Raw genomic sequence first — 57,671 nt, forward strand, 5'->3', positions numbered from 1 at the left:
CGAGCTACTCGGCTCAAGATACCGTTTGAAATGCCCCTTTTAGGAGCTTTAAATATATAAGGCCGTCTGAAACGGGAGTGATTTCAGACGGCCTTGATTTAACGGATGATTCGGCGGAACGCATCCCGAAAAGCAGCGGTTGCCTCTCGGTCGATAATGGCGCCCGATGACGGATGACCACACCGGCCAGCTGGTTTCCTTGCCGACAGCAGGTTTCCCAATCTTTCCCTTGCAGATAACCGTTTAAAAATCCGGCGTTAAACGAATCACCGGCAGCGGAGGTATCGACCACATGCGCCACGGGTGTCGTCGGCACATGGCAGTAAACGCCTTTGTCATTACTGAAAACCGCGCCGCGCTTGCCGGATTTGACCACAATATTTTTCACGCCGTTTTGCCGCAAGCGCGTGATGGTGGCGTTTTCATCGGCATCCTGCCACACGGCCTGATCGTCTTCAAAAGTGACCAAGGCAAGGCTGACCAGCGGCATTAAGCGGGTATAAATATCGCGGGTATGCGCCAAAGATTCCCACAGCGAAGCGCGGTAGTTGCTGTCAAAAGCAATTTCCACGCCTTTTGCGGCTAAATCGGCCAGCTGTTGCAATAGCAGGAAGCGGTCTTCTTCCGGCAGGATGGCCAGCGAAATACCGCTTAAGTACACCATATCCATATCCTGTAAACCAGCCAAAACCTGCGGATAATCCGGATGGCGCAGCAGGTATCGTGCCGCCGACTGGTCGCGCCAATACAGGAATGTACGCTCTCCTTCGGCATCCAACTGCACCAGATACAAACCCGGCTGACGGTTTTCCGCCAGTAAAACCCAATCGGTATTAATGCCGTCTTCACGCCAGCGTTCAATCATGCGGCTGCTGAGTTTGTCTGTTCCCATCGCGGAAACATAGCGCACTTCAATCCGCTCCGGCTGCGCAGTACGCGCCAGATATGTGGCGGTATTCAACGCGTCACCGCCGTAATTCTGCTGCATCAGGCTGAACGGCTAGCCGTTCAGCTCAATCATGCATTCGCCGATAATGGCAATTTTCTTCATGGCTGTCCTTCGTATTACATCCGCGCGGCGTTTTAAGCCAATACGCCCAGAATCACGCTGCCCGCCTTAAATATGGCTGTGGCACGCTGCCCCGGGTGCAAATCCAACTGCTCGGTGCTTTGTAGGGTCACGCCCGCTGTCATTTGCATGCCGTCGCCCAAATCCAGCGTCACCACGGAATTGACTGCGCCGCGTTCGACATCGGCAATCAAACCGCTCAACTGGTTGCGTGCGGAGAGCTTGATGTGTTCCAAATCCGTGGCGATAATGATGCTGGTGGACTTAATCAGCGCGATGGCCGCCCCGCCTTCTACCAAGCCCAAATTTTCGCAGCTTTCGCGGGTAATCGTAGCGACGATTTCATGGCGGCTGGGCAGGGTCAGCACCACTTCGCTGTAAATGCCGCTTTGTTTGATGGTTTTGACGATACCGGCAAATTGGTTGCGTGCGCTGGTTTTCATGATATGTGTTTGTCCTTATTATAAATAACCGGTTTTCAGACGGCCTTTTTTAGAACCTGTATTCATAAGATTGATAGCGGCTTTTTATTGCCTAATCATACGAATACAAGGCGGATTTTTGCGCCAATAGTGGACTATTGGCGTAAAAGTCCAACGCAGTAGGCGTGTGATTAGGCAATAAAAAGCCGCTATCAATCTTATGAATACAGGTTCTTATTCTTTCAGGCCGTCTGAAAATCCATAAAATCAGTTGCGCGAATGGTGTTCGCCGACGGTTTGCAGCAGCCATTGGTTGGCAACATGAGTATAGATTTGCGTGGTACTGATACTGGCATGACCCAGCAGCCCCTGCACCACGCGCAAATCGGCGCCGTGGTTGACCAAATGGGTGGCAAAAGCATGGCGCAAACCGTGTGGGCTGAGATTGCGGATACCGGCGGCCTCGGCATATTGCTTCACAATCATCCATGCCAGCTGGCGCGAAATGCCGCCGCGCTTTTGGCTGACAAACAAGGCGTCGCACAAATGCTCTTTCAGCAGCTGAGGGCGGCCGTCGGCCAGATAGCGTTCAATCCAATACACCGCTTCCGCGCCCATCGGCAGTTCGCGCTGCTTGCCACCCTTGCCTATGGTGTTAATCCGCCCCCGGTTGAGGTCGATTTCCTGTATTTGCAGCTTCACCACTTCGCTCACGCGCAAGCCGGTGGCGTAAATCACTTCCAGCAGCGCTTTATCGCGCAAACCGTGCGGCGTCGCGGTATCCGGTGCTTGCAGCAGGCAGTCGATTTGCGCCTCGGTAATCAGCGGCGGCAGGTTTTGCGCCAGTTTGGGCGCTTTCAAATCGTGGGTCGGGTTGTCGCTGCGCTGGCCGGTATCATCCAGCCAGTGATACAGATTTTTGCACGCCGATAACGCCCGCGCCTGCGAGCTGGTCTGCTCGCCCGGCGCGTAAACGGCGGCGGCCAACGCCACGCTGTCCACATTCAGCCAATCTTCACCCGCTTCTTGCAGGCGCAGGCTGATTTTTTCCAAATCGCGGCGGTAGCTGTGCATGGTATTGTCTTTGAAACGCCCCACCAGCCACAGGTGTTCCAAAAAGCGGTCGATTAAGGTATCCATCCGAACGGCTGTTCAGGATAAGCTCAGCCTAGCGGCTTAAAGTATCCAGCACTTCCTGCGCATGTCCGACCACTTTGACTTTGCGCCATTCGTGCGCGATTTCGCCGTTTTTATCCAGCACAAACGTGCTGCGCTCGATGCCCAACGATTCTTTGCCGTAAAGTTTTTTCAGCTTGATGACGTCAAACAGTTTGCACACGGTTTCGTCTTTGTCGCTCAAGAGCTCGAAGCGGAAACCCTGCTTGCTGCAAAAATTTTGGTGCGCCTTCACGCCGTCGCGGGAAATGCCGACCACGGTATAGCCCAGCGCTTCAAATTGCGGCAGGCGGGCGTTGAAATCCAGACCCTCGGTGGTGCAGCCGGGCGTGCTGTCTTTCGGGTAAAAATATACCACCAGCGGCAGATGTTCGGCAGAACGGAAATCTTCGCCGCTGCTGGAAGGCAGGGTAAATTCGTATGTTTGGCTCATTTTCTATCCTTTTTCAGACGGCCTTGTCTTGCGCCGCCACATGTGTGCCGATTGTTTATTTATCGCTTAAATTCAAATAATTGCGACTACCCTGCAAATCATTCATGGCCGACAGGAGCAGCGCGAAATGGTCGTCGTTGCCGCTCAAATCCAATTCGTCGGCGTTGACAATCAGCAAGGGCGCGTTTTGGTATAAATGGAAAAAACGGCTGTATTCGCCGTGCACCTGTCCCAAATAACCCGCCGGAAACAGATTGACCGCGCCGTCGCCGCGTTTTTGCAGGCGTTTGCGGTTGCCCTCGGCCGTGGTTTGCAGATACACCACCAAATCTGGCACAGGATAGCGCGGCATGGCCTTGCGCTTGATTTCCCAAAACAGCGTCTGCTCGTTATCGTTCAACACCACCGGTACGAAAATCTGGTCTTTTTCCAGCAGGAAATCGGCCACAATCACACTGCCCTTTTCCTCTTCGGCATGAATCGTCTCCACACATTCGGCGCGGCGCATGAGGAAAAACAGCTCTGCTGCCAAACCGTGATTGCTGGCGTTGGCATAAAACGGCGCCAAAAACGGATTTTTCTCCGGATTTTCCGTCAAATGCAATGCACCCAACTGCCCGGCCAAACGGCGGCTCAATTCGGATTTGCCGCTACCGATGGAACCTTCGACGACAATATAGCGGTAGTTCATAAAATACCCCTTTTTTCAGACGGCCTATTTTAACAGAGCCGCCTGCATTTATCGGAATTTTTATGCATGTACTTTACAGAAAGGCCGTCTCAAACACACCCAACTGCCGGTTGGCAAAATGGATTTGTTTCAGACGGCCTTGCCCTACGACTATGCTACTTTATTTACATTTAAAGCTGGTAGCTTTGTTTTTATTGCCGCCAACATAAGTCGCCACTTTCGGATAGGCGCAAATCGGTTGGGATTTGTTTGGGAACGACGGGCCGGTGGCCAGCATATAATCCGGCGCTTTGCCCTTATCCGTCCACTCTTCCAAAGCAGTCAGCGGGTCAAAATTATTCATGGCTACGCCGTCGCCGCAGTGGTTCATGCCCGGCACCATAAACAGGCGGCTGTATTGCGTTGCGTCATGGCCTTGCGCTTTGGCGTTTGCCAGGATTTCTTTATAGTAATCGCGGATATCGTGCGCCGAGAACACGGGGTCGGAAACACCATCCACAATAATCAGCTTGCCGCCGCGACTGGCAAACGTACCCAAATCGGTCGCCACCGCATCGGTAATGGCTGACATTTGCGCAATTTTAGCAACATCCGTATCAAAATTGAATTTCATGGTATCGAAATTCACATCACGCGGGGTCATGTAATACAGCGGCAGCGCGGACGCACCCAATACGATATTGTTGGCATTAGGCGTTGCGGTTTGCGATGTACCCAATTTCCACGAGCGCCATGCGTCGCTGGCCAAACCTGCATCATACGGCCATGAGGCATACACATTTTCGCCACGACTGTTTTTCGCGCCTTTAAACACCGCATTGAGCAGCGCCACTTTATCTTTGCCGATTTCGTTTTCCACCATTTCCGGTTTGAAATCGCAGCTTTCCCACGCGTTGACAATGCCGTCGGCCAAGCCGTCTTTGGCGTCACATTGTTTCACTACGCCATTTACCACCGCATCCAAGTCCGATTGGGTCAGCGCATTGGCAAAGATTTTCTCGCCCTTGTTGTTGGTCGGTGCCGCTTGCATAAAATGCTGGTTGTCCCAAGCTTCGCCGACGGCGGCATAAGCCAAACGGAAACCCGGATTACCGGCAATCACGCCGTCAAATTCGGTAGGATAGCGCTGGGTGGCAATCAAAGCCTCGCGCCCACCGTTGGAGCAACCCATAAACACGCTGTGTTCGGGTTTTGCTTGATACAGCGCTTCAATCAGCTGCTTGGCGACAACGGTCACTTTGCCGAATGCGGCATAAGCATAGTCCACCCGCGCCTGCTGGTCGGCACCGAAATCGGCATTTGACCCTTCATGGCCGGAGTCGGTCGAAACCACGGCATAACCGCGCCACAAGGCCGGCGTTGCGGTTGATTGGTGATAGGGAATACCGCCGACAGCCGCGTTTACCACGCCGTCCAAACCGCCGCCGCCCTGAAACAGGAATTTTTTATTCCACTGCTGCGGCAGGCGCAATTCAAATTTGGTGCCGTAGTGCTTTTTATCAATGCCGGTACGCGGCTCGATTTCGCCCTGCACCAAACAATGCGGTTTGTATTGCATTTTGGCAATCATGGCCGACGTGCCGGTCAAGGCTGCGTTTTTACCTGCACCAGGGCTACCGCTCTGCACAAATTGCGCATTGGTAATCACCGTATTGTAGAGCTTGGTATTTTTCAAGGCTTCGCATTGTTAGGCAACATCACTGTTTGCCGCCATTGCCGAAGCGCCGGAAAAACCGACAATCAGCGTTAAAGCAATTTTAGATAACTGCATATACATACCCTTTTGTCAAAACAAAGACTCAAGGGGCAGTTGACAGCACTGCCAACTGCCCCTCATAAGACCTGCCAAAATTAACAAAATGTAGGTAATTATTAACCTGACAACAAGCAAAAGCAAGTATTTTTTATCAATTATCTATTTGAAATAAATGCGTTTATTATTATAACTTCTGAATACTGCCATCCCCCAAGGCTGCCGCCAAATCTACCGCCCGGCCATGTTTGCCCAACACAAAATCAGGCAGAATTTCCGCCAGCGGAACCATCACAAAGCCGCGCTCATGCGCGCGCGGATGGGGTAGGGTCAGATGCGGGTCGCTGCTGTTTTCATGATTGTAGTCGATGATGTCCAAATCCAACGTGCGCGGGGCGTTGCGGAAGCTGCGTTCGCGGCCGAAATCGGCTTCGATTTGGTTTAGAACAGCCAATAAGGATACGCCATCCAGCGAAGTCTCCACGCTGCACACGGCATTGACGAAATCCGGCTGGTCGTCGTAGCCGACGGGTGCGGTGCGATACAGCGAAGAAATCTGCAATACGCGGATTTGCGGATGGGCGGCAATGGCGCGCAAGGCGGCGCGAACCTGCCCGGCGGGATTTTGCAAATTGCTGCCCAAGGCGATAACGGCGGGTTTGAATGCACTCATTTTTCAGACGGCCTCAATAGAAATACGGTTTGAAACGTGCCATATATACGATGGTCGCCACGCACAACATGGCTAACGCATAACCGGCATAAAATTTGCCCGAGCGCGGACGCGAACGCATGACCACCACGCCCAAGCCGATATACACCAGCAGCAAAAAGATTTTCGCCGCCAGCCACGGCGCGTTAAACGGGGTGAAGCCGGTAATTTTCATCAGCCAAAGGCCGGTAAACAGCAGCATGGTATCGTTTAAATGCGGCAGCACTTTCCAGATACCGGCCAAAGGGTTTTCCGGTTTGCGCCAGAGCATGAAGGCGCGGATATTGAACAATAAAATGGTAATTGCCACAAAAAACATATGGCTGTGTTTGACAATCAGGTATTGCATGGCGGTGGTTTTGTTGTTGAAATGATGGGCGCTATTTTACCCGAAACATTCATTTTTGGCGCAACTTTTCCACCGCCAGCAGATACGGCGGCCGGTTGGCGCGGTTGGTAAAGCCGTATTTTAAGACGGCATACTGCTGCTGCGGCAAGGCCGCCGCCCATTGCTCGACAGCCTCTGCTTCCGTCTGCCCCGCCGCATGACCCGGATACAACACGGCAATCAGCAAGCCCTGCGGCTTCAACAGCGACAATGCCGCCACCAATGCCCGCAGGCTGGTCTCGGATTGCGTGCTGCAACTTTTATCGCCGCCCGGCAGCCAGCCGAAATTAAACACGGCTGCGTCTAATGGCTCATCAACATCATCCGCCAGCGTTTCATGTCCGCCCTGAATCAGCACCACCTGCTCTGCCGCACCTGCTTCAAGTAAACGCGCACGGGTATTCTCCAGCGCTTGCGCTTGTACATCAAATGCCCATACTTTGCCGCTTTTGCCGACGGCCTGCGCCAGCAACAGCGTATCGTGGCCGTTACCCCCCGTACCGTCAAGAGCGCGGCAGCCGGCAGACAAGCGGTTGCTTAATAATTGGTGGGCAAACGGAATAATGTTGGCAAGATACATAGTGATTATCAATGAAACAAGAGTTTTCAGACGGCCTTTTGCCACGCTTACACGCTTTCAGGCCGTCTGAAAAATAAAAATACCTTACGGATAAAAATCAGTAAGGTATCGAAAGAAACATGACTGCCGGACTTATTCTGCCGACGGCGCGGTCTCAACTTGAACCGGAGCAGCAGCTTGCGCGGCTTGCGGTTTGTTTTCGTGTTGCAGGCTTACGGCGCGAGCCGGAACGATAGTAGAAATCGCGTGTTTGTAAACCATTTGGGTAACTGATGTATTGCGCAGCAAGACAACGTATTGGTCAAACGATTCGACTTGGCCTTGCAATTTAATGCCGTTAACCAGATAAATCGAAACCGGTACGTGCTCTTTACGCAACGCATTCAAAAAAGGATCTTGTAACATTTGTCCTTTAGCTGTCATATTCTGAACTCCGTTATTATGATTTTAAGGTAAGCCGGAAGTCTTTTGAACTCAGGCTCGGTTTGAGAATTGTAGCCTTGAATGCGGTTTAATCACAATAGTTTTCGGTAAGAATGTGCAAACTTTTTAGAGAGGTGTGGCAAAAGCAGACTTTTACACGACAATATAAGCCAATCAGGCCGTCTGAAAAGCAGTTGTGGCAGGTTATCTGCGCCATTTCTAATTTTTCAGACGGCCTGAACCATTATTTGCTGTGTTGCTTTTTCACGCTGACTTGGCGTTTTTTCACCTTGCCGCCGCTGTTGCGCACTTTTTCTTCCTTGCGGTTTTCGCGTTTTTCGATACGGTTGCTCAAAGCCGCACGGCGCAGTGTTTTTTTCTTCGGCTTGTCATCTGCATCTTCATACGGATTTTCCGACACATTATACTGAATGCGCAGCGGCGTGCCTTGCAGATTAAAGGCTTTGCGGAAGGTCTGGGTCAGATAACGGGTATAGCTGTCGGAAATGGACGAGAGCGAATTGCCGTGTATCACAATCACAGGCGGATTCATGCCGCCTTGGTGGGCGTAACGCATTTTCGGGCGGCGCATACCGTCGCGGGGTGGCTGCTGGCGCTCGATGGCGCTTTGCAACACGCGGGTGATTTTCGGCGTGGGCATTTTAATCATGGCGGCATTGTAGGCCGACTGGATGCTGTCAAACAGCCCGTCGATACCGCGCTCTTTCAGTGCGGAAATATAGTGGAACTTGGCAAAATCCAGGAAATACAGCTTGCGTGCAATGTCGCGCTTGATCTGCTCGCGCCGCTCCTCGTTGATGCCGTCCCATTTATTCACCGCCACCACCAGCGCACGCCCCGCTTCCAGCGCAAAACCGGCGATGGTCGCGTCTTGGTCGGCGATGTCCTGCTGCGCGTCCAATACCAATACGGCTACATTCGCCGCCTCTACCGCCTGCATAGCCTTAATCACGGAGAATTTTTCCACCGCTTCATCCACTTTACCACGACGGCGCACACCGGCGGTGTCGATGATGGTAAACGGTTTGCCCTCGCGCTCGAAATCAATATGGATACTGTCGCGGGTGGTACCGGCCATATCAAAAGCAATCACGCGCTCTTCGCCGAGAATGGCGTTGACCAGCGTGGATTTGCCCACATTCGGACGACCGATAACGGCGAATACGGGGTGTTTCGGCTCTTGCGCTTCCTCTTCCGGCTCGGGGAAATTTTCCAGAATTTCTTCAATCAGATAATACACGCCGTCGCCGTGCGCACCGGAAATCACATGCGGCTCGCCCAGCGCCAGCTCGTAAAATTCAGCCGATAAGACCGCACGGTTGCCGCCCTCGCCTTTATTCACCGCCAGATAAACGGGGCGCGGGCTTTGGCGCAGGCGGTCGGCGATGATTTTATCCTGCGGAGTCAGGCCGGTACGCGCATCCACCAAAAACACCACTGCGTCGGCTTCATCCACGGCTTGCAGGGTCTGCTTGGCCATTTCGTGCAGAATGCCGCTGTCCACCACCGGCTCGAAGCCGCCGGTATCAATCACCAGATAAGGTTTGCTGCCGATTTTGCCGTGACCGTAATGGCGGTCACGGGTCAGGCCGGGCAGGTCGTGTACCAGCGCGTCTTTAGTGCGCGTCAGGCGGTTAAACAGGGTGGACTTGCCGACATTGGGGCGGCCGACCAGTGCGATGGTTGGTTTCATTTTTATGCTTTCGGTGTGCCGTTTTCAGACGGCCTTAAAGGGAATATTCATGCCGTCTGAAAACGGATAAGGGCTTGGCGGGGAAACTTCCCCGACAAGCCGGAATAAATAATAGATAACACGATGTAGGGAGGCTTTGCGTATCAAATGAAAAATAGTTGCCAAACACAGCCATTCAACATTCAAAATGTGTAGGATAGGCAACTTGTTGCCCACCGTATTTACCTCTACCCGCTTTTCAGACGGCTTTACTTCAGCGCGTCGATTTTCATTTGCAGCAAATCGCGTGCCGCTGCGTCTTTGGCGGTTTTGCCCAAAGCCTGCTCGTAGCTTTCTACGGCTTCTTTGGCTTTGTTTTGCGCCACATACACATCGCCTTTGGTTTCCAGCAGCAGCGGCTCGAAATCAACTTCTACCGGCGTATTCAGCGCATTCAGCGCCTCATCGTATTTTTTCTGCTGCAATTTCACGACGGCCATACGCTGCGCCGCCAAAGCCTGAACCAGCGGGGCTTTTTGGTTTTTCAACACCCAGTTCAGATGGCCTGCCGCCACATCGTAACGGCCTGCGTCAAACTCGGTTGCCGCCACCATCAGCGTGGCTTGCGCGGCGGCGATGGTCTGCGGATAGTTTTCCTGCAATTTTTGCAAGTCGGCATTGATGACTTTTTGATCGGCTTTCTGCTGCGCTTTCGTTACCAACTGCTCCAATACGCCTGCGGCTTCCTGACTTTGCGTCACCTGATGGCGCTGGTACATGGTGTAACCCAGATAACCCAGCGCGGCAATCACCAAAACGGCAAACAGCCAGCGCCCCCAACCTTTCCAAAAATGCTTGAAATTGTCTAACTCTTGTTGTTCTTCCAAATGGGCGGCCATTTATGCACTCTTCCATGTATTCAAAGTATTAATCAAATCGGCTGCGGCAACGGTCTGCTGCTCGTGTTTGCCGCTCAGGTCTTTCAGCGTGGCTGTACCGTTTGCCAGCTCGTCTTGCGCCACAATCAGGGCAAAACGCGCGCCGCTTTGGTCGGCTTTTTTCATTTGCGCTTTCAGGCTTTGGTAGCCGGAATGTTGCAATACGTTAAAACCCTCGCCGCGCAAAGTTTGCGCATATTTCATCGCCCGCAAATCCGCGCCTTCGCCTTGGTGCATAACATACACATCAGGCGCAGAGTCGGCTGTCAACGTGCCGTAATCGTGCACCAGCAGCAGCAGGCGCTCAATACCCATCGCAAAGCCGATAGAAGCAGCCGGTTTGCCGCCCAATTCTTCAATCAAACCGTCGTAACGGCCGCCGCCGCACACTGTCGCCTGCGCACCCAGCTTGTCGGTCGTCCATTCGAATACGGTTTGATTGTAATAATCCAAACCGCGCACCAAACGCGGATTTTCCACATAGGCAATACCCAATCCGTCCAGCATGGTTTTAAAGCGGCTGTAATGCGCACGGCTCTCTTCGCCCAAGTAATCAATCAGGCGCGGCGCGGCATTGCAAATGTCTTGCAGGTCGGGATTTTTACTATCCAACACGCGCAGCGGGTTGGTGTGCAAGCGGCGCTTGCTGTCTTCATCCAGCCTGTCTTCGTATTCGGTCAGATAAGCCACCAACGCAGCGCGATGGGCGGCACGCTCTTCGCGATTGCCCAAGCTGTTGATTTCCAAAATCAAGTAAGCACGGATGCCCAGTTTGTCCCACAAATCGGCAGACATAGCGATGATTTCGGCATCAATGTCCGGCTCTTCAAAACCCAAAGCCTCGATACCGACTTGGTGAAACTGGCGGTAGCGGCCTTTTTGCGGGCGCTCACGGCGGAACATCGGCCCCATATACCACAATTTTTGCGGGCTGTTATACAAGAGATTGTGCTCGACCACTGCACGCAGACAGGAAGCCGTACCTTCGGGGCGCAGGCTCAGACTCAAGGAATCATTGGAATCGGAAAAAGTGTACATTTCCTTGCCGACCACATCGGTTTCTTCGCCGATAGAGCGGACGAACAGGCCGGTTTGCTCGACAATCGGCGTACGGATTTGCTGATAGCCGTAGGAGGCCGCCCAACGGGTTACCGTATCTTCAAAAGCCTGCCAAAAAGCGGCGGTGAGTTTGAAATCTTTTTGTTCGACGGGCAAAAGGTCGTTCATGCCTTTTACCGATTGGATTTTTTGTGCCATGTCAAATCGAAATATTGGAATCAAATAGTAGGCAATTATAGCCGATTTTTAGCAGCTTGTAATTTTCAGACGGCCTTACTGCGCAAGGCCGTCTGAAAACGCTACAATACGCGTATGAAAAAACGCACCAATCCCCTGCCCGTTATCGACGGCATCAAACCCAGCTATTTAGTATTGCCGCACGAAAAGCAATTTTACAGCCTGCCGCTCTTGCACTTTCTCTGCCACAAATTCCCGTTTGTCGGCGAAGCAGGCTGGCGTGCGCGACTGAACAGTGGTTTCGTGGTTGGCGCCGATGGCTCTCCATTGAATGAACATACGCCATTTGTCGCGGGCGAAGCAATGTATTACTACCGCGAAATCAGCCGCGAAGACGAACCGCGCATTCCGTTTGACGAGCAGATTTTACACGTTGACGAACATTTGATTGTGGTGGACAAACCGCATTTTCTGCCGGTGATTCCCAGCGGCCGTTTTCTGCGCGAAACTCTGCTCACACGCCTGCGTCTGCATCCTGATTTGCAACATTTAAACACCGCCGACATCACGCCCATCCACCGCCTCGACAAAGATACGGCCGGGGTCATGCTGCTGTCGCACAACGCAGCCACGCGCCGCGATTATCAAATCATGTTCCAAGACAAAACCGTGCGCAAAACTTATGAAGCCGTTGCGCCGCTGCGCACGGATTTGGTTTACCCCCATACCGTGCAATCGCGTATGGTACGTGGCGAAAAATTTTATCTGACGCAGGAAGTGGCAGGCGAGGCGAATGCGTTTACCACAATCGAACTACTGGAAACACGCGGCAAATTCGGCCTCTACCGCCTAACGCCGCACACCGGTAAAAAACACCAGCTACGCGTACACATGATGAATTTGGGTATGCCGCTGGTCAACGACGCGCTATACCCCACACCGCTGGTGGCAGGCGAAGAAGATTACAGCAAACCGCTGCAACTGTTGGCAAAAAGCATTGAATTTATCGATCCGATAAGCGGCGTAGAGCGGCGCTTTGAAAGTTTGCAGCGTTTATAAAATAGATAGAAAACAAAGGCCATCTGAAAGCATTTTACTTTCAGACGGCCTGCTGATTATCCGATTAAATCACTTACTCGGCAGACAAGACCACTTTCATAGCTTGGTTTTCAGCCGCATGTTTGAACACATCGTAAGCTTTTTCCAGCTCGTCAAATTTAAAACGGTGGGTAATCATACGGTTAAAGTCAATGCTGCTGGTGGCGATGGCTTTCATCAGCATTTCGGTAGTATTGGCATTCACCAAACCGGTGCTGATTTTCAAGTTTTTAATCCACAATTTTTCCAATTTGAAGTCGACGGGTTGACCATGTACGCCAACTACCGCGATGTGACCACCCGGTTTGACTACTTCTTGGCACATATCCCAAGTGGCCGGCAGGCCGACTGCTTCGATGGCGCAATCTACGCCGTCTTCGCCGACAATCGCTTGGACTTGCTCGGTCACATTGCCTTCAATCGGATTAATCACATGGGTAGCGCCCAACTCTTTAGCCAGTTTCAAGCGGTTTTCATCCATGTCGCACACAATGGCGACAGACGGGCTGTACAGCAGCGCGGTCAGCAAAGCAGACATACCGACAGGGCCGGCACCGGCGATGAATACGGTATCGCCCGGTTTGACATCGCCATATTGCACGCCGATTTCATGAGCGGTCGGCAAGGCGTCAGACAGCAGCAACGCTACTTCGTCATTGATGTTGTTCGGCATCGGAATCAGGCTGTTGTCAGCATAAGGGGTACGCACATATTCGGCTTGAGTACCGTCAATCATATAGCCCAAAATCCAGCCACCATTGCGGCAGTGAGAGTACAACTGTTGTTTACAGTTGTCGCAGGTACAGCATTTGCTGACGCAAGAAATAATGACTTTGTCGCCAACTTTGATGTTTTTAACGGCTGAACCGACTTCTTCAACGATACCCACGCCCTCATGACCCAAAATACGGCCATCGGCTACTTCCGGGTTTTTGCCTTTCCAAATACCCAAGTCAGTACCGCAGATGGTGGTTTTAACGATTTTCACCACTGCATCGGTCGGCTCGATAATTTGCGGACGGGGTTTTTCTTCAAATTTAATATCGCCTGCACCGTGATAAACCATAGCTTTCATACTGCATTACCTCCTGAAAAAAGGGGATGTGACGGATAAAAAACTGCTGGGAATATTTATATTCCTATTGATAATAAATGTCAACATCCCTTTTAATTTCAATATGTTATGCTATAACATATTGAAAAGGAAATTTTCATTAATATCATGCCCATACATATAAATCAGAAACGCAACGGCAATTTACGCTAAAATGCGCCGTTACATTATTCAGCAGTTGATATGTCCGCCCATCTCTCTTTTTCCGAGCGTTTAATCCGTTGGCAGCGCCGTCACGGCCGCCATCATTTGCCCTGGCAAGTTACCAATCCTTACGCCGTTTGGCTGTCTGAAATCATGTTGCAGCAAACGCAAGTGGTAACCGTCTTGGATTATTACCCGCGCTTTTTGCAACGCTTCCCTACCGTGCAAGACTTGGCGGCCGCGCAACAAGACGACGTGCTGGCGCTATGGGCAGGCTTGGGCTATTACAGCCGCGCACGCAATTTGCACAAAGCCGCGCAACAAGTCGTCAACGAATTTGGCGGGCAGTTTCCCTGCGAACGCAGCCAATTAGAAACCCTGTGCGGCGTCGGCCGCAGCACCGCCGCCGCCATTGCCGCTTTTGCTTTCAAGCGGCGCGAAACCATTTTAGACGGCAATGTCAAACGTGTGCTCTGCCGCGTATTCGCGCAAGACGGTAATCCGCAGGACAAAAAATTTGAAAACAGCCTGTGGCATTTGGCCGAAAACCTACTGCCGTCTGAAAACCATGATATGCCTGCCTATATCCAAGGTTTGATGGATTTGGGTGCAACGGTATGCAAACGCAGCAAGCCGCTGTGCCACGAATGCCCGATGGAAGATATTTGCGAAGCCAAACGGCAAAACCGTATCGACGAGCTGCCGCGCAAAAAAGCCGCCGTCGAGGTGCAAACGCTGGCTCTGTATTGGCTGGTTATCCGCAATACCGACGGCGCTGTGTTACTGGAAAAACGTCCGGCCAAAGGCATCTGGGGCGGGCTGTATTGCGTGCCTTGTTTTGAAAACTTGACCGATTTATACGCTTATGCCGCGCAGTTCGGCATCCATTCAGACGGCCTCGAAGAACAAACCGCCTTAACCCACCGCCTGACCCACCGCCTTTTGCTAATTACGCCGTTTACCGCGCAGCAAACGGCCGATGTTTCAGACGGCCTTTGGGTTAATGCAAGTAATTTGGCCGATTATGGGCTGCCCAAGCCGCTGCTGAAATATCTGACAACACGCTAGTTTTAACAAAAGCAGTTATTGCTACTGCACCATAAAAAATGCCGTCTGAAAACCTCGATAATTTTCAGACGGCATTTTTTAATCATTTAAATCTTAATGCGGCGACACGTTATAACGCTTTTCCAAACGCAGGAAGAACCAGCCCAAGCAGGTCGTCATCAGCAGATAAATCAGCGCCACAGTATAAAGCGGCTCTTGGTAAATCGAATAACGGCCGGAAATGGTGTTCTGCACATAAGCCAGCTCTGCCACCGCGATGGCCGACAACAAGGAGCTGTCTTTGAGCAGCGTGATAAATTCGCTGGCTAATGGCGGCAGCATACGGCGCAGCGCCTGCGGCAGAATCACATAACGCATGGTTTGCGGATAAGTCATCCCCAAAGAACGCGCCGCCTCCATCTGGCCTTTATCAATGGATTGGATACCGGCGCGGAAAATTTCGCAGATATACGCGCCCGAGTTGGCAATCAGCGCCAACGAGCCGGCAATCAGCGGGCCGTAGGAGCGGCGGATTTCAATGGCATCTTCCCCGCTGACCAACACCCCGTTGCTCGGGTGGACAAAAAACGGAAACCACACATACGCCCAAATAAAAATCTGCACAAACAAAGGCGTACCGCGAAACAGCGTCACATAAAACAGAGAAAACTTACGCAACACCCACGCCACGCCGCGCAGCAATGCGCTGGCTTTCTCCAAATGAATCAGGCGGGCGAGCGCCAGCAGCAGACCCAAAATCGAACCGCCCAAAGTCGCGATTACGGTCAAACCCAAAGTCGTCAGCGCACCGTAGAAAAACATCCAACGGTATTCATAGATAATGTCAAAACGAAAGTCCATCAGTCACTCTTAATGCATTCATCGCGTCGAAACGCAAGCGGCGCATTTCAACAAAAATCAAACCGCGTATTCTACAATAAAAACCCGCCGCCTGACGGGTTTTCTTTAAGAAATTGTAAAATTTTCATATTTTCAGACGGCCGAAAACAGCAAAACCGCTAGCAAACCGACCGACCGATATTACCCGCCAAATTGACCCATATCATAAAAAAGCGGATAATCCGCCCTATTTCCTGAACATTTTTCAGACGGCCTTTGACCTCTTATCAAAGGCCGTCTGAAACATTAAACCTTATCCAAGCAGAACACACCATGAAAGCACCCGAACTCCTCCTCCCTGCCGGCGGCCTCGAACGCATGCGCGCCGCCTACGATTACGGCGCAGACGCCGTGTATGCCGGCAGCCCGCGCTACTCCCTGCGCGCGCGCAACAATGAATTTGCCAAGCTCGACGTACTCGAGCAAGGTATCAAAGAAGCGCACGAGCGCAATAAATTGTTCTACCTGACCGTCAATACCCTGCCGCACAATTCCAAGTTGAAAACCTTTGTATCCGACATGGAACCGCTGATTGCGATGAAACCCGACGCGCTGATTATGGCCGACCCGGGTTTGATTATGACCGTGCGTGAAAAATGGCCGGATATGCCTGTCCATTTGTCGGTTCAGGCCAACACCACCAACTATTGGGGCGTAAAATTCTGGGAAAAAATCGGCGTCGAGCGCATTATCCTGTCGCGTGAATTGAGCATGGACGAAATCGCCGAAATCCGCCAGCAATGCCCGGATATCGAATTGGAAGTGTTTATCCACGGCGCATTGTGTATCGCCTACTCAGGCCGTTGCCTGCTCTCAGGCTATTTCAACCACCGCGATCCGAACCAAGGTACCTGCACCAACTCCTGCCGCTGGGATTATAAAGTCCATGACGCAGAAGAAAGCGACGCAGGCGACGCACAATTATTGCAAGGTTTCAACTTTGAAAAAGCGCAGGAAGAAGCCAATCAAAACTTTGAGGGTATTAACGGCCAGCAGCGCCATCCTGCCGCCAATAAAGTTTTCCTGATTGAAGAGAGCAACCGCCCGGGCGAGTTTATGCCGATTATGGAAGACGAGCACGGCACCTACATCATGAATTCCAAAGACCTGCGCGGAATCGAAGTGGTGTCCAAACTCGCCGAAATCGGCGTGGACAGCCTGAAAGTGGAAGGCCGCACCAAATCGCTGTATTACGTTGCCCGCGTTGCGCAATCTTACCGCAAAGCGATTGACGATGCCGTGGCCGGACGTCCGTTTGATTACAGCCTGCTCTCCGAGTTGGAGGGCCTGGCCAACCGTGGCTATACCTCCGGTTTCTTGGAGCGCCACAAAACGCAGGATTATCAAAACTACCTGAGCGGCCATTCCACTGCCAAACAAAGCCAATACGTCGGTCATGTTACCGAAATCGACGCCGACGGCTGGGCAACGGTGGAAGTGAAAAACCGTTTTGCCGTTGGCGATATGCTGGAAATCATCCATCCGAGCGGTAATGAAACCATCACACTTGCGGCCATGACGCGTAAAGGCGAAGCGGTAGAGGTTGCGCCGGGCAACGGTATTCAGGTAAAAATTCCCAATATGCAGGGCAAAGACAAAGCGCTGGTAGCGAGGATTATGAACCCGTAAGCCGTAATATAAAAATGCCGTCTGAAAAATATTTTTCAGACGGCATTTTTATATTTTTTTCCTACACGCCTGCTGCGCATAAGAGCAACAAGCAAAGAAGTTTCGTTATTTCAAAAAGTTTTTAATCAGCAAAGAAGCCAAATCGTCCAAACCGAAACCGTCCGCATCGGTAGCCGTACCGTTCGGAGTAGCATTGTCCACCAGATTCGGTAAAACCTGCGCCAGCAAATCGCTTGCCTGCTGACCGTCGATACCGAATTTTTCAGCAATCGAGCCGATGGCATTGCTGCCCAAGGCATTTTGCAAATCATTGCCGGATACCGGAGCATTGTTTTGTTCGGTAGAAACCCAGCTGCCCAAAGCATCGCCCAGACCGCCCTGTTGCAACTGATTGAGCAAATTGCCCAAACCGCCCTGCTGCTGCACCAAATCCATTGCCATATCGACAACAGAACCCTGACCCTGCTGGCTGCTGCCATCGGCGGTGCTGGCGTTATTGTTGTTTAAAGCTTGGGCTGCTGCGTTTAATAATGTATCCATTAGTGCCATGATAATGTCCTTATCCGTAAGTGTGAAAACCGAGAAAGTGTACCAAAAATCAGGACACCGGCGGTATGCTTCGCGTAAAAATAAGAAAAGGCCGTCTGAAACGCAAACCATCGCCCTTGCGTTTCAGACGGCCTCAAATACTTTTTTGCTTACCGCTTAATGAGGTAACAGATAGACATTGACGCCATCGCCTTCGCTGACGGTTTCCCAAGCCGGTACTTCACACAAAGCGTCTGCCCGCGTACAGGTCGCCAGCATATTGCTGCCCTGATTGGGCAGCAGCTCGGCCACGCTTTCTCCGCACTCGTTAAAGCCTAATGCCACGCGCAAAAATTCGCGGCGTTTGATGGCTTTTTTGGTACGGAATGCGGCTTTGACACGGATTTTCGGCAAATGCCAATCGTGTTCCGCCCGCCCTGCCATTTTGCCCAATACCGGCCGCAGCAGCATATTAGAGGTGGCAAATGCGGCAACGGGATTACCCGGCAACACAAAAATTGCGGCATTGGCCACCTGCCCCCAAGCAAACGGTTTGCCTGGCTTGATGGCTAAGGTGTGCATGGTCAGCGTACCGGCTTTTTCCACCGCTTGTTTCAGATAGTCTGCCTCGCCCACCGAGGCACCGCCGCTGGTGACAATCACATCAAACTGCTCCGCCGCCTGCTGCAACGCTGCTTCGGTCTGCGCCAAGTCATCGGGAACAATCCCGCCATCGCTGACCGACATACCCTGCGCCTGCAACCAAGCCAGCAACTGATAGCGGTTGGCATCGTAAATCTGGCCGTCAGCCAAGGCCTGACCGGGTTCGGCCAATTCATTACCGGTAGAAAGCACCAATACTTTCAATGGAGCATAAACGCTCACTTCGGCATAGTCTTGCGAAGCGGCCAAGCCCAAAGCCGCCATATCCAATTTGTGGCCTTGCGCCAGCAATATCTGCCCGGCTTCGATTTCTTCTGCCTTCAAGCGCATGTTTTGTCCGGCCTCGATTTCGGCGTTAACCTGTAAACGCTCGCCGTCAACTTCCGTCTGCTCCTGCATGACCACAGCGGTAGTGTTTTCCGGCAGCGGTGCACCGGTAAAAATGCGTACGGCTTCGCCGACATTTAGCGGTGAAGCTGCCGTATCGCCCGCTTGTGTACGGCTGACAATGGTAAATTCGCGCAAACCGCCTTCCGGATCGCAAACGGCGTAGCCGTCCATCGCGCTGTTGTCAAACAGCGGGCTGGGATAACGCGCCGTCAAAGTTTGCGCCAAAATGCGGTTCGCCGCTTGCGTCAAGGGCAGGATTTCGCTTTTCAGACGGCATTCGTGGCCGTCAAGCAAGGTTTTTAAGGCAACGTCAAAATCAATCATATTCTTTCCTCTTGTTGTATTTCCAAATCTTCTGATGTGTTGTAATTAGCAAAATCAGCATCTGAATCAAAATTTACCGCACGCGCGCGCTGCTGTTGCAGCCAGCCGCGTATGGTGCGCATGCCCGCATACAGATAAGGCACGGCGCTCTGCAAAATCTGCGGTCGGATAAACATCACGCCGTAATGCTGGCGCACCGGCGTTTCCACATAAAAAGCATTGCATAAAGGTGTGCGCTTGGCGACTGCAAGAAACCGCGCCACCAAGTCTTGCGGCAGTCTCGGCATGTCGCAAGCCACAATCAGCAGCCAATCGGCCGCCGCCAGCTGCAAATCATTGGCGGCGGTGCATAAAGCCGCCAGCGGCCCCAGCTGCTGCCATTGGCGGGCATCGGAAAATACATGCGCACTGCGGCGGGCATATTCTTCCAAATTCCGGTTGGCGCTGATGGCAATATGCCCAACTTGCGGCTGAATCCGCGCAATCACATGGTCAATTAAGGCTTTGCCCTGCCACAGCGCCAATCCTTTGTCTGCACCGCCCATCCTGCGCCCCTGCCCGCCGGCCAAAACCAATGCATAGATTTTCATGGTGATTTTTCCCATTGTTGCGCTGCGGCCTGGTCGCTTTGTTTGGCCTCAACCCAGCGCTCAAGGCCGTCTGAAAAAATCTCTTTTTTCCAAAACGGCGCTTCGGTTTTCAAATAATCCATCACAAACTCGGCAGCGGCAAACGCGGCTTTACGGTGTTGCGAAGCCGTCAGCACCAATACGATTTGCTCGGCCGCATGCAAATGGCCGACACGGTGTATCACGGTACACGCCGTTACCGGCCAGCGCTCGGCGGCCGTCTGAATGATACGGGCAATTTCGTTTTCGGTAACCTCGGGATAATGTTCCAAAAACAAACTGCGCAACGGCGTATCCGTATCCCGGTCGCGCACCAGCCCGACAAAACCGACCACCGCGCCGATATTTTCGCCTTGCGACAATAAAGCGTCATATTCTTGTTGCAGATTAAAATCTTGGGTTTGGATTCGGATAGTGGTCTGCATATCAGCCTCCTGTTACCGGCGGCAGCAAACCGACCTCGGCACCATCCGGAATTTCCGTCTCCCAGCCGCAGATTTTTTTATCCACCACCAACCGGAAAATTTTATCTTCCGCCAATGCCTGCGCCCAATCGTCGCCACGCGCCTGCAACAATGCAAGCAAATCGCGCCCGCTGCCGCCGCTCCATGCGATTTGCTCGCGATCGGCACGAAGTTTTTGTTTTAAAACACCAAAATATAAAAGAGTAATCATCATCTGCCGAATATCGTATAAATGTGTGTATGTAGCAATACCGCGCTGACTAATACTGATGCTTCGCTATGCACCTTGCTAAAAGTTTCATATAATATGAATTATAAGATAACAGGATTTTACATCAGATTTGAGCCAGCTTAATAATTAATTTGCATGATAACCAAGATTATTTTATGAAGTTGTGATTTAACGCAAACAGTGATATTTTTACATAATCTTATACTAAAAACCATACGCCTCTGATACAGCTTCATCACTCAGCCGGCCGAAACCTGACCAATACCAAAGAGACTGCCATGACCATCCGAATCGTCTTAATCGACGACCATACCTTATTGCGCGACGGCATCAAAGCCTTACTTTCCACCAAACCGGATTTTGAAATCATCGGCGAAGCGGAAAACGGCGCCGACGGCATACAAACAGTCAGCCGCTTACAACCTGATATCGTCTTATTAGATTTAAATATGCCCGTCATGAATGGTCGGGAGACGCTGTCGCATATCCTAAACGACAACCCTTTGCAGAAAGTGGTTATTCTGACTGAATCGGAAGACAGCAACGATTTAACCGCTTGCATGCGCCTTGGTGCTTGCGGCTATCTGCTGAAAAATATCCATAGCGATTTTCTGATCAACAGCATCCGCAAAGTCATCTGTGGCAATAATGTATTTTCTCCGGAAATGACCTCCCGCTTGGTGCAATCGCTGATTTCCCCTTCCTCTTCAACTAGTGAACGGGCGCTCGCTACGCTTACCCCCCGTGAATTGGAAATTCTAGGTTGCTTGGCCGCCGGACACAGCAATAAAATCATCGCCCGCCATTTGGCATTAGCCGAATCTACCGTAAAAGTGCATGTGCAAAACATCCTGCGCAAGCTTTGCCTGGCCAGCCGTGTGCAAGCGGCCGTCTATGCCGTACAGCATAAAGTCCCCCAACCGGAATGGGACGAATAAATAAATTGAGGCCGTCTGAGATATCATGCTTTCAGACGGCCTTGGCTTTTTGTTAACGGCTAAAATTATCTGTTAGTAGATAATATTTTTACCGTAACCTTCTAAGATTTCTTTAATTTTCAAAACGGTTTCTTTGGGTGGCGGCTGCACGCCTTTGAGCTTGTACTCATCGCCGCACAGCTCCCATTTGTGCGCACCCAACTCGTGATACGGCAGCAGCTCGACCGTTTCGACATTATCCATGTCGCCGATAAATTCGCCCAGCAAATGCGCGGAACACTCATCATCCGTATAACCCGGCACAATCACATAGCGCACACGGGCAGGCTGTTTGCGCTCAGCCAGATATTTGGCAAATTTCAAAGTTTTGGTATTCGGAATACCCACCAAGACTTTATGGATTTCGGGGTCAATCTGTTTTAAATCGAGCATAACCAAATTGGTATGATCGAGCAGATCATCCAAAATATCATCGTAATGCAAGGCATAGCCATTGGTATCCAAGCAGGTATGGATGTCATGCTCGTGGCAAGCGGTAAACCAGTCGCGCACAAATTCATATTGTAACAAAGGCTCGCCGCCGGTTGCAGTGACACCGCCGCCGGTTGCTCGCAGATAGTGCCGGTAGGATTTGACTTGTTTCATCACATCGTCAACCGTCATTTCCTGCGCGCTGTCGGTGCGTAAATCCCAAGTATCGCGGTTGTGACAATACAGGCAGCGCATCAGGCAGCCTTGCAAAAACAAGACATAACGCAAACCCGGGCCGTCCACCGTGCCGCATGATTCGATCGAATGCACAATGCCTTTGCCATTGTAATTGCGTTGCCCGCTTGCTTTGGGCTTGATTTCTGTTTCTGGATTGATGGTGTAAGTTTGCATAATTGTTATAAAGAAAAATAAAAGGCCGTCTGAAAAAGCGTAACCCTAACATGGGGATTCAGACAGATAAAAACAATGCCGGATTTAACCGGCATTGTTTTTTAGGGTCTTTTGACACTTCATCCGTGAAGCAGATTTTCGAGAGAAAAAGCGCAGATGCAAGGCGGAAAGCGCAGCAAGGTTGAACACCTTGCGAGCATTTCCAACGCAGCAGGTGCGTTTTTTCTCCGAAAAGATGGCACGCGATGAAATGTCAACAGACCCTCGGATTACCCAATTACATATGGTTAGTAAAGGTACGGGTAATCACGTCTTGCTGCTGCTCACGGGTCAATGAGTTGAAGCGGACAGCATAACCTGAAACGCGGATGGTCAGTTGCGGATATTTTTCCGGATGTTCCATCGCATCCAACAAGGTTTCACGGTTCAACACGTTAACGTTCAAGTGTTGGCCGCCTTCTACCTCACCGGCTTCATGGTGGAAGTAACCGTCCATCAAACCGGCCAAGTTACGTTCGCGTGAAGACTCATCTTTACCCAAAGCGCCCGGTACAATAGAGAAGGTATAAGAAATACCGTCTTTTGCAAACTCAAACGGCAGTTTGGCAACTGAAGTCAGAGAAGCAACCGCGCCATTTACGTCACGACCGTGCATCGGGTTGGCACCCGGGCCGAACGGTGCACCTGCGCGGCGACCGTCAGGTGTGTTACCGGTTTTTTTGCCGTAAACCACGTTGGAAGTGATGGTCAGCACAGATTGTGTCGGAATCGCATTGCGGTAGGTTTTGTGGGTTGCCACTTTACGCATGAAGCGTTCAACCAAGTCACAAGCGATGTCGTCCACGCGGTCATCGTTGTTACCGAATTGCGGATATTCGCCTTCGATTTCAAAGTCGATGGCAATACCGTCTTCGTCACGAACCGGTTTTACTTTAGCGTATTTAATGGCAGACAGCGAGTCGGCAGCCACAGACAAACCGGCAATACCGCAAGCCATAGTGCGTTTAATGTCGCGATCATGCAGCGCCATCAAAGCGGCTTCGTAAGAGTATTTGTCATGCATGTAGTGGATACAGTTCAATGCAGTTACATACTGGGTAGCCAACCAATCCATGAATTTGTCCATGCGGGCAAACACGGTATCATAATCCAACACTTCGTCCATAATCGGTTCGTGTTTCGGGCCTACTTGGGCTTTGGATTTCTCATCTACACCGCCGTTGATTGCGTACAGCAGGGTTTTAGCCAAGTTGGCACGGGCACCGAAGAATTGCATTTGTTTGCCAATAACCATCGGGCTCACGCAGCAAGCAATAGCATAATCATCGCTATTGAAGTCCGGACGCATCAGGTCATCGTTTTCGTATTGAACAGATGAAGTATCAATAGAAACTTTGGCGCAGAACTCTTTAAAGCCTTGTGGCAGTTGCTCTGACCACAGAATAGTAATATTCGGCTCAGGTGACGGACCCATGTTGTACAGAGTGTGCAACACGCGGAAGTTGGATTTGGTTACCAATGTACGGCCGTCCAAGCCCATACCGCCGATAGATTCGGTTGCCCAAATCGGGTCGCCGGAGAACAGTTGGTCGTATTCCGGGGTACGCAGGAAACGTACCATACGCAGTTTCATCACCAAATGGTCAATCAGCTCTTGCGCTTCAACTTCGGTCAAAGTACCGTTTTTCAGGTCACGTTCGATGAAGATGTCCAAGAATGAGGATACGCGGCCGAATGACATAGCAGCGCCGTTTTGTGATTTAACGGCAGCCAAGTAACCGAAGTAAGTCCATTGGATGGCTTCTTGCGCATTTTTAGCCGGGCCGGAAATATCAAAACCGTAGCTGACAGCCATTTCTTTCATTTCGCCCAATGCTTTGTATTGGTCGTTGATTTCTTCGCGGCGGCGGATGGTTTCTTCCAAGTTAACGCCGTTTTCCAAATCAGCTTGCAATGAATTGAATTGCGCCAATTTGTCTTTCATCAGGAAATCAATACCGTACAAAGCCACGCGGCGGTAGTCGCCGATGATACGGCCACGACCGTAGGCATCCGGCAAACCGGTAATCACACCCGATTTACGGCAGGCACGAATGCTCGGGGTGTAAACATCAAATACACCTTGGTTATGTGTTTTGCGGTATTTGGTGAAAATTTCTTCCACTTCGGGATTCAATTCCACACCATAGATTTTGCAGGAATCTTTTACCATTTTCAGACCGCCAAACGGCATAATGGCACGTTTCAGCGGCTCATCAGTTTGCAAACCGACGATTTTTTCCAAACTTTTATCAATATAACCAGGAGCATGGCTAGTAATGGTAGAAATAGTTTGGGCATCAATTTTGTAAGGCTCGTGAGTACGGTTTTCGACTTTAATACCTTCCATTACGTCCGCCCACAGTTTTGTGGTGGCTTCGGTAGCGGGAGCCAGGAAACTTGCATCGCCCTCATAAGGTGTGTAGTTTTTCTGAATAAAGTCACGAACGTCAACATTGGTTTCCCAATTACCACCGACAAAGCCTTCCCAGGCAGCAGGGCGTTCTTGAACATCAGCAGACATATCAAACTCCTAATTTTATTAGACAAATCACAGATTAAATCAACGATTCAACAGCATAAGAATAGCACTTTTACGGTTTGATTGACAGCTCCATCATTGAAATAAAATTACTTAATCAAGCTAATTTGACTTAAATCAAAACAAGCAAAAGCTACTCAAAACTACATCATCGAAGAGAAAGATACCTTGAAAATAAGGAGTAAAATATAAAATTCAACCCCGTAAAACGCTATCGGTTTACGGGGTTGAATTTTATCCGGACTAAAACGGCTTATCAGGCAAACGGATGGTGCAGCACGATGGTTTCTTCACGATCCGGACCTGTGGACACAATCGCCACCGGTGCGCCGCAGATTTCCTCAATGCGTTTCAGATAGGCTTTGGCGTTATCCGGCAAAGCGTCGTATTCTTTCACGCCGAAGGTAGATTCGCTCCAACCGGGCATGCTTTCAAATACCGGCTTGCATTGCGCCACCAAGTCCGTACCACACGGCAAAATGTCGGTTTTGCTGCCGTCGGGCAATTCGTAACCGACGCAGATTTTGATTTCTTCGATACCGTCCATCACATCCAGTTTAGTAATGCACATACCAGAAATGCCGTTGACCTGAATCGAGCGTTTCATCGCTGCTGCGTCAAACCAACCGCAACGGCGGGCGCGGCCGGTTACCGAGCCAAATTCATGACCGCGTTCCGCCAAGCCTGCGCCGATTTCACAGGACAATTCAGTCGGGAACGGACCGGAACCCACACGGGTGGTATAAGCTTTGACAATACCCAATACGTAATTGAGCATTTGCGGGCCGACACCGGCACCGGCAGAAGCAGCACCTGCCAAGCAGTTGGAAGAAGTGACAAACGGGTAAGTGCCGTAATCAATATCCAGCAAAGTACCTTGCGCACCTTCAAACAGCAGCTGTTCGTCGTTTTGATTTTTCTCGTTCAACACACGGGATACATCGGTAATCATCGGCGTAATACGCGGCGCAACTTTCTCAATCACCGCCATCACGTCTTCGGCTTTGACCGGCTCGGCGCCATGCAGATGTTGCAGCTGCACGTTGTAATACGCCAAAATGGTTTCCAGTTTTTCCGGAATTTTTTCCGGATTCAGCAAATCGCCGACACGGATAGCGCGGCGCGCCACTTTGTCTTCATAAGCCGGGCCGATACCGCGGCCGGTGGTACCAATTTTACCTTTGCCGCGCGAAGCTTCGCGGGCTTGGTCAAGCGCGATGTGATACGGCAGAATCAGCGGACAGGTCGGCGCGATTTTCAGACGGCCTTCGACATTTTTCACACCGGCGGCGTTTAATTCGTCGATTTCGCCCAACAGCGCCTCAGGCGATACCACCACGCCGGAGCCGATAAAGCAGTCCAGTTTTTCATGCAGGATACCGCTCGGAATCAGGCGCAAAATAGTCTTTTTACCGCCGACTACTAATGTGTGTCCGGCATTATGACCGCCCTGGAAACGCACCACGCCGGCGGTTTCTTCCGCCAGCCAGTCCACAATCTTACCTTTACCTTCGTCACCCCATTGCGCGCCGATGACAACCACGTTTTTAGCCATAAGTCTAACCTTTATATCGAATCAATCAGAATCAAAAAACCGTTTAGATTTTCACTACCTTCCACTCGCCGTCTGCTTTTTTCAGACGGCCGACGACATCTTGCGAACCGTTGTATGCCAAGCCGTAATCCACGACTACGCATTGCCCTTGCGCACGCAACGCTTCTACCGCGCCGTGTGCTTCCGCCATATCGCCCTGAGCTACCAAAACCACCGGCTCTCGCGCAATATTTGGCAGACGGCCGATAAAGGCGCGCAAATCGAAGCTGAAACCAGTCGCTGGACGGCTGCGGCCGAAATACGCGCCTAAACCGTCATAGCGGCCGCCCCGCGCAATCGCGTCATGGCAATGCGAACCGTACACCGCATACAGCAGGCCGGTATGGTAGTTATCCACGCGCAATTCGGACAAATCAATATGCACTTCTTGCGCCGGGAAAGCGTCGCACACCGCCTGCAAATCATCCAAAGCCTTGCCCACGGCAAACAAATCCGGCAATTTGACCCGCGCCTCAGCCAACACTTCACGGCCACCGTATAAATTCGGCAAGAGCGAGAAGGCTTTGGCCCACATGCCGTCCAACTGCCAGGCTTTGACTTGGTCATGTACCGCTTCGGCGTCTTTTACCTGCATCATCGCCAGCAGTTGCGCCGCTTGTTCTTTATCCAAACGCGCCGCTTCCGCCAATGCGCGGAATACGCCGATGTGTCCCAGAGACAGCAGCATATCGCCGATATCGGCCAAACCCATGCTTTTCAACATCAGGTCGATGACTTCGATATCGGCGGCAATATCGGCAAAGCCGTACAACTCGGCACCGACCTGCAAAGGCTCGCGCGTACTCAAAAAACCGTCGGGACGGGCATGCAGCACCGAACCGGCGTAGCACAATCTGTTAATGCCGTTATTGGCGGACAATAAGTGTGCGTCGATACGCGCTACCTGCGGCGTAATGTCGGCGCGGATACCCAGCTGGCGGCCGCTGATTTGGTCGGCCACTCGGATGGTTTTCAACGACAAGCCTGCGTCGATGTGGGTCAGCAGCGAATTGCTGTACTCCATCAGCGGCGGCTGTACCAATTCATAACCGTGTACGCGGAACAAAGCCAACAGCTGCTCGCGCGCGCTTTCAAGCTGGCGGGCGGTGGTCGGCAACACATCGGCAACGTGTTCGGGTAACTGCCAAGATTGCATACGCTTAACCTTTATTATTTCAATAAACATGAAAAAGCTGTTTAAGTTTAAAATCAGACGGCCTTGCGGCCTTCCCTGCCCTTACTGATTTCAAATTTAAACAGCCCTGTCTGGCGGCTCAATCCGCCGAGTTATTAAAATCAGACTTTACCACACAAAATTACATTTGTGCAGCCTGTTTTTACCTGAAACGGAATCAGGCCGTCTGAAAACCGGATATACCCCATGCAAACGGTTTTCAGACGGCCTAATTTACCTTATCGCAATCTGCCCATTCGGACTAGCGGCGCGGTTGCAGAATATCCGCTGTCACGTCCTGGATATTGCGGTGGCCGGTAAACGCCATGGTTACGTCCATCTCTTTATACAGGATTTCCAAAGCGCGGGTTACGCCTTCTTCGCCGTATGCGCCCAAACCATACAGGAAAGCGCGCCCAATCATCGTGCCTTTCGCACCCAACGCCCATGCTTTCAAAATATCCTGACCGCTGCGGATACCGCTGTCCAACCACACTTCGATATCGCTGCCCGCAGCGCTGACGATGTCCGGCAGCGCTTTGATGGTGGAAATGGTGTCGTCAAGCTGGCGGCCGCCGTGGTTGGACACCACCAGCGCGTCCGCACCGCTCTTGGCTGCCATTTCCGCGTCTTCCGGCTCCATAATGCCTTTGATAATCAGCTTGCCACCCCATAAATCTTTGATTCGCGCTACATCGTCCCAGCTTAAGCGCGGATCGAACTGCTCCGTTGTCCAAGACGATAACGACGATACGTCGTGCACATTTTTGGCATGGCCGACGATATTGCGGAAGGTGCGGCGCTCGGTGTTGAGCATTTTCATGCACCATTCCGGCTTGGTTGCCAGATTAATCAGGTTTAAAAGCGTCGGTTTCGGCGGCGTAGAGAGGCCGTTTTTAATGTCTTTATGGCGCTGACCCATAATCTGCAAGTCGGCGGTCAACACCAATGCAGAACATTTCGCCGCCTGCGCCCGCTTAATCAGGTTTTCCATAAATTCGCGGTCGCGCATGACATATAATTGGAACCAAAACGGCTCGCTGGTATTTTCCGCCACATCCTCAATCGAGCAAATCGACATGGTCGATAAGGTAAACGGAATACCGAATTTTTCCGCCGCGCGTGCCGCCAGAATTTCGCCGTCGGCATGCGCCATACCGGTCAAACCCGTTGGCGCAATAGCCAGCGGCATTTTCACATCCTGACCGATCATCTTGGTGGCCAAACTGCGCCCTTCCATATCTACCAATACTTTTTGACGGAAACGCAGGTCTTTAAAGTCGCCGCTGTTATCGCGGTAAGTAGTCTCCGTCCACGAGCCCGAATCAATATAGTCGTAAAACATACGCGGCATTTTGCGTTTTGCCACCACGCGCAAATCCTCAATACAGGTCATTTTGCTCAAATCGCGTTTCATTTTGTGCTTACCTCCGGATGTCAAATATGTATGCTTTTCAGACGGCCTTGCCTGAAAATGCGTCTGCCCGATAATCTATATCAGTCGCATGTATAAATCAAACGCTTTTACCTCTTGAAATCAGCCGCAGGCAGCATGATATGAAGGATTACCTAATCATATCAAAATATTGTACAGACAAGGCCGTCTGAAAACGTCTCGCCGGAAAAAAGACCATCCCCTCCATAAACAGAAACAATCGCCGCCGCCGATTTTATACTTGATAAAATTACTAAGATATTAGAAAATGGCAGCCACGATAAAAACAACAGATACGGGCGCACACCATGAGACTGACCACCAAAGGACGCTTCGCCGTGACCGCCATGATTGACTTGGCGATGAACGCGCAAAACGGCGCCATCAAACTCAGCGCCATCAGCGAACGCCAAAACATCTCCCTATCCTATTTGGAACAATTATTCTGCAAGCTGCGCCGTGCCGAGCTGGTGGAAAGCTTCCGAGGGCCGGGTGGCGGCTACATCCTTGCCGCGCCACCCGCGCAAATCAACATCGCGCAGATTATTACCGCCGCCGAAGACAAACTCGATGCTACCCAATGCGGCAGCAAGGCCGACTGCCACCACGGTGCGCCCTGCCTGACGCATGATTTGTGGGAAAATTTAAATAAGACCATCAACGATTACCTGAGCAGCGTAACCCTGCAAAATATTTTAGACCAGCAAAACAGCGCTGCCGACGGCAGCCATGTTGTTACCCTACACACATTCATCAAGTAACCATAAATAAACATAGAAAAAGAGAGCGCAAACCATGACCGTTAAAACCCCGATTTATCTCGACTACGCCGCCACCACTCCCGTTGACAAACGCGTGGCGGAAAAAATGATTCCCTACCTGTGCGACGTATTCGGCAACCCCGCCTCCAACAGCCACAGCTTCGGCTGGGCGGCAGAAGAAGCCGTAGAAGAAGCCCGCGCCAACATCGCCGCGCTGATTAATGCCGACCCGAAAGAAATCGTCTTCACCAGCGGCGCGACCGAGTCCAACAACCTCGCCATCAAAGGCGCGGCGCACTTCTACAAAAACAAAGGCAAACACCTGATTACCGTCAAAACCGAGCATAAAGCCGTACTCGACACCATGCGCGAATTGGAACGCCAAGGTTACGAAGTCACCTACCTCGACGTACAGGAAAACGGCCTGATTGATTTGGACGTATTGAAAGCCGCCATCCGCGACGACACCATCCTGATTTCCGTGATGTGGGTCAACAACGAAATCAGCGTGGTGCAAAATATTCCCGCCATCGGCGAAATCTGCCGCGAACGTAAAATCATTTTCCACGTTGACGCAGCCCAAGCCTGCGGCAAAGTGCCGGTTGACGTAGAAGCCGCCAAAGTTGATTTGCTCTCCATGTCCGGCCACAAAGTCTATGGCCCCAAAGGTATCGGCGCACTGTATATCCGTCGCAAACCGCGCGTGCGCCTCGAAGCGCAAATGCACGGCGGCGGCCATGAGCGCGGCTTCCGCAGCGGCACGCTGGCGACCCACCAAATCGTCGGCATGGGCGAAGCCTTCCGCATCGCCAAAGAAGAATTGGCACAAGACACCGCGCATTACCTGAAACTGCGCGACATCTTCCTCAAAGGTATTGAGGGCATCGAAGAAGTATATATCAACGGCGACTTGGAACACCGCGCCCCGAATAACTTGAATGTCAGCTTCAACTTTGTCGAAGGCGAAAGCCTGATTATGGCGGTGAAAGAGCTGGCCGTATCCAGCGGATCGGCCTGTACTTCCGCCTCGTTGGAGCCGTCTTACGTCTTGCGCGCCCTCGGCCGCAACGACGAGCTGGCGCACTCCTCCCTGCGCATTACCTTCGGCCGCATGACCACCGAAGAAGAAGTTGCTTACGCCGCCGAACTGATTAAATCCAAAATCGGCAAACTGCGCGAACTCTCTCCGCTGTGGGAAATGTTCAAAGACGGCGTGGACTTGAATTCGATTGAATGGGCAGCACATTAATTTTTAACTAGAATCATGCCGTCTGAAAATTTTCAGATGGCCAAAACGAAACACATATCCCGAATACAAGGAACCCACATCATGGCATACAGTGATAAAGTAATCGACCATTACGAAAACCCCCGCAACGTCGGCACATTCGACAAAGGCGACGATTCTGTCGGCACCGGCATGGTCGGTGCGCCCGCTTGCGGCGACGTCATGCGTCTGCAAATCAAAGTCAACGACGCAGGCATTATCGAAGACGCGAAATTCAAAACCTACGGCTGCGGTTCGGCCATCGCCTCTTCCAGCCTGATTACCGAATGGGTCAAAGGCAAAAGCCTGGACGACGCGCTGGCGATTAAAAACAGCGACATCGCCGAAGAATTGGAGCTGCCTCCTGTCAAAGTACACTGCTCGATTCTGGCTGAAGACGCGGTAAAAGCGGCGGTGGCCGACTACCGCAAAAAACGCAGCGAGTAAGCCGTGGCAAGCGGTTGGGTGCCTGATGGCGCGGAGCAGGCGCAGATTGACGCGTCTTTAGACGATGCGTTGGCCTTTGTCCGCCAAAATCTGCCGCAAGGCGAGAGTGCGCACGAGTGCATAGAATGCGGTGTGCCCATTCCGGAAGCCCGCCGCGCTGCCCTGCCCGGTGTGCAGTTATGCGTGGCCTACCAAGAAGCAGCCGACCGCGACCATCATTTTCAGACGGCCTATAACCGGCGCGGCAGTAAAGGCAGTCCGTTGCGCTGACTGCCTGTATTTTAGATTTTTGTTGAAAAGGATAACACCATGATTACCCTGACTGAAAACGCCGCCAAACACATCAACGGCTACTTGGCCAAACGCGGCAAAGGCTTGGGCGTTCGCTTAGGCGTGAAAACCAGCGGCTGCTCGGGCATGGCTTATAATTTAGAATTTGTCGATGAATCCAACCCCGAGGATACTGTTTTCGAGGGTTTCGGCGCCAAAGTATTCGTTGACCCGAAAAGCTTGGTTTATCTAAACGGCACGCAAGTGGACTACACCAAAGAAGGCTTGCAGGAAGGTTTCAAATTTGAAAACCCGAATGTGAAAGACTCCTGCGGCTGCGGCGAAAGTTTCCACGTTTAAACATACAGGCCGTCTGAAAACGGAATTTCTGCGCTGCGGAAATTCGTATTTTTCAGACGGCCTTAATCGTTGGTAAAACATAATGAACCAATACTTTACCCTGTTCCAATTGCCCGCCGCGTTTGACATCGACACCAACGCGCTCGAGCAGACCTACCGCGCCTTAGTTGCGCGTTTCCACCCCGACAAATTTGCCGCTGCCTCTGCCTTTGAACAAAAGCAGGCGGTCATGATGTCGGCAACGGTAAACGACGCCTACCGCACCTTAAAAAGCCCGATTGACCGCGCCGCTTATCTGCTCAAAGAGCAAGGCATAGCTGCTGACGCGCCGGAACATACCGCCTTTGCGCCCGAATTTTTAATGCAGCAAATGGAATGGCGCGAGACGCTGATGGACGCGCAAATGGATCAAAACCAAGCCGCCATTGCCGCATTGGATAAGGAAATCCAGAGCGAGCAGGAAACATTGTACGAGTCTTTACGCGGTGCCTTTGCGCAAAATAACCATGAATCCGCCGCGCAGTTGGTGCGCCAAGGCCGTTTTTTGGACAAAATGCGCCGAGAGATTGCCGCCGCGCAATAAAGACCTTTAATCCGAAATCAGGCCGTCTGAAAAAAATTTTGCCATCAGCCGTATTTTTATGTTAAAAAACGCTAATAGCATATCAACTTCAGATGACCCTTATGAAATCGATTTATTGCCTCTTGCTGTCCAGCCTGCTGCTGACTGCCTGCCAAAGCTATCAGGAAAACCAAAGCCGCCGCAGTAAAATGGCGCAATTCGTGCTGAACCACCCTGTCGCAGCGCAAGCCATCGGCGCAGAAGATAAAAAATCCACCAACATCAGCAGCAATGCCAAGCGCTTGGCTGCCCGCACCGGTTTGGACGATACCGCCAACGGCGACGGCCACGCCACCCAAGTCAATGCCGTGCGCAATACTTTGTGGCAAGCGGCGATTGCGTCCCAATTCGACAGCGAAATTGCACAAAAAGCCGGCAATGCCTACCTGAGTGATATGGAAGCCCGCCACGGTAAAAACAGCTATTACAGCCGTTTGGCTGCCGACCAAGCCGTTGATCTGCGCAACAACCACATCGGGCGCAGTATCGGCAGCGGCAAGCCGGATGCAGACATGAAATCGCTGACCCAAAGCGTTCTGTTTTACTACCACAAAGTCGGCTTGTGGATCGCTACCCAAGTCAAGGAAGACGGCCGCAGCGTTTGGCGTATCAGTCAGAACAAATTAAGCAAAGCCGACTACAAACGCGCTTTGAAAAACCTTGAGCCGCTCAACAAAGACGGCATGAATGCCAATGAAGAGCAGCAGTATAAATCCGGCACTTTGCGCGAGATTAAAAAATCGGTTCAAGCCATCGGCAAAGTGGAAGACTGATTCAGACGGCCTTCTGTTTAATTCGGCCTTGCTGTTTACTCCGCTGCCCATGCGTTTTACCATTTAGCCCATTATTATCCGAGCTGTTGCTGCCAGGGTCTGTGAACATTTCATCCGCGAAACAGATTTTTGAGTAAAAAACACCAATGCAAGGCAAGTACTCAAAGAGGGCGGTTTTACACGCTACGCTAGTAAAACCAGCCAGCGCAGCAAGGTTGTATGTGCACCTTGCGAGCATTTTTAACGCGGCAGGCGTGTCTTTCCGTCCAAAAGATGTCGCGCGATGAAATGTTCACAGACCCTAAGCCGTCTGAAATGCCGGCGGCAGCAGCTTTTGTACAGAAAGGCCGTACCATGAATTTCCCGCCCCGTTTTGTTTCCAATACCCGTATGCGCCGTATGCGCAAAGACGATTTCTCCCGCCGCTTAATGCGCGAGCATACGTTAACGGCGGATGACTTTATCTATCCCGTGTTTGTCTTAGAAGGCAAAAATCAGGAAGAAGCCGTCGCCTCCATGCCAGGCGTGAAACGCCAAAGTTTGGACAAACTGCTGTTTACCGCCGAAGAAGCCCTGAATTTGGGCATTCCCATACTGGCGCTGTTTCCGGTGGTTACGCAAAACAAAACCGAGCTGGCCGAGGAAGCTTACAATCCCGAAGGTTTGGTGCCGACCGTGGTGCGCGCCTTGCGCGAAAAATTCCCCGAATTGGGCATTATGACCGATGTCGCGCTTGACCCTTACACGATTCACGGCCAAGACGGTCTGACCGACAGCAACGGCTACGTGTTAAACGACGAAACCATTGATGTATTGGTCAAACAGGCGCTGTGCCATGCCGAGGCCGGTGCGCAAGTGGTCGCACCTTCAGACATGATGGACGGTCGCATTCTCGCCATCCGCGAGGCATTGGAAGACGCAGGCCATATCCACACGCGCATTATGGCCTATTCCGCCAAATACGCCTCCGCCTTCTACGGCCCGTTCCGCGATGCAGTCGGCAGCTCGTCGGCACTGGGTAAGGCGGATAAGAAAACCTACCAAATGGATCCGGCTAACAGCAACGAAGCCTTGCAAGAAGTTGCGCTGGATATTCAAGAAGGCGCGGATATGGTGATGGTTAAACCCGGTCTGCCGTATTTGGATGTAGTGCGCCGCGTGAAAGACGAGTTTGGCGTACCGACCTACGCCTATCAGGTATCGGGCGAATACGCCATGTTGCAGGCCGCGATTCAAAACGGCTGGCTAGACGGCGACAAAGTGATTTTGGAAAGCCTGCTGGCCTTCAAACGCGCCGGTGCTGATGGTATTCTGACCTACTATGCTATTGAAGCAGCCAAACTGCTGCGTAAATAATCATCTGCATACAGCAAGGCCGTCTGAATCTTGATATTCAGACGGCCTTGCTGTTTTCAGCATAACCTGATTCATAAGATATTCAAATTTTTCATACCGTAAGCCTGTTTCTATTGGTGCGACGCTTACACTATCTTTACACTACATTTGATTACACCTATACTCTACCCATCCTGTGCCGGTTTCCATCTGCGCCATTTTATTCTCGGCGGCAAACCGGCACGGATAGCCAAACAACAAACTTTACCGTCAAACCACCCAAGGGAAGGAGTGCCAAATGGATTTGCATGCCCAAGACAAAACCAAACATCCTGAAACGGCTGAAACGCTGAGCGGTCGCGCACCCGTTACCGATTTCAAAGGTTTGCTGACCACCATCATCGCCGCCGTTGTCTGCTACGGCATTTTTCACATCCTACCCTATGATGCAAATGCAAACAAAGGCATTGCCCTGCTGATTTTCGTGGCGATTTTATGGTTTACCGAAGCGGTGCATATTACCGTTACCGCACTGATGATTCCGGTTGCCGCCGTCATTCTCGGCTTCCCCGACACCAACATCAAAAAAGCGATGGCTGGTTTTGCAGACCCAACGATTTACATTTTCTTCGGCGGCTTCGCGCTGGCGGCTGCCTTGCACATGCAGCGGCTTGACCGAAAAATCGCCGTTACCCTGCTGCGCCTGTCACGCGGCAATATGAAAGCGGCGGTATTGATGTTGTTCGGCGTAACCGCTTTCCTATCGATGTGGATCAGCAACACCGCCACCGCCGCCATGATGTTGCCGCTGGCCATGGGCATGATGGATCACATGGACAAAGAAAAAGAGCGCAAAACCTATGTATTTGTATTACTCGGCATTGCCTACTGCGCCAATATCGGCGGTTTGGGCACGGTCGTCGGTTCGCCGCCGAACATGATTGCCGCCAAAGCCCTGAATTTGGACTTCGTCGGCTGGATGAAACTCGGCCTGCCGATGATGATATTGATTCTGCCCTTAATGCTGTTTTCCATGTATGTGATTTTGAAACCGAACCTCAACGAGCGCGTGGAAATTAAAGACGAGTCGATTCCGTGGACATTGCACCGCGTAATTGCACTGCTGATTTTCTTGGCCGCAGCCGTTGCTTGGATTTTCAGTTCCAAAATCAAAGCCGCATTCAGCATCGACAATCCCGATACCGTGATTGCGCTGCTTGCCGCCATTGCCGTGGTCGTGTTCGGCGTGGCACGTTGGAAAGAAGTCGCCCGCAGCACCGACTGGGGTGTATTGATGCTGTTCGGCGGCGGTATCAGCCTGAGTGCGCTGCTGCAATCTTCCGGCGCATCGTTGGCACTCGGCCAGCAAGTCGCCACCACCCTTATCCACGCCCATCCGCTACTGGTGATTTTCGTGGTTGCCGCCTTTATCATCTTCCTGACCGAATTTACCAGCAACACTGCCTCCGCCGCCCTGCTCGTACCAATTTTCGCCAGCATTGCCACGCAAATGGGTTTGCCTGAAGAAGTATTGGTGTTTGTCATCGGTATCGGCGCATCCTGCGCGTTTATGCTGCCGGTGGCCACACCGCCAAATGCGATTGTGTTCGGTACTGGTTTGATTAAGCAGAAAGAAATGATGAATGTCGGTATGCTGCTGAATATCCTGTGTATCGTATTGGTTTCTCTGTGGGCTTATTTCGTGGTGATGTAAAGCCGCCGGATTTTCCTACAAAACAAGGCCGTCTGAAAATTATGTTTTCAGACGGCCTTGAATTTTCCGATTGGCCGCCCCATCTTCCCAAAGATTTTCCAACGAAAGGATTGCCTCATGATTATTCTACACACCACCAAAGGCGACATCAAAATCGAATTGGATTTTGACAAAGCGCCCGTTACTGCCGCCAACTTCGAGCAATATGTGAAAGACGGCTTTTACGACGGCGTGATTTTCCACCGCGTGATTTCCGGCTTTATGATTCAAGGCGGCGGCATGACGGCCGATATGGAAGAAAAAGACACCCGCGCACCGATTCAAAACGAAGCGGGCAACGGTCTGTCTAACGACAAATACACCATCGCTATGGCGCGTACTTCCGATCCGCATTCTGCCAGCGCGCAATTTTTCATCAACACCAACAACAACGTATTCCTGAACCACAAAGCCAAAGAGATGTACGGCCGCAATGTGGTGCAAGATTGGGGTTATGCTGTGTTTGGTAAAGTGGTGGACGGTTTCGACGTGGTGGATGCGATTGAAAAAGTGGCCACCAAACGCCACGGCTTCCACGATGATGTGCCGAGTGAGCCGATTGTGATTACCAAAGCCGAAGTGGTTTAAAGCATAACGGTTTCGCCAACAAAAAAAGCAACGCTGTTGAAACAGCGTTGCTTTTTTTGTTTTCAAACATATCAGGCATGTTCAGACGGCCTCGATGCCGTCTGAAAAACATCCCCGATTAATGCAATGCTTGATTAATGCAATTTCAGACGGCCTGAAACGCGTTTTTGCGCAAAGCGAGACAAGGCCAGCAAAATAGTTTTGCGGATACCGATAATTGCTTTGTGGTGCATTAAGTGCAGCGACATATACATGTATTTTGCAATCAAACCTTCGATAAAGAAGCTGCCGCCCGACAAACTGCCCATCAGGTTGCCGACACCGTGGTTAGTACCCAAAGACACCAGCGATCCGGAATCTTTATACACAAATTCTTTATTAAAATCACGGCCTTTTTCATACGCCATCAGCAAATCACACAAGAAATCCGCCTGCTGGTGCGCGGCTTGGGCGCGGGCGGGGACGAATTTGCCGTCCTCCCATTCGCAAGCGGCGCAATCACCCATCGCATACACGCCGTCAGCCGGGGTTTGCAGTTGGCGGTTGACCTCAAACTGGTTGATACGGTTAACCGGCAAGCCGTATTCTTGGTTGCGGTCGGCTGCCTTGATACCCGCCGCCCACACAATCACATCCGCCGCCAAATCGCCTTGATCGGTTTCCACTCGATCCGAATGCAAACCCAATACGCGAGTACCGGTCATCACTTTGATGTGTTTCTGGCGCAGCGCCTGAATCGCCTGCGCAGATACTTTTTCCGGCAGCCCCGACAACACGCGTGGCGCGGCTTCTACCAAGGTAATTTCAATGCGGAAACGCTGGCCAGAGCCGCTGTTGTCCTGAATTTCGTGATAGGCTTCCATCATTTCGGCCGACAGCTCCACGCCGGTAGCGCCTGCGCCGACAATCACCACGCTCAGGCGTTTGTCTTCCGAATAAGCGGCACGCGCAAACAGGTTGAGCAGGTGGGCATGGAATTCTTGCGCATCTTGCGCGTTTTCCAACACGTAGGCATGTTCGCTGCCGGGGGTATTGAAGAAATTGGATCCGCTGCCGATGGCCAAGATGCAGCGGTCGAAGGTCACATGACGCTCGGGAATAATCAGCTCGCCGCCGTGTTGGTTGTGCACTTCTTTCAGGGTCAGTTTCTTCGCCTGCGGGTCGAATTTAATCAGCTCGCCCACCATAAAGCTGAAGTGGTTGGAACGCGCCAAAATGCTGTAAGACAAGCCTTCTTGCTGCGGGTTGAGCGTACCGGCCGCCACTTCGTGCAGCGTCGGTTTCCAAATGTGGAACACCGAGCGGTCAATCAGCAAAACTTTTTCCGGACCGACTTTGCGCCCCATCGCGCGCCCGAGTTTGGACGCCAGTTCCAAGCCGCCGGCGCCGCCGCCGACAACAACGATATCATAATGCATGTGTGTGCCTCTAATAAAAGGTTAAGGTCAAAGGGAAAACAGATTTTTGGTTGTGTTTGTATTTTTTGGTATTTGTATCGGTATCTTTTTTCGCGGCGGCTATTATAGCCATTTTTGCCGTTTCTTTGCGGAAAAAGCACATAAAAGGCCGTCTGAAAAAGTAAACCGCAATTTACAGTTTCAGACGGCCTTGTGCGGAAAACCGCTTAGCCGCACATCTTATCATCGGCTCATCGGCTCATCGGCTTACAGCGTGGTATCCAGCGCGGCGAAGATGTCCGCCCAAATATCGTCCGCGTCTTCAATGCCGATGGAGAAACGCAGCAGACCGGCTTTAATGCCCATTTGCATTTTTACATCATGCGGCACGCCGCTGTGCGATTGCGAATAGCAGTGGTTAACCAGGCTTTCCACCCCGCCCAAGCTGGAGGCCATTTTTACCATTTTCATGTTTTTAATCACGCTGTTGGCGGCCTCGCGGCTGTCGTTTTTCAGATAAACCGTGACCACGCCGCCCACGCCTTTGGGCATTTGTTTTTGCGCCAGCGCGTAATGTTCGTGCGACGGCAGGCCGGGGTAAAACACTTTTTCCACCGCCGGATGCGCTTCCATGCGTTTGGCGATTTCTAAGGCGTTTTCGCAATGCGCCTTCATGCGCAAGGCCAGCGTTTTGATGCCGCGCAACACCAGCCAGCAATCCATCGGCGCAGCAATCGCGCCGGTGTCCACCATCATGGTGTGCAACGGTTTGGCCAACTCTTTGGTTTTTACCACCACCACGCCCATCAAGACATCGGAATGGCCGCACAGGTATTTGGTGGCGGAATGGAACACGATATCGCAGCCCATGTCGAGCGGATTTTGCAGATACGGCGTGGCAAAGGTGTTGTCAATACCGACCAGCGCACCCGCTGCCTTCGCTTTGGCGGCCAAAACCGGCACATCCACCAAGCGTAACAGCGGGTTAGAAGGTGTTTCCAGCCACAGCATTTTGACTTTGTGTTGCGCCAGCAATTCATCCAATTTTTCCGGCTCGCCCAAATCGGCAAACACCACGTTCACGCCCCATTTGGCATAAACATCGTTCAACAGGTCATACGCGCCGCCGTAAATATCCGCCACCGCAATAATGGTGTCGCCCGGCTGCAAAAAGGTACGGAACACCGCGTCAATACCGGCCATGCCGCTGGAAAAGGCAAAACCGGCCGCGCCGTGTTCCAAATCGGCCACCGTGTCTTCCAAAACCTGACGGGTTGGGTTACTTAGGCGCGAATAGCGGTAGGGAATCTGCTCACCGATTTCGTGCATAGCAAACATGCTGTTTTGGTAAATCGGTGGCATGAGCGCACGGTTATGCTCGTCGCAATCGTAGCTCGAATGAATCGCTTTGGTTTCGAATTTCATGACGTTCTGCCTCTAATCATTAAAACATTTCCATTTTAGCACTATCCCAAAAATAGAAACAATCAATCGGAAGCCGTGATTTCGGTTTCAGTTTAACGAACACAAGTGATATAATCTCGCATTTAGAACACAGACAGATTGCCGCCGTTTGAGCTGCGCAGAAACTCGCGAGCTCGTTTTCAGACGGCCTCAAATCTGCCCCGCCTGCCGGACACACCGACACATCTGTTGAACCGCTTTATCTTTTATTTAAGGAAAGACACCGCATGAACGCCATTGCAGACGTGCAATCCAGCCGCGATTTACGCAATTTGCCGATTAACCAGGTCGGTATCAAAGACCTGCGTTTCCCGATTACCCTCAACACCGCTGAAGGCAGCCAGGCCACCGTTGCCCATCTGACCATGACCGTCTTCCTACCCGCCGACCAAAAAGGCACACACATGTCGCGCTTTGTCGCGCTGATGGAGCAACAAACCGAGCCGCTCAGCTTTACGCGCCTGCAAACCTTAACGCAGGAAATGATTACCCTGCTCAACTCTCATTCCGGCAAAATCAGCGCGTCTTTCCCGTTTTTCCGCAAAAAAACCGCGCCGGTTTCCGGTATCCAATCGCTGCTGGACTACAACGTTACCATCAGCGGCGAAATCAAAAACGGCGCGTATCAGCACACTTTGAAAGTGATGATACCGGTAACCAGCCTGTGCCCGTGCTCCAAAGAAATTTCGCAATACGGCGCCCACAACCAACGCTCCCACGTGACCGTTACCCTGACCGCCAATGCCGAAGTGGGCATCGAGGAAGTCATCGACTGCGTAGAAGCTCAAGCCAGCTGTCAGCTCTACGGCCTACTCAAACGCCCCGATGAAAAATACGTGACCGAAAAAGCGTATGAAAACCCGAAATTTGTCGAAGACATGGTGCGCGATGTGGCAACGGCCCTGATTGCCGACGGCCGCGTGGAAAGTTTTGTGGTCGAAAGCGAAAACTTCGAGTCGATTCACAACCATTCGGCTTATGCCTTTATCGCCTACCCTTAAAAATACGGAAATATAATGAGGCCGTCTGAAAAACACGGATTGCGGTGTTTTTCAGACGGCCTTTTTGTTTCCCCGTTTGCCGCGTAATCGCTTATAATGCCCAAAACATGACTTTGAAATACCCATTTAACACCAACCGCTGTCTGCCGTTTTTTAAGCGCCTGTGTTCATCATAAAATTGACAGCCAAATTTTGATGACAATAATGAACACTGGCGCTCAAACACACTACCATGAAAAAAATCCTTTATTTCTTTATCGCACTCTTCTCTTTAAGCAATACAGTATTTGCTTCAACGATAGATGCTTCAAAACTCTTACCCCCCGAGCAGGCATTTGCACCGCAAGTGAATGTAACCGATCAAGGCATTAACGTGCAGTTCCAGATTGCCGACGGCTATTATCTGTATCAGGCAAAAATTACCGCTGCCACCACGCCCGATAATCTATTGGGACAGCCGCAATACAGCCCGGGCGAAGCAAAAGAAGACGAATTTTTCGGCAAACAAACCGTGTACCACCGCGCCGCGCAGGTCAACTGGCCTTACCGTCAAACCCAAGCTGCGCCGCAATATAAATTGGTATTGAGCTATCAGGGCTGCGCCGAAGTGGGCGTATGCTATCCGCCGGTGGACACCGAATTCAGCATCAACGGCAGCGGCCTGTATCAGCCGCAAACCGACGCGCCACTTAGCGCCAAAGAGCGCTTTACCCGCCCCGATACGCCCAAGCGTTCAGACGGCCTCACACCCGCGCAGCCTGCCGAACCGCAAAGCAGCAGCCGTTTCAAATTATCTTGGGATACCCTGAACGCCAATCTGTTGGCGTTTTTTCTCGCAGGTATCGGCTTGAGCTTTACCGCCTGCATGTACCCGCTGCTGCCGATTGTGTCGGGGATTGTGGTCGGGGATAAAGCGGCCAATAAAAGCCGCGCTTTTGTGTTGACGTTGGTTTATGTGCAGGGTTTGGCGCTGACTTACACGCTGGTCGGCATTACCGCCGGCCTGACCGGTGCGCTGCTGACGGTGTGGCTGCAACAGCCGTGGGTGGTATTGGCGGCAGCCGCGCTGATGGTGGTATTGGCGCTGGCCATGTTCGGCCTGTTTAATCTCCAACTGCCCGCTTCGGTACAGGCGTATTTCCAAAACCAAAGCAACCGCTTGTCCGGCGGCAAAATCGCTTCCGTGTTCGGCATGGGCATGCTGTCGGCGCTGATTGTCGGCCCCTGCATTGCGCCGCCGCTGGCGTTTGCCTTAGGCTATATCGGGCAGACCGGCGACGCGGTATTGGGCGGTTTGGCGCTGTATGTTTTGGCCTTGGGTACAGGCGTACCGCTGCTGCTGGTCGGTACTTTCGGCGGGCATGTCCTGCCCAAAGCGGGCGCTTGGATGGGCGCGATTAAGGCCGCATTTGGCTTTATCCTGCTGGCGGTGGCGGTGTATCTGGCAACGCCGTATCTGCCTTATTGGGCAGTCGTGACCCTTTATACATTGCTGCTGCTGATACCGGCGGTCATGCTGTTTGCCAACATGCGCACGCAGAAAGGCCGTCTGAAAACGGTTTCCGGCCTGCTCGGTATCGTCTTGCTGCTCGGCGGAACATGGTTCGGCTGGCAGAGCCTGAACCGTGAAACCACCGCCCTCCACCATTTTTTAACCTTAATCCCGCCGTCTGAATCGCCAAGCAGCGGACACGGTCAGATGTTTACCGATGTCGCGCAACTGCAAACCGCGATGGATAAAGCACTCAAAGCCGATCCGTCCCAACCAGTATTGCTGGATTTTTATGCTGACTGGTGCATTTCCTGCAAAGAAATGGCGGCTTATACGCTCAATCAACCGGAGGTGCGGCAAGCTGTGGACATGCAGCGTTTCTTCCAAATCGACGTCACCGCCAACACACCCGAACAGCAAGCCCTGCTGAAACAATACGGCTTATTCGGCCCGCCGGGAATCTTCATTATCCGCGCCGACGGCAGCCGCAGCGAAGCCTTATTGGGATTTGTCAAACCGCAGGCCTTTATCGAGTGGTACCAAACCAACCGCTAGGTACCCATTTTGGCAGTGGCCGCGATTAAAACATACCCATCAGGTCAAAATACCTGAACCCTCAGCCGCAGAGCGGGAATCCGTCCCCGCCCTGCGGCTTTGACATTCAAGCATAGCCGTTTATCGCGAACACACCGCCCGCCACGGGTAAACCCAAGCTTGCTCTCGACAATACCGACTTAGAATAATTCAAAAATGATAATTTTTAAATAATCAATTTAAATAACTGAATAATCATTATAAAATTACTAGAAATTATTAAATTTTAATGTATATATAAATATATACATAAATTAATCCAAAAACGATACAAGGAGGTAGTGAAATGAAAAAGAAATTCATCAATGCAAGCATTTACAAACACAATGACGCCAGAGAAATTTTGGTGGAAGACGGTAAATTCGTTGCCTTCGGCAATAATTTGGGCGAGGCGGACGAAGTGATTGATTTGGGCGGAAAATTTGTCCTGCCGCCTTACGTCGATTCCCACCTGCACTTGGACTATTACTTTACCGGCAAAGACGATAGCTCGGAAAACGATACCGGTACGCTGTTTGAAGGGATTGCCCGCTGGAGCAAAATCAAAATCGGCCAAACCAAAGAGCAGGCCAAAGAAAGAATGTACAAAGGTGTGCAGGAAGTGATGTCGCATGGTACGCAATACATCCGTGCACAAACCGACTGTACCGCCCCCGAGCTGAAAAACATCAAAGCCATGCTGGAAGTGCGCGACGAATTGAAAGACAAAGTGACCATTCAGGTCGTGGCCCTCCCACAGGAAGGGATGTATGCCTACCAATCCGGCGGCAAAACCGGCCTGCAGTTGGTGGAAGAGGCCTTGAAACTCGGCGCCGATGTCGTGGGCGGTATTCCCCACTTCGAGCATTCTGCGCAAGAGGGTAAACAATCCATGCAAGATGTGGTGGATTTGGCGTTGAAATACAACAAGCTGATTGACGTACACTGTGACGAAACCGACGACCCGAACTCCCGCTTCGTCCAAGACCTGAACGCCAATGCCTATCGCGCCGGTATCGGCAAGCAGACCACCGCTTCGCATACCTGCTCTTTCGGCTCTGCCGATGATGCCTACGCATTCCGCATGATGCAGTTGTTCAAACAATCCGGTATCAACTTTACCAGCCAGCCGACTGAAAACCTGTATCTGCAAGGCCGTCAGGATTCTTATCCGAAACGTCGCGGCATTACCCGCGTGAAAGAATTTTTCCACGACGGTATCAACGTGTCTTTCGGCCAAGACTCCATTTGCGACCCGTGGTATCCGGCCGGTAACGGTAACATGATGATGATTCTCGACCACGGCATTCACGCCGCGCAACTGATGTCTGATGAAGACTTCGAGCACGTGTTCGACTTGGTGACTTACAACGGCGCAACCACCTTGCATATCGAAGATGAATACGGCTTGGATGCGGGTAAAGACGCCAACTTTATCGTCCTTGACGCGCCGAATGCTTTTGAAGCCATCCGCAACCGTGCAGACTGCTTGGCCTCCATCCGTAAAGGTGAATATTTGTTCAAAAAAGCGCCTCAAGCTTATGATGTCAGCTTGAGTTTGTAAGCTTTAAGCAGATAGTGAGACGGTAGTGGAACTGCTAGGGTCTGTTCATCAGTTCCTAGCAGTTTTTTATTATTGATAGGAGGCGTAAATATGGACAACGTAACCGAGAAAAAACAACCGTTAGGCGTCTTTATCCTAATGGCTTCCATTACCTTTATGGCCATTTTGTCGGAAATGGTTCCTTCCGGCATTTTGCCGCAAATCATGGAAGGTCTGAATATTAACGAGCAACAGGCGGGGAATTTGGTGGGCTACTACGCCATCGCTTCTGCTTTTTGTGGGATTCCGATTATTTCCTATACCGTAGAATGGCAGCGCAAACGCCTGTTGCTGATTTTGATGGCGGGTTTTGCCATCTCTAATATCGCCGTCGGCCTGATTCCCAATTATTGGTCGGTACAATTTTTCCGGGTTGTCGGCGGCATCTGCGCCGGTGTGCTTTGGCCGATGATTGCCGCTTACGGCATGAAACTGGTACCGGATGAAGAAAAAGGCCGTACCGTCGCCATCATCATGACGGGAACCACCCTCGGCATGAGCTTCGGTTTACCGGCCGCAACCTTGATTGGCACGCACATCAGTTGGCAGGCAGAATTTATTGTATTGGGCGTTGTGATTGCCATCATCGGCTGGCTGTGCCACCGCTATTTGCCGGAAGCGCCGGGGGACAAACGCACCACCTCCAACTCGCCGTTTACCGTGCTCAAAAATAAAGGCGTGTTGGTCATTATTTTGCTGACCTTTTTGGCCGTTGTCGCCAACTACGGCGTATTTACCTACATCACCAACTTGGTAGAAACCACACAATATCCGAGCTTGAGTCTGGCGCAATTAATCTTCGGTATCGGCTCTTTAATTTCCGTATGGATTACCGGCCGCTTTATCGACAAACACCTGCAATTAGTGGATTTGACCTTGCTGGGTGCTTCCGCCTTGGCTTATGCGGTGTTTTTATGGATTAACGGCGCGGTAACGGCGTTGCACCTCGGCTTCTTGTTGTGGGGTGTCGGTTTCGGCGCATTAGTCACCCTGTATCAAACAGCGGTCGCCCGCCAAGTACCGGCCAATGCTTCTGCGGTGGCCACTTCATTACAATCCGCCTGTTTCAACTTTTCCATTATGATTGCCACTTGGCTGGGCGGTACATTATTGGTGGGCGGCAGTATTTTCAATGTATTGATGATGGCGTTAACAGCTTTGATTGTGGGTATTGCCGTTTCGCTCATTGCGAAAAAAGCATTGGCATAAAGACGTTGCAGAAGATACCGTGCCACAAATTTTCTTAGCAAAATTAAAGGCCGTCTGCAAATTTTTCAGACGGCCTTTAATTTTAATATTGCTTGTTATGCCTGAAACGTATCGGCGTCTTCCTCAACCTTACTGCGGATAAACGCTTCCGCTCTATCTTTTAATGCAAAGCGGTCTTTCCCCGCAAATTCAGACGGCATGCACACAGGCGCAAAATCCAAGCGGATACGGATTTTTTTCATGGAAATAATGTTCCACAACGATGTCGGCAAATTAATGTCGGCATAGCTCGGCTTGCTGCTGCGGCGGCCGTCGGCGTCGTAATAACGCAGCGCCAGCACCTGTATCGGCGCATCAGCGTCAATTGCCGATTGGAACAAAGCGGCTTTAAACGGCAGCAAGTCTTTGCCCGAAGAAGTGCGCGCTTCTGGGAAAAAGCTGACGTTCTGCCCCGCACGCAGCGCCTCGCTGATAGCTTGGTTAATCGGCTCGATATCGCGGCGCGAATTGCGGTTGATAAACACCGTACCGGCATTTTTGCCCATTTTGCCCAATACCGGCCATGTGCCGATTTCCTGTTTGGCGATAAAGCTGCTCGGATACACTGCACTCATGGCGAAAATATCCAGCCATGAGACATGGTTGGCCACAACCAGCGTGCCGCTGACATTGCCTTCCTGCGGCGGCGTGCCGATGTCCAGCTCGATATCGAGTGCCGCCAGTGCGCCGCGCCCCAAATCAATCACGGCCTGGTTACGCTGCTGCATGTCGTTACCGTCGATACTGCGCAGATTTTTACCGGTTTGGTACAGCCAAACCGCCATCCGCGCCAAACGGCGCAGGCGGGTGGCAAAAGATGCTTTTGGTGATGCCATATGTGTTCTTCTTTTTGTTGGGTTCAAATCGTTTTTCAGACGGCCTCGTTATTTTTGGCAGTAGGCGCAATAAAACGCGCTGCGCTGGCCGATGGTTTCTTTCAATATAAGCTGGCCACAGTTGACGCAGGGCTTGTTGTGCCGCCCGTAAACCGTGTATTCCTGCTGGAAATAGCCGCTTTTGCCGTCGCTGTTGACGAAATCGCGCAAGGTGCTGCCGCCGGTTTCAATCGCCCGCGCCAATACTGCTTTGATGGTTTCCACCAATACCGCGCATTCTTTTTTGCTCACTTTATTGGCCGGACGGTGCGGCGAAACCCCTGCTTTAAACAGACTTTCGTTGGCATAAATATTGCCGACGCCCACCACCACCGCGTTATCCATCAAAGCCGGTTTAACGGAGCGTTTGAGCGGTTTCAATTTTTGATACAGATACGCCGCATTAAAATCATCGGATAAAGGCTCGGGGCCGAGTTTTTCCAGCAGGGGATGGTATTCGGCAATGCCTTCATACCACAATACCGCACCGAAGCGGCGCGGGTCATGATACCGCAAGACAGTGCCGTCTGAAAAACAAATATCGACATGGTCGTGTTTGTCGGGCTGCCCGACACGCTCATCGCCGGCGGTAAAAATCCGCAAGCTGCCGGACATTCCCAAATGAATCAGCAGGATACCGGTTTCAAAAGTGATAATCAGATATTTGGCACGGCGGGTACAGTCTTTTACCGTTTGCCCCGCCAAAATCTGCGCCAAATCAGGATGAACCGGCCAGCGCAGCTTGCCTTGGCGTATTGCAACACCGCTGACCTGCTTGCCGCTGATGTGCGGACGGATGCCGCGCAGCGTGGTTTCAACTTCGGGTAATTCAGGCATAATGTTCTTCAATCATTTAAATAAAATCAATTCGATACCGATAAGAGTAAGGCTAAGTATCCCGGCTTTAAAGCCCGAGGCCGTCTGAAACGGGTAAAATCCTGCAAAAGCCGTTATTTTCCCTGCATCTTCGCCATGCCCAATACAACCGCCTGCCCTTCCAATTCCGTTTCAAATTCCGACAGTGGGTGTACCCCCGCCATGCGCTTAACCAACACCAAACCGTACACCGCCGCGCATTGCGGCCACCAGCGGTCTCCGGCTTTTTCCAAAAAGCCCCAAAAGCGTATGGCGGCAGCCGAGTCAAAAGGCGGCACATACGCCATAAATTGACCGTATTCAATCTGCAAACCCAATCCCGCCGCCTGCTTCCGAATCTGAGACACGCTGCGACAACGGCCTTTTTCCGGCAAGCGTTTACCGTCAAACCAACGGCTCAAATGCCACAGCGATACCGGATTAAAGCCCGTCAGCAGCAAACACCCTTCCGGTTTCAATACCCGCGCCGCTTCCGCCAATACCCCGTCCGGCCAACCGGCATACTCATGCGTATGCGGCAAAATCAGTGCGTCCAGCGATTGCGTGTCCCACGCCATCTGTTCCGCCTCCATGCGGACATCCTCCGGCACGCCAATCACGTTTTCAGACGGCCTCAACCAACTGCCGCCCATTTTCGCCGTTACCACACCGGCCCTGTCCGGCGCATAGCGGGTAAAAAACTGCTCTTCCTGTGCCGCCGTGTAACGCCCGATGGCCGTCTGCACAAACCATTCTTCCATTTTCTCCCCTTCTTGCCTATTTTCAGACGGCATAGCCACTTCTAATACAGAGATTATACCTGCTGCCGCCGTTTCAGCAGTAAAACGACAGTAAAAGTAAAAACTTTCCTCTGCGGCTTGACGGTTATCCGCCCAGACAGTACCATCTGATAGATTAAATTTATCCCTATATTACTGATTATTATTCACTATGGCAAAACTGAAAACCATTGCTCTGACCCTTTCCGGCGTTTCTGCCTTATCCTGCGCCGCCCATGCGCAGGCGGCAAGCGCCACGCCCAACCAAGTCGGCATGGCCATGATGCGCCTGAACTCAGCCATTCTCGATCAAGCCAAATCCCAAGTATTCGGTTCCGGCAGCCTGTGGGCATCTTTGAGCCGTGATTTCCGCATGAACGAGGTCAACCCCGAAATCGTGCGCAGCCACGAAGCCAAATTTGCCGCCAACAGCGCCTATTTCGACCGTACCATCAACCGCAGCAAACCCTATATGTACCATATTGCCAATGAAGTGAAAAAACGCAATATGCCTGCCGAAATCGCGCTGCTGCCGTTTATCGAAAGCGCGTTTGTCACCAAAGCCAAATCCCATGTCGGCGCCTCAGGCTTATGGCAGTTTATGCCCGCCACCGGCCGCCACTATGGCCTGGAAAAAACCGCGCTGTATGACGGCCGTCACGACGTTTACGCCGCTACCGACGCCGCGCTCAATTACCTCGAATACCTACACGGTCTGTTCGGCGACTGGTCTTTGGCATTAGCCGCCTACAACTGGGGCGAAGGCAATGTCGGCCGCGCCGTCAACCGCGCCCGTGCGCAAGGTTTGGAGCCGACTTACGAAAACCTGCGTATGCCGAACGAAACCCGTAATTACGTGCCCAAATTACTGGCTGTGCGTAATATCGTTGCCAATCCGCAAGCTTTCGGCATGAATGTCAGCGACATCAGCAACCAGCCTTATTTCAAAGTGGTTGACTTGGACAAACCCATCGACCAAAGCGCCATTACCCGTTTGGCCGGTATCAGCGAAAGCGAATTTTTGGCCTTAAACCCTGCCTTTAACGCGCCGGTATTTGTGCCTAAATACAACCGCAAGCTGCTGCTGCCCGTCAGCGCCGCAACGACGTTTGAAAAAAACTACCGCAACGCCAAACCCGAAACCCTGCTGTCATGGGACGTGTACACCACTTACGGCAACACCAGTCTGAGCAGCATTGCCGCCGAAACCGGCATGAGCGTGGCTGAAATCAAACGCTTAAACAGCATCAGCAGCAATACCCTGTCCGCCGGACGCAGCATTTTGGTAGCCAAAAACAGTATCGGTAGCAGCAACCCGATGACAAACTTTATCGACACCGACAACACGCCGGATACTTACCGCTCGGACATGCCGGAAATGGCGCCTATCCAAGTGGCAAAAGTAAGCAGCCGTCAGGTTGCGGTAAACAGCAGCCCGGTTCTGCCTAAAAACGCAGTGCAAACCGACTTTGTCAATTTGAGCCAAAACAACCGTGCGCCCATGCCGACTGCGGCTGACTATGTCGCAACGGCAAAAACAGCTGCAATTCCGGTTCAGACGGCCAAAGCCGATACGCCAACAAATTTGGCAGCCCGCAACCAAACCACCGATTTTGTCCGCAATACCCAGTTGGCAACTCCGGCCGTACAGACTGCTGCCGCCAAACCGGTTGAAATCAATATCGCTTCTACTGCCGTCCAAACACCCGCAGCGGAAAGCATTGCGCAACGTATTGAAAACCGCCAAGCAGCGGAAAAATCCTCCATCAGCCTGGCTTCAGGCCTGATTCAGGAAACGCCCTCCGCCACTGCTGCCGCACCGCAAGCAGAAGCGAAAGCAGCGCCGGTTGATATTGCCATCAGCCAACCCCTGCCCCTGCCGACCCAAAGTAAAGCGGTTGACGATAGCGCGACTGATTCGCTGATGTCTTTGGTGGAAGATTCGACCGCCCGCTTAAACGCCGCCGAAACCGTACGCGCCACCGTCGCGCAGGCTGATGCCAGAGAAGCCGCCGCCAAAGCGCGTGCCGAACGGATTGCGGAAAACCGCGCCAAACAGCAGCAACGAGCCGAAGCCCGCCTTGCCCGCAACAGCCAGCCTGCCGCCGCACCGGTTGCCAACGGCATGCACCGTGTGGCAGACGGCGATACGCTGTTTAACATCGCCCAGCGCTACAACCTGAGCGTGGCCGATTTGATTACCGCCAATAATATCCGTGGCAACAACATCCGTACCGGACAGGTACTGAAAGTAACCGCCGCCGCACCGAACAAACAAAGCTCAATCCGCAATGTTTCCTATACCGTGCGCAAAGGCGATACTTTGAATACCATTGCCAACCGTTTCCATCTTGATGTCAACGACATCCGCCGCTGGAATCAAAACACCCGCACCGTTACGCCGGGTCAGCGCCTGAAACTGATGGGCAGCTAACGGATTGTTAAATAAAAAGCGTACCCATGAATAGCGTGGGTACGCTTTTTTTATCAAGCCTCCTCATAATAAGGATGGCTTGGAACAACAAAGGCCGTCTGAAAACAGCGTTCTAACACTCTGTTTTCAGACGGCCTTTTATAGTCGTTTCACTTTAGCTTGATACAGCGTTGCTGCGCCTTGCCGTACTATCTGTACTGTCTGCGGCTTGCTGCCTTGTCTCAAACTAAATTGAAACGACTATACTTATTCATTAACAGCGTGAATTAACCGCGTTTGGGCGCACGGTTGGGTTTGGCGTAGCCACCTTTACCACCGAAATCGCCGCCAGTTTTGCGCTTGCCTTTAAAACCGTCGCCGGATTTTTTGAAGCCTTCTGATTTGAAACCGTCAGATTTGAAGCCTTCGGATTTTTTAAAGCCTTCGCCTTTCGCTTTACCGCCGAAACCGCCCTCGCTGCGTTTGCCGCCGAATTTTTTGTCACCAAACTTACGGTCACGGTCGCCGTAGCCACCTTTTCCGCCCCAGCCGCCTTTGCCTTTGGGTTTGCCGCCCGTGCTCTTGCGTTTACGGGTAGGTTCCATCCCTTCAATGGTCACTTCGTTCAACTTGCGGTCGATGTATTTTTCAATTTTGTGTACTTTGATGTACTCGTTCACTTCGGCAAAAGTAATCGCAATACCGGTACGACCGGCGCGACCGGTGCGGCCGATACGGTGCACATAGTCTTCCGCCTGTTTGGGCAGGTCGTAGTTGATGACATGGGTAATGGTCGGCACGTCGATACCGCGAGCAGCTACATCGGTAGCCACCAGAATTTTGCAACGGCCTTTGCGCAAATCCATCAACGTGCGGTTACGCCAGCCTTGCGGCATATCGCCGTGCAAACAGTTGGCAGCAAAGCCTTTTTCGTACAACTCGTCGGCCAACACTTCGGTCATGGCTTTAGTGGAGGTAAAAATCACACATTGGTCGATATTGGCATCGCGCAGGATATGGTCGAGCAGGCGGTTTTTATGGCGCATATCGTCGCAATACAGCAGCTGCTCTTCGATTTTGCCTTGGTCGTCCACACGTTCTACTTCGATGACTTCAGGATTTTTGGTCAGTTTACGCGCCAGCTTGCCGACGGCACCGTCCCAAGTGGCAGAGAACAGCAGGGTTTGACGGTCTTCCGGCGTGGCGGCAACGATGGTTTCGATGTCGTCGATAAAGCCCATGTCCAGCATACGGTCGGCTTCGTCCAGAATCAGCACTTCCAAGCGGTCAAAATCCACTTTGCCGCTGTTCATCAAGTCCATCAAACGACCCGGGGTCGCCACCACCAAATCAACCGGTTTGCTCAAGGCGCGGGTTTGATAACCGAACGATGCACCGCCGACAATGCTGACGGTGCGGAACCATTTCATGTTTTGCGCGTAGGTCAGCGCATTTTTTTCCACCTGCGCCGCCAATTCGCGGGTCGGGGTCAGCACCAGCGCACGCGGGCCTTTACCGTTTTTTTCGCTGCGGCGGGTCAGACGTTGCAGAGTCGGCAGCAGAAACGCAGCGGTTTTACCCGAGCCGGTTTGTGCCGAAGCCATAATATCGCGGCCTTCCAAGGCCAAGGGAATGGATTGTGCCTGCACCGGCGTCGGGCTTTCGTAGCCCGCACTTTGCAAAGCAGACAGAATGTTTTTATCGAGGTTTAAATCAGTGAATTTGATAGACATGGTTATCCTGAGGACACAACAACACAATCCGCCCGAACATTTCAGACGGCCTGAAGCAAGAATACGTAACGGAGAATGCGGCGCAAAGGCCGTCTGAAAGTTACACGGTTGTCGCAAGCAATTTGGCTTGTGGTTACATCGACGACAACCTGCACACATACGCTTGGGAATCGAAATCCCAGCCACACAAGAGAAACGCGCCCGAAGAAAAATCGGCGGTTAATAGGTTTGAAGACGATGGCTTCATAAAAATAAAGACGAAAGGCGGATGATATAGATTGAGCGGCAAACGGTCAAGCGAGGCGGCGTTAATTACGGTAAAATGACACTTTTACCGTGCAGGCCGTCGACACCATGACCGACATTACCCCGTTTGCCAACCGTTTGGGCAAAAACATCAAACACCTGATGAAATGGGCTAAGCGCAACAACATCGAAGCGTGGCGCATTTACGACCGCGACATTCCGCAATTTCCTTTTGCCGTGGATGTTTACGGCGACAAAATCCACTTGCAGGAATACGATACCGGATGGCTGATGCAGCCGGAAGAATACGAAGCATGGCTGGGCGAAGTGTTGGAAGCCATCGGCTTTGTGACCGGATTTACCCCCGAACACATCCACCTCAAGCGCCGAGAACGGCAAAAAGGCGTGCAGCAATACGAAAAAACCGGTAAGGTCGGCGAAGATTTTGTAGTATGCGAACACGGGCGCAAGTTTTGGGTTAACCTCGACAAATACTTGGATACCGGCCTGTTTCTCGACCACCGCAATACGCGCAAAAAAGTCGGCGAAACGGCGGCGGGCAAGCGTTTTTTAAATCTGTTTTCCTATACCGGCAGCTTTACCGTTTATGCGGCCACAGGCAGCGCCGTCAGTAGCGAAACGGTAGATTTATCCAACACTTATCTGGACTGGGCGCGGCGCAATTTCGAACTCAACGGCATGGATACGGCGCAACATCAAATCGTGCGCGCCGATGTGTTCCAATACTTGCAGGCCGCCGCCGAGGAAGGCAAAAAATTCGATCTGATTGTGATGGATCCGCCCAGCTTCTCCAACAGCAAAAAAATGCTGGATATTCTCGACATCCAGCGTGACCAGTTGAAATTGATTCAAGGCGCGATGAACCTGCTCTCTTCAGACGGCCTGTTGTATTTTTCCAATAATTTGCGTAGTTTCGTCTTGGATGAAGCCGTTGGCGAACGCTTTGCCGTTAAGGACATTTCCAAGCAATCCGTGCCCGATGATTTCCGCAATAAGAAGATTCATCAGTGTTGGGAAATCCGGCATAAATAAACGGCATGATATGCAACTGATTCTGTAACAAAAAGAATTTCGCTCTCCCTGATGGGAGAGATGAGGCCGTCTGAAAACCATGCCAATAAGCATATTTTCAGACGGCTTTTTTACTTTTTAAAAGTATTAATATACTCAAAAATAAATCACACAACCTCTCTTTCTTAAAGTACAATCGTATTTATTTTACAAGGTACATGATGAGTACACTGAAAGAGCGCCTGATTGAAGCAAGAACGGCCAAGAGCCTGAGTCAGGCCAAATTAAGCAAACTGGCCGGCGTATCGCAATCGGCCATCGCTGCTATTGAATCGGGTAGAAACAAAAAGCCGACGAATATCGCCGTTATTTCCAGCATTTTAGGCGTTTCCCCTTTGTGGTTGGAAACCGGACAGGGCGAGATGTACGCTCAAGCGCCCGCCCCGGCCGAAATACCCGTCGGCAACGACAATGCTGCTGATACAACCGATGATTTAACCGAATCCCGTTTAGGACAACCCATGGAACGCTTTAACAAATCCCACAAACTCGACCACGTCTGCTACGACATCCGCGGCTCGGTGCATAAAGAAGCCCTGCGCTTGGAGGAAGACGGCCATAAAATTTTGAAACTCAATATCGGCAACCCCGCCCCTTTCGGCTTTGAAGCACCCGATGAAATTTTGGTGGACGTTATCCGCAACCTGCCGACTTCGCAAGGCTACTGCGATTCCAAAGGCCTGTATTCGGCGCGAAAAGCGATTGTGCACTACTATCAGACCAAAGGCCTGCGCGACATCAGCGTCGATGATGTGTATATCGGCAATGGCGTTTCCGAGCTGATTACCATGTCCATGCAGGCGCTGTTAAACGACGGCGACGAAATCCTGATTCCCGCGCCCGATTACCCGCTGTGGACGGCGGCAGCAACGCTGGCCGGCGGTAATGTGAAGCATTATCTGTGCGACGAAGCCAACGATTGGTTTCCCAATCTAGCAGATATGGAAGCCAAAATCACGCCGAAAACCAAAGCCATTGTGGTGATTAACCCTAATAACCCTACCGGCACGGTGTACAGCAAAGAAATCCTGTTGGAAATTGCGGAATTGGCGCGCAAACACGGCCTGATGATTTTTGCCGACGAAATTTACGACAAAATTCTGTATGACGGTGCCGTCCACCACCACATTGCCGCCCTCGCCCCCGATTTGCTGACCGTCACTTTCAACGGCCTCTCTAAATCCTACCGCGTGGCCGGTTTCCGCCAAGGCTGGATGTTGCTCAGCGGCCCGAAGCAGCACGCCAAAGGCTATATCGAAGGCTTGGACATGCTCGCTTCCATGCGCCTGTGCGCCACCACCCCCATGCAGCACGCCATTCAGACGGCCTTGGGCGGCTATCAGAGCATTAACGAATTTATCCTGCCCGGCGGCCGCCTCTTGGAGCAGCGCAACAAGGCGCATGAAATGCTGACGCAAATCCCCGGTATCAGCTGCGTCAAACCGATGGGGGCGCTGTATATGTTCCCGAAAATCGACACGGAAATGTACAACATCCATGACGACATGAAATTCGTTTACGATTTGCTGGTGCAAGAGAAAGTCTTGCTGGTACACGGCTCCGGCTTCAACTGGGTCAAACCCGACCACTTTCGTATCGTAACCCTGCCGTATGTGCATCAAATCGAAGAAGCGATGGCGAAACTGGAACGGTTCTTGAAAAGCTACCGCCAATAATCCTTAGAACCTGTATTCATAATATTTATAGATGGATTTTTGTTGAATAATCATACGAATACAAGGCGATATTTATCCAAATCTGGACGATTGGCGTAAAAATCCAACGCGGTAGGCGTGTGATTAGGCAATAAAAAGCCGCTATCAAGATTGTGAATACAGGTTCTTAAGCCCATCAAGCGCAGGCCGTCTGAAAATTTATTTTCAGACGGCCTGCATTTATTCTTTCTCTTCCCGCCGCGCGGTCACGCTCCGTCCGCCTATGCCCCAATTATCCATCTCCACTTCGTCGATAATGACGATGGTCGTTTCCGGATTTTTATTTAACACGCGGGACAATAATTCAGTGATGCCCTGAATCAACTCCGCTTTCTGCTCTGCCGTCGGCGCTTCCCGACCGCCAGTAACTTTGATATTGACATAAGGCATTTCGATTCCTTTCCGTAAACAAAAGGCCGTCTGAAACCCGTATTCAGCCAAATCGGATTTCAGACGGCCTCAACATTATGCTTTCAAATCAAAATGCGGGTTCATCAAATTTTCCGGCGACAAAATGCGGTCAAGCTCAGCCTCGCTCAACAAGCCCTGCTCCAACACCACTTCACGCACGTTTTTACCCGTTTGCGCACAAATCTTGCCGACAATATCGCCGTTGTGGTGGCCGATATACGGATTGAGGTAAGTGACCAAACCAATAGAGTTGAACACATAACCCTCGCAAATGTCGCGGTTGACGGTAATGCCGCTGACGCATTTTTCCGCCAGTTTCACGCTGGCATTGCCCAACAGCGCAATGCTTTCAAACATACATTGCGCAATCACCGGCTCCATCACGTTCAACTGCAACTGCCCCGCTTCGGCGGCAAAGGTAATCGTGGTATCGTTGCCAATCACTTTGAAACACACCTGATTGACCACTTCGGGAATTACCGGATTGACCTTGGCCGGCATAATCGACGAACCGGCCTGCATTTCCGGCAGGTTAATCTCCTTCAAACCAGCACGCGTGCCGGACGAGAGCAGACGCAGGTCGTTACAGATTTTGGAGAGCTTGACGGCGGTGCGTTTCAGAGCACTGTGCACCATTACATAAGCGCCGCAGTCGGAAGTCGCCTCAATCAGGTTCGGTGTCAGCGTACACGGCAGGCCGCTAACTTGGGATAATTTTTCCACCACCAGCGGTGCATAGCCTTGCGGCGTGTTCACGCCCGTACCGATGGCGGTTGCGCCCAAGTTCACTTCCAGCAGCAGGGCGCGGGTACGGTCGAGATTGAGGATTTCCTCTTCCACCAATACCTGAAACGAGCGGAACTCCTGCCCCACCGTCATCGGCACGGCATCTTGCAACTGGGTGCGCCCCATTTTCAAAACATCTTTAAACTCATCGGCTTTGGCGGCAAAAGCGGCTTTAAGCGTTTCCAGTTTGGCCAAAAATCCGCCTATGCTCTCATAAACCGCCAAGCGGAAACCGGTCGGATATGCATCGTTGGTCGATTGACTGGCATTAACATGATCCATCGGGCTGACGATGTCGTAACGCCCTTTTTCATAGCCCAAAACCTCCAGCGCCAGATTCGCCACCACTTCGTTGGTGTTCATATTGACCGAAGTACCCGCTCCGCCCTGATACACATCCGACGGAAACTGATCCAAGCAGCGGCCTTTAAGCAAAACCTCGTCGCAAGCCTGCTCAATCGCTGCCGCAATTTCAGACGGCACCGCGCCCAATTCGGCATTGGCCTGCGCCGTGGCCTTTTTCACCATCACC

The 57,671-nt window shown here is 51.7% G+C and carries 53 protein-coding genes and 1 pseudogene (1 of these 54 running past the window's edge); 21 read left to right on the top strand and 33 right to left on the bottom strand.

Annotation, left to right across the window (positions count from 1 at the left end; genetic code table 11):
* Window positions 1–13: 13 nt before the first annotated feature.
* From J2T37_RS07580 to hisS, 13 genes are all read right to left on the bottom strand, one after another.
* Complete coding sequence (locus J2T37_RS07580; protein WP_253452818.1) at window positions 14–988, bottom strand: sugar kinase; 975 nt, start codon at window positions 986–988, stop codon at window positions 14–16.
* Window positions 989–1,083: 95 nt separating this feature from the next.
* Window positions 1,084–1,512: a TOBE domain-containing protein gene (locus tag J2T37_RS07585; protein WP_253355001.1), complete on the bottom strand. Its 429-nt coding sequence runs from the start codon at window positions 1,510–1,512 to the stop codon at window positions 1,084–1,086.
* A 246-nt stretch (window positions 1,513–1,758) separates the two neighbouring features.
* Window positions 1,759–2,631 (bottom strand): site-specific tyrosine recombinase XerD, encoded by an 873-nt coding sequence (gene xerD, locus J2T37_RS07590; RefSeq protein ID WP_253355002.1) that lies wholly within the window; start codon window positions 2,629–2,631, stop codon window positions 1,759–1,761.
* 28 nt (window positions 2,632–2,659) lie between these two features.
* Window positions 2,660–3,100, bottom strand: a complete 441-nt coding sequence (locus J2T37_RS07595) for a peroxiredoxin (protein WP_253355003.1) — start codon at window positions 3,098–3,100, stop codon at window positions 2,660–2,662.
* Between the two features lie 55 nt (window positions 3,101–3,155).
* The gene (locus J2T37_RS07600; protein WP_253355004.1) at window positions 3,156–3,791 is read right to left on the bottom strand and encodes a deoxynucleoside kinase; all 636 of its coding nucleotides are present in this window, start codon (window positions 3,789–3,791) and stop codon (window positions 3,156–3,158) included.
* A gap of 160 nt (window positions 3,792–3,951) precedes the next feature.
* On the bottom strand, window positions 3,952–5,466 hold the full coding sequence (locus J2T37_RS07605) for a tannase/feruloyl esterase family alpha/beta hydrolase (protein ID WP_253355005.1): 1,515 nt from the start codon (window positions 5,464–5,466) through the stop codon (window positions 3,952–3,954).
* 265 nt (window positions 5,467–5,731) lie between these two features.
* The gene (gene folK / locus J2T37_RS07610) at window positions 5,732–6,217 is read right to left on the bottom strand and encodes a 2-amino-4-hydroxy-6-hydroxymethyldihydropteridine diphosphokinase (protein ID WP_253355006.1); all 486 of its coding nucleotides are present in this window, start codon (window positions 6,215–6,217) and stop codon (window positions 5,732–5,734) included.
* A gap of 13 nt (window positions 6,218–6,230) precedes the next feature.
* Window positions 6,231–6,605 carry a SirB2 family protein gene (locus tag J2T37_RS07615; protein WP_253355007.1) on the bottom strand — a complete coding sequence of 125 codons (375 nt, stop codon included), beginning with the start codon at window positions 6,603–6,605 and terminating at the stop codon, window positions 6,231–6,233.
* 49 nt (window positions 6,606–6,654) lie between these two features.
* The gene (locus tag J2T37_RS07620; protein ID WP_253355008.1) at window positions 6,655–7,224 is read right to left on the bottom strand and encodes a tRNA (mnm(5)s(2)U34)-methyltransferase; all 570 of its coding nucleotides are present in this window, start codon (window positions 7,222–7,224) and stop codon (window positions 6,655–6,657) included.
* A 132-nt stretch (window positions 7,225–7,356) separates the two neighbouring features.
* Entirely contained in the window at window positions 7,357–7,647 is a 291-nt protein-coding gene (hfq, locus tag J2T37_RS07625; RefSeq protein WP_253355009.1) for an RNA chaperone Hfq, read from the bottom strand.
* A gap of 244 nt (window positions 7,648–7,891) precedes the next feature.
* Window positions 7,892–9,361, bottom strand: coding sequence for a ribosome biogenesis GTPase Der (gene der, locus J2T37_RS07630; protein ID WP_253355010.1), 1,470 nt, complete (start codon window positions 9,359–9,361; stop codon window positions 7,892–7,894).
* Between the two features lie 248 nt (window positions 9,362–9,609).
* Window positions 9,610–10,239, bottom strand: coding sequence for a YfgM family protein (locus J2T37_RS07635; protein WP_253355011.1), 630 nt, complete (start codon window positions 10,237–10,239; stop codon window positions 9,610–9,612).
* Window positions 10,240–11,535 (bottom strand): histidine--tRNA ligase, encoded by a 1,296-nt coding sequence (gene hisS / locus J2T37_RS07640; RefSeq protein ID WP_253355012.1) that lies wholly within the window; start codon window positions 11,533–11,535, stop codon window positions 10,240–10,242.
* Between the two features lie 114 nt (window positions 11,536–11,649).
* Here hisS and J2T37_RS07645 point away from each other — a divergent pair, with 114 nt between their 5' ends.
* Window positions 11,650–12,573, top strand: a complete 924-nt coding sequence (locus tag J2T37_RS07645) for a pseudouridine synthase (protein ID WP_253355013.1) — start codon at window positions 11,650–11,652, stop codon at window positions 12,571–12,573.
* Window positions 12,574–12,646: 73 nt separating this feature from the next.
* Here the strand turns inward: J2T37_RS07645 and J2T37_RS07650 are convergent, their stop codons facing one another.
* Window positions 12,647–13,687 (bottom strand): zinc-dependent alcohol dehydrogenase family protein, encoded by a 1,041-nt coding sequence (locus J2T37_RS07650; protein WP_253355014.1) that lies wholly within the window; start codon window positions 13,685–13,687, stop codon window positions 12,647–12,649.
* Between the two features lie 222 nt (window positions 13,688–13,909).
* Between J2T37_RS07650 and mutY the strand changes: the two genes are divergently transcribed.
* A complete protein-coding gene (gene mutY / locus J2T37_RS07655; RefSeq protein WP_253355015.1) occupies window positions 13,910–14,938 on the top strand; it encodes an A/G-specific adenine glycosylase in 1,029 nt (342 codons plus the stop codon).
* Window positions 14,939–15,031: 93 nt separating this feature from the next.
* On the opposite strand, the gene J2T37_RS07660 is transcribed toward mutY, so the two are convergent.
* On the bottom strand, window positions 15,032–15,778 hold the full coding sequence (locus tag J2T37_RS07660; protein ID WP_253355016.1) for an amino acid ABC transporter permease: 747 nt from the start codon (window positions 15,776–15,778) through the stop codon (window positions 15,032–15,034).
* Between the two features lie 312 nt (window positions 15,779–16,090).
* Here J2T37_RS07660 and trhP point away from each other — a divergent pair, with 312 nt between their 5' ends.
* Entirely contained in the window at window positions 16,091–17,446 is a 1,356-nt protein-coding gene (gene trhP, locus J2T37_RS07665; protein WP_253355017.1) for a prephenate-dependent tRNA uridine(34) hydroxylase TrhP, read from the top strand.
* Window positions 17,447–17,551: 105 nt separating this feature from the next.
* On the opposite strand, the gene J2T37_RS07670 is transcribed toward trhP, so the two are convergent.
* The 5 genes from J2T37_RS07670 to J2T37_RS07690 form a co-directional block, all read right to left on the bottom strand.
* The gene (locus J2T37_RS07670; RefSeq protein WP_253355018.1) at window positions 17,552–17,995 is read right to left on the bottom strand and encodes a YidB family protein; all 444 of its coding nucleotides are present in this window, start codon (window positions 17,993–17,995) and stop codon (window positions 17,552–17,554) included.
* A gap of 156 nt (window positions 17,996–18,151) precedes the next feature.
* A complete protein-coding gene (locus J2T37_RS07675; protein WP_253355019.1) occupies window positions 18,152–19,351 on the bottom strand; it encodes a molybdopterin molybdotransferase MoeA in 1,200 nt (399 codons plus the stop codon).
* Window positions 19,348–19,941, bottom strand: coding sequence for a molybdenum cofactor guanylyltransferase MobA (gene mobA, locus J2T37_RS07680; RefSeq protein ID WP_253355020.1), 594 nt, complete (start codon window positions 19,939–19,941; stop codon window positions 19,348–19,350). Before mobA ends, J2T37_RS07675 begins: the two co-directional genes overlap by 4 nt.
* Window positions 19,938–20,405: a molybdenum cofactor biosynthesis protein MoaE gene (locus J2T37_RS07685; RefSeq protein WP_253355021.1), complete on the bottom strand. Its 468-nt coding sequence runs from the start codon at window positions 20,403–20,405 to the stop codon at window positions 19,938–19,940. The genes mobA and J2T37_RS07685 overlap by 4 nt, the downstream gene beginning before the upstream one ends.
* A gap of 1 nt (window position 20,406) precedes the next feature.
* The gene (locus tag J2T37_RS07690) at window positions 20,407–20,655 is read right to left on the bottom strand and encodes a MoaD/ThiS family protein (protein ID WP_253355022.1); all 249 of its coding nucleotides are present in this window, start codon (window positions 20,653–20,655) and stop codon (window positions 20,407–20,409) included.
* 299 nt (window positions 20,656–20,954) lie between these two features.
* Between J2T37_RS07690 and J2T37_RS07695 the strand changes: the two genes are divergently transcribed.
* Window positions 20,955–21,614, top strand: a complete 660-nt coding sequence (locus J2T37_RS07695; protein WP_253355023.1) for a response regulator — start codon at window positions 20,955–20,957, stop codon at window positions 21,612–21,614.
* 72 nt (window positions 21,615–21,686) lie between these two features.
* Here J2T37_RS07695 and pflA read toward each other — a convergent pair whose 3' ends face one another.
* The 5 genes from pflA to J2T37_RS07720 all read right to left on the bottom strand — a co-directional run bounded on the left by pflA (window position 21,687) and on the right by J2T37_RS07720 (window position 29,262).
* The gene (pflA, locus tag J2T37_RS07700) at window positions 21,687–22,496 is read right to left on the bottom strand and encodes a pyruvate formate lyase 1-activating protein (RefSeq protein ID WP_253355024.1); all 810 of its coding nucleotides are present in this window, start codon (window positions 22,494–22,496) and stop codon (window positions 21,687–21,689) included.
* Between the two features lie 277 nt (window positions 22,497–22,773).
* Window positions 22,774–25,059 carry a formate C-acetyltransferase gene (gene pflB, locus J2T37_RS07705; protein WP_253355025.1) on the bottom strand — a complete coding sequence of 762 codons (2,286 nt, stop codon included), beginning with the start codon at window positions 25,057–25,059 and terminating at the stop codon, window positions 22,774–22,776.
* A 274-nt stretch (window positions 25,060–25,333) separates the two neighbouring features.
* Window positions 25,334–26,632, bottom strand: a complete 1,299-nt coding sequence (locus tag J2T37_RS07710) for an adenylosuccinate synthase (RefSeq protein WP_253355026.1) — start codon at window positions 26,630–26,632, stop codon at window positions 25,334–25,336.
* A 43-nt stretch (window positions 26,633–26,675) separates the two neighbouring features.
* Window positions 26,676–27,827, bottom strand: coding sequence for an ATP phosphoribosyltransferase regulatory subunit (locus J2T37_RS07715; RefSeq protein ID WP_253355027.1), 1,152 nt, complete (start codon window positions 27,825–27,827; stop codon window positions 26,676–26,678).
* Window positions 27,828–28,107: 280 nt separating this feature from the next.
* The gene (locus J2T37_RS07720; RefSeq protein WP_253355028.1) at window positions 28,108–29,262 is read right to left on the bottom strand and encodes an alpha-hydroxy acid oxidase; all 1,155 of its coding nucleotides are present in this window, start codon (window positions 29,260–29,262) and stop codon (window positions 28,108–28,110) included.
* Window positions 29,263–29,588: 326 nt separating this feature from the next.
* Here J2T37_RS07720 and iscR point away from each other — a divergent pair.
* The 10 genes and pseudogenes from iscR to J2T37_RS07770 all read left to right on the top strand — a co-directional run bounded on the left by iscR (window position 29,589) and on the right by J2T37_RS07770 (window position 37,456).
* Window positions 29,589–30,079, top strand: a pseudogene (iscR, locus tag J2T37_RS07725) (Fe-S cluster assembly transcriptional regulator IscR).
* Window positions 30,076–31,290 (top strand): IscS subfamily cysteine desulfurase, encoded by a 1,215-nt coding sequence (locus J2T37_RS07730; RefSeq protein ID WP_253355030.1) that lies wholly within the window; start codon window positions 30,076–30,078, stop codon window positions 31,288–31,290. The pseudogene iscR and the gene J2T37_RS07730 overlap by 4 nt, the downstream one beginning before the upstream one ends.
* A gap of 81 nt (window positions 31,291–31,371) precedes the next feature.
* Window positions 31,372–31,755: a Fe-S cluster assembly scaffold IscU gene (gene iscU, locus J2T37_RS07735; protein ID WP_253355031.1), complete on the top strand. Its 384-nt coding sequence runs from the start codon at window positions 31,372–31,374 to the stop codon at window positions 31,753–31,755.
* A gap of 3 nt (window positions 31,756–31,758) precedes the next feature.
* On the top strand, window positions 31,759–32,025 hold the full coding sequence (locus J2T37_RS07740; protein ID WP_253355032.1) for a DksA/TraR family C4-type zinc finger protein: 267 nt from the start codon (window positions 31,759–31,761) through the stop codon (window positions 32,023–32,025).
* 39 nt (window positions 32,026–32,064) lie between these two features.
* Window positions 32,065–32,385 carry an iron-sulfur cluster assembly protein IscA gene (gene iscA, locus J2T37_RS07745; RefSeq protein WP_253355033.1) on the top strand — a complete coding sequence of 107 codons (321 nt, stop codon included), beginning with the start codon at window positions 32,065–32,067 and terminating at the stop codon, window positions 32,383–32,385.
* 82 nt (window positions 32,386–32,467) lie between these two features.
* Window positions 32,468–32,968 carry a Fe-S protein assembly co-chaperone HscB gene (gene hscB, locus J2T37_RS07750; RefSeq protein ID WP_253355034.1) on the top strand — a complete coding sequence of 167 codons (501 nt, stop codon included), beginning with the start codon at window positions 32,468–32,470 and terminating at the stop codon, window positions 32,966–32,968.
* 101 nt (window positions 32,969–33,069) lie between these two features.
* On the top strand, window positions 33,070–33,780 hold the full coding sequence (locus tag J2T37_RS07755; protein WP_253355035.1) for a DUF6973 domain-containing protein: 711 nt from the start codon (window positions 33,070–33,072) through the stop codon (window positions 33,778–33,780).
* 354 nt (window positions 33,781–34,134) lie between these two features.
* On the top strand, window positions 34,135–35,136 hold the full coding sequence (gene hemB / locus J2T37_RS07760; RefSeq protein ID WP_253355036.1) for a porphobilinogen synthase: 1,002 nt from the start codon (window positions 34,135–34,137) through the stop codon (window positions 35,134–35,136).
* 277 nt (window positions 35,137–35,413) lie between these two features.
* Window positions 35,414–36,829 carry an SLC13 family permease gene (locus J2T37_RS07765; protein WP_253355037.1) on the top strand — a complete coding sequence of 472 codons (1,416 nt, stop codon included), beginning with the start codon at window positions 35,414–35,416 and terminating at the stop codon, window positions 36,827–36,829.
* Window positions 36,830–36,946: 117 nt separating this feature from the next.
* Window positions 36,947–37,456 (top strand): peptidylprolyl isomerase, encoded by a 510-nt coding sequence (locus J2T37_RS07770; protein ID WP_253355038.1) that lies wholly within the window; start codon window positions 36,947–36,949, stop codon window positions 37,454–37,456.
* A 134-nt stretch (window positions 37,457–37,590) separates the two neighbouring features.
* Here the strand turns inward: J2T37_RS07770 and J2T37_RS07775 are convergent, their stop codons facing one another.
* Window positions 37,591–38,874, bottom strand: a complete 1,284-nt coding sequence (locus J2T37_RS07775; RefSeq protein WP_253355039.1) for an NAD(P)/FAD-dependent oxidoreductase — start codon at window positions 38,872–38,874, stop codon at window positions 37,591–37,593.
* 246 nt (window positions 38,875–39,120) lie between these two features.
* On the bottom strand, window positions 39,121–40,278 hold the full coding sequence (locus J2T37_RS07780) for a trans-sulfuration enzyme family protein (RefSeq protein ID WP_253355040.1): 1,158 nt from the start codon (window positions 40,276–40,278) through the stop codon (window positions 39,121–39,123).
* A 266-nt stretch (window positions 40,279–40,544) separates the two neighbouring features.
* On the opposite strand from J2T37_RS07780, the gene folE2 reads away from it, so the two are divergent.
* The 4 genes from folE2 (at window position 40,545) to J2T37_RS07800 (ending at window position 46,195) form a co-directional block, all read left to right on the top strand.
* The gene (folE2, locus tag J2T37_RS07785) at window positions 40,545–41,318 is read left to right on the top strand and encodes a GTP cyclohydrolase FolE2 (RefSeq protein WP_253355041.1); all 774 of its coding nucleotides are present in this window, start codon (window positions 40,545–40,547) and stop codon (window positions 41,316–41,318) included.
* Window positions 41,319–41,550: 232 nt separating this feature from the next.
* Window positions 41,551–43,365: a protein-disulfide reductase DsbD gene (dsbD, locus tag J2T37_RS07790; RefSeq protein WP_253355042.1), complete on the top strand. Its 1,815-nt coding sequence runs from the start codon at window positions 41,551–41,553 to the stop codon at window positions 43,363–43,365.
* Between the two features lie 325 nt (window positions 43,366–43,690).
* Window positions 43,691–44,947 (top strand): amidohydrolase family protein, encoded by a 1,257-nt coding sequence (locus tag J2T37_RS07795; RefSeq protein WP_253355043.1) that lies wholly within the window; start codon window positions 43,691–43,693, stop codon window positions 44,945–44,947.
* 90 nt (window positions 44,948–45,037) lie between these two features.
* Complete coding sequence (locus J2T37_RS07800) at window positions 45,038–46,195, top strand: MFS transporter (protein ID WP_253355044.1); 1,158 nt, start codon at window positions 45,038–45,040, stop codon at window positions 46,193–46,195.
* 95 nt (window positions 46,196–46,290) lie between these two features.
* On the opposite strand, the gene J2T37_RS07805 is transcribed toward J2T37_RS07800, so the two are convergent.
* The 3 genes from J2T37_RS07805 to J2T37_RS07815 form a co-directional block, all read right to left on the bottom strand.
* Entirely contained in the window at window positions 46,291–47,070 is a 780-nt protein-coding gene (locus tag J2T37_RS07805) for a 1-acylglycerol-3-phosphate O-acyltransferase (protein ID WP_253355045.1), read from the bottom strand.
* 48 nt (window positions 47,071–47,118) lie between these two features.
* Window positions 47,119–47,946, bottom strand: coding sequence for a bifunctional DNA-formamidopyrimidine glycosylase/DNA-(apurinic or apyrimidinic site) lyase (gene mutM, locus J2T37_RS07810; RefSeq protein WP_253355046.1), 828 nt, complete (start codon window positions 47,944–47,946; stop codon window positions 47,119–47,121).
* A 113-nt stretch (window positions 47,947–48,059) separates the two neighbouring features.
* The gene (locus J2T37_RS07815) at window positions 48,060–48,725 is read right to left on the bottom strand and encodes a class I SAM-dependent methyltransferase (protein WP_253355047.1); all 666 of its coding nucleotides are present in this window, start codon (window positions 48,723–48,725) and stop codon (window positions 48,060–48,062) included.
* A gap of 190 nt (window positions 48,726–48,915) precedes the next feature.
* Here J2T37_RS07815 and J2T37_RS07820 point away from each other — a divergent pair, with 190 nt between their 5' ends.
* A complete protein-coding gene (locus J2T37_RS07820; RefSeq protein ID WP_253355048.1) occupies window positions 48,916–51,177 on the top strand; it encodes a LysM peptidoglycan-binding domain-containing protein in 2,262 nt (753 codons plus the stop codon).
* 266 nt (window positions 51,178–51,443) lie between these two features.
* Here the strand turns inward: J2T37_RS07820 and J2T37_RS07825 are convergent, their stop codons facing one another.
* Window positions 51,444–52,889: a DEAD/DEAH box helicase gene (locus tag J2T37_RS07825; RefSeq protein WP_253355049.1), complete on the bottom strand. Its 1,446-nt coding sequence runs from the start codon at window positions 52,887–52,889 to the stop codon at window positions 51,444–51,446.
* Window positions 52,890–53,243: 354 nt separating this feature from the next.
* On the opposite strand from J2T37_RS07825, the gene J2T37_RS07830 reads away from it, so the two are divergent.
* Window positions 53,244–54,188, top strand: a complete 945-nt coding sequence (locus J2T37_RS07830) for a class I SAM-dependent methyltransferase (protein ID WP_253355050.1) — start codon at window positions 53,244–53,246, stop codon at window positions 54,186–54,188.
* A 200-nt stretch (window positions 54,189–54,388) separates the two neighbouring features.
* The gene (locus J2T37_RS07835; protein ID WP_253355051.1) at window positions 54,389–55,903 is read left to right on the top strand and encodes an aminotransferase class I/II-fold pyridoxal phosphate-dependent enzyme; all 1,515 of its coding nucleotides are present in this window, start codon (window positions 54,389–54,391) and stop codon (window positions 55,901–55,903) included.
* A 219-nt stretch (window positions 55,904–56,122) separates the two neighbouring features.
* Here J2T37_RS07835 and J2T37_RS07840 read toward each other — a convergent pair whose 3' ends face one another.
* Complete coding sequence (locus tag J2T37_RS07840; RefSeq protein WP_253355052.1) at window positions 56,123–56,332, bottom strand: tautomerase family protein; 210 nt, start codon at window positions 56,330–56,332, stop codon at window positions 56,123–56,125.
* A gap of 75 nt (window positions 56,333–56,407) precedes the next feature.
* Window positions 56,408–57,671, bottom strand: the 3' portion of a protein-coding gene (aspA, locus tag J2T37_RS07845; RefSeq protein WP_253355053.1) for an aspartate ammonia-lyase. It continues 146 nt past the right edge of the window; only the last 1,264 of its 1,410 coding nucleotides appear in the window; its start codon lies beyond the right edge, outside the window — the gene reads right to left on this strand; it ends in the stop codon at window positions 56,408–56,410.

The sequence above is a fragment of the Neisseria perflava genome (assembly GCF_024170405.1).
Classification (GTDB): domain Bacteria; phylum Pseudomonadota; class Gammaproteobacteria; order Burkholderiales; family Neisseriaceae; genus Neisseria; species Neisseria perflava_B.

What these genes read in the sequence shown, in the direction of transcription:
- J2T37_RS07580 (WP_253452818.1), bottom strand. Translation starts at nt 988, where the DNA reads ATGCAGCAGAATTACGGCGGTGACGCGTTGAATACCGCCACATATCTG.
- J2T37_RS07585 (WP_253355001.1), bottom strand. Translation starts at nt 1,512, where the DNA reads ATGAAAACCAGCGCACGCAACCAATTTGCCGGTATCGTCAAAACCATC.
- xerD (WP_253355002.1), bottom strand. Translation starts at nt 2,631, where the DNA reads ATGGATACCTTAATCGACCGCTTTTTGGAACACCTGTGGCTGGTGGGG.
- J2T37_RS07595 (WP_253355003.1), bottom strand. Translation starts at nt 3,100, where the DNA reads ATGAGCCAAACATACGAATTTACCCTGCCTTCCAGCAGCGGCGAAGAT.
- J2T37_RS07600 (WP_253355004.1), bottom strand. Translation starts at nt 3,791, where the DNA reads ATGAACTACCGCTATATTGTCGTCGAAGGTTCCATCGGTAGCGGCAAA.
- folK (WP_253355006.1), bottom strand. Translation starts at nt 6,217, where the DNA reads ATGAGTGCATTCAAACCCGCCGTTATCGCCTTGGGCAGCAATTTGCAA.
- J2T37_RS07615 (WP_253355007.1), bottom strand. Translation starts at nt 6,605, where the DNA reads ATGCAATACCTGATTGTCAAACACAGCCATATGTTTTTTGTGGCAATT.
- J2T37_RS07620 (WP_253355008.1), bottom strand. Translation starts at nt 7,224, where the DNA reads ATGTATCTTGCCAACATTATTCCGTTTGCCCACCAATTATTAAGCAAC.
- hfq (WP_253355009.1), bottom strand. Translation starts at nt 7,647, where the DNA reads ATGACAGCTAAAGGACAAATGTTACAAGATCCTTTTTTGAATGCGTTG.
- der (WP_253355010.1), bottom strand. Translation starts at nt 9,361, where the DNA reads ATGAAACCAACCATCGCACTGGTCGGCCGCCCCAATGTCGGCAAGTCC.
- J2T37_RS07635 (WP_253355011.1), bottom strand. Translation starts at nt 10,239, where the DNA reads ATGGCCGCCCATTTGGAAGAACAACAAGAGTTAGACAATTTCAAGCAT.
- hisS (WP_253355012.1), bottom strand. Translation starts at nt 11,535, where the DNA reads ATGGCACAAAAAATCCAATCGGTAAAAGGCATGAACGACCTTTTGCCC.
- J2T37_RS07645 (WP_253355013.1), top strand. Translation starts at nt 11,650, where the DNA reads ATGAAAAAACGCACCAATCCCCTGCCCGTTATCGACGGCATCAAACCC.
- J2T37_RS07650 (WP_253355014.1), bottom strand. Translation starts at nt 13,687, where the DNA reads ATGAAAGCTATGGTTTATCACGGTGCAGGCGATATTAAATTTGAAGAA.
- mutY (WP_253355015.1), top strand. Translation starts at nt 13,910, where the DNA reads ATGTCCGCCCATCTCTCTTTTTCCGAGCGTTTAATCCGTTGGCAGCGC.
- J2T37_RS07660 (WP_253355016.1), bottom strand. Translation starts at nt 15,778, where the DNA reads ATGGACTTTCGTTTTGACATTATCTATGAATACCGTTGGATGTTTTTC.
- trhP (WP_253355017.1), top strand. Translation starts at nt 16,091, where the DNA reads ATGAAAGCACCCGAACTCCTCCTCCCTGCCGGCGGCCTCGAACGCATG.
- J2T37_RS07670 (WP_253355018.1), bottom strand. Translation starts at nt 17,995, where the DNA reads ATGGCACTAATGGATACATTATTAAACGCAGCAGCCCAAGCTTTAAAC.
- J2T37_RS07675 (WP_253355019.1), bottom strand. Translation starts at nt 19,351, where the DNA reads ATGATTGATTTTGACGTTGCCTTAAAAACCTTGCTTGACGGCCACGAA.
- mobA (WP_253355020.1), bottom strand. Translation starts at nt 19,941, where the DNA reads ATGAAAATCTATGCATTGGTTTTGGCCGGCGGGCAGGGGCGCAGGATG.
- J2T37_RS07685 (WP_253355021.1), bottom strand. Translation starts at nt 20,405, where the DNA reads ATGCAGACCACTATCCGAATCCAAACCCAAGATTTTAATCTGCAACAA.
- J2T37_RS07690 (WP_253355022.1), bottom strand. Translation starts at nt 20,655, where the DNA reads ATGATTACTCTTTTATATTTTGGTGTTTTAAAACAAAAACTTCGTGCC.
- J2T37_RS07695 (WP_253355023.1), top strand. Translation starts at nt 20,955, where the DNA reads ATGACCATCCGAATCGTCTTAATCGACGACCATACCTTATTGCGCGAC.
- pflA (WP_253355024.1), bottom strand. Translation starts at nt 22,496, where the DNA reads ATGCAAACTTACACCATCAATCCAGAAACAGAAATCAAGCCCAAAGCA.
- pflB (WP_253355025.1), bottom strand. Translation starts at nt 25,059, where the DNA reads ATGTCTGCTGATGTTCAAGAACGCCCTGCTGCCTGGGAAGGCTTTGTC.
- J2T37_RS07710 (WP_253355026.1), bottom strand. Translation starts at nt 26,632, where the DNA reads ATGGCTAAAAACGTGGTTGTCATCGGCGCGCAATGGGGTGACGAAGGT.
- J2T37_RS07715 (WP_253355027.1), bottom strand. Translation starts at nt 27,827, where the DNA reads ATGCAATCTTGGCAGTTACCCGAACACGTTGCCGATGTGTTGCCGACC.
- J2T37_RS07720 (WP_253355028.1), bottom strand. Translation starts at nt 29,262, where the DNA reads ATGAAACGCGATTTGAGCAAAATGACCTGTATTGAGGATTTGCGCGTG.
- J2T37_RS07730 (WP_253355030.1), top strand. Translation starts at nt 30,076, where the DNA reads ATGACCGTTAAAACCCCGATTTATCTCGACTACGCCGCCACCACTCCC.
- iscU (WP_253355031.1), top strand. Translation starts at nt 31,372, where the DNA reads ATGGCATACAGTGATAAAGTAATCGACCATTACGAAAACCCCCGCAAC.
- iscA (WP_253355033.1), top strand. Translation starts at nt 32,065, where the DNA reads ATGATTACCCTGACTGAAAACGCCGCCAAACACATCAACGGCTACTTG.
- hscB (WP_253355034.1), top strand. Translation starts at nt 32,468, where the DNA reads ATGAACCAATACTTTACCCTGTTCCAATTGCCCGCCGCGTTTGACATC.
- J2T37_RS07755 (WP_253355035.1), top strand. Translation starts at nt 33,070, where the DNA reads ATGAAATCGATTTATTGCCTCTTGCTGTCCAGCCTGCTGCTGACTGCC.
- hemB (WP_253355036.1), top strand. Translation starts at nt 34,135, where the DNA reads ATGAATTTCCCGCCCCGTTTTGTTTCCAATACCCGTATGCGCCGTATG.
- J2T37_RS07765 (WP_253355037.1), top strand. Translation starts at nt 35,414, where the DNA reads ATGGATTTGCATGCCCAAGACAAAACCAAACATCCTGAAACGGCTGAA.
- J2T37_RS07770 (WP_253355038.1), top strand. Translation starts at nt 36,947, where the DNA reads ATGATTATTCTACACACCACCAAAGGCGACATCAAAATCGAATTGGAT.
- J2T37_RS07775 (WP_253355039.1), bottom strand. Translation starts at nt 38,874, where the DNA reads ATGCATTATGATATCGTTGTTGTCGGCGGCGGCGCCGGCGGCTTGGAA.
- J2T37_RS07780 (WP_253355040.1), bottom strand. Translation starts at nt 40,278, where the DNA reads ATGAAATTCGAAACCAAAGCGATTCATTCGAGCTACGATTGCGACGAG.
- folE2 (WP_253355041.1), top strand. Translation starts at nt 40,545, where the DNA reads ATGAACGCCATTGCAGACGTGCAATCCAGCCGCGATTTACGCAATTTG.
- dsbD (WP_253355042.1), top strand. Translation starts at nt 41,551, where the DNA reads ATGAAAAAAATCCTTTATTTCTTTATCGCACTCTTCTCTTTAAGCAAT.
- J2T37_RS07795 (WP_253355043.1), top strand. Translation starts at nt 43,691, where the DNA reads ATGAAAAAGAAATTCATCAATGCAAGCATTTACAAACACAATGACGCC.
- J2T37_RS07800 (WP_253355044.1), top strand. Translation starts at nt 45,038, where the DNA reads ATGGACAACGTAACCGAGAAAAAACAACCGTTAGGCGTCTTTATCCTA.
- J2T37_RS07805 (WP_253355045.1), bottom strand. Translation starts at nt 47,070, where the DNA reads ATGGCATCACCAAAAGCATCTTTTGCCACCCGCCTGCGCCGTTTGGCG.
- mutM (WP_253355046.1), bottom strand. Translation starts at nt 47,946, where the DNA reads ATGCCTGAATTACCCGAAGTTGAAACCACGCTGCGCGGCATCCGTCCG.
- J2T37_RS07815 (WP_253355047.1), bottom strand. Translation starts at nt 48,725, where the DNA reads ATGGAAGAATGGTTTGTGCAGACGGCCATCGGGCGTTACACGGCGGCA.
- J2T37_RS07820 (WP_253355048.1), top strand. Translation starts at nt 48,916, where the DNA reads ATGGCAAAACTGAAAACCATTGCTCTGACCCTTTCCGGCGTTTCTGCC.
- J2T37_RS07825 (WP_253355049.1), bottom strand. Translation starts at nt 52,889, where the DNA reads ATGTCTATCAAATTCACTGATTTAAACCTCGATAAAAACATTCTGTCT.
- J2T37_RS07830 (WP_253355050.1), top strand. Translation starts at nt 53,244, where the DNA reads ATGACCGACATTACCCCGTTTGCCAACCGTTTGGGCAAAAACATCAAA.
- J2T37_RS07835 (WP_253355051.1), top strand. Translation starts at nt 54,389, where the DNA reads ATGAGTACACTGAAAGAGCGCCTGATTGAAGCAAGAACGGCCAAGAGC.
- J2T37_RS07840 (WP_253355052.1), bottom strand. Translation starts at nt 56,332, where the DNA reads ATGCCTTATGTCAATATCAAAGTTACTGGCGGTCGGGAAGCGCCGACG.